The 54,708-nt window shown below is 70.7% G+C and carries 53 protein-coding genes and 1 tRNA gene (1 of these 54 cut by a window edge); 20 read left to right on the top strand and 34 right to left on the bottom strand.

The window, feature by feature from the left end:
- Positions 1–232, top strand: the end of a protein-coding gene (locus tag LH62_RS18405; RefSeq protein WP_043363539.1) for a dipeptidase. Its footprint begins 1,163 nt before the window's first position; only the last 232 of its 1,395 coding nucleotides appear in the window; the start codon falls outside the window, past its left edge; its stop codon occupies positions 230–232.
- Between the two features lie 59 nt (positions 233–291).
- Positions 292–429, top strand: a complete 138-nt coding sequence (locus tag LH62_RS31195) for a hypothetical protein (RefSeq protein WP_160299851.1) — start codon at positions 292–294, stop codon at positions 427–429.
- A gap of 7 nt (positions 430–436) precedes the next feature.
- Here LH62_RS31195 and LH62_RS18400 read toward each other — a convergent pair whose 3' ends face one another.
- Complete coding sequence (locus LH62_RS18400; RefSeq protein WP_043363538.1) at positions 437–1,390, bottom strand: hypothetical protein; 954 nt, start codon at positions 1,388–1,390, stop codon at positions 437–439.
- Between the two features lie 195 nt (positions 1,391–1,585).
- Positions 1,586–1,661: transfer RNA gene (locus LH62_RS18395), tRNA-Glu, on the bottom strand.
- 313 nt (positions 1,662–1,974) lie between these two features.
- Between LH62_RS18395 and LH62_RS18390 the strand changes: the two genes are divergently transcribed.
- The gene (locus LH62_RS18390; RefSeq protein WP_052214660.1) at positions 1,975–2,589 is read left to right on the top strand and encodes a DUF882 domain-containing protein; all 615 of its coding nucleotides are present in this window, start codon (positions 1,975–1,977) and stop codon (positions 2,587–2,589) included.
- A gap of 179 nt (positions 2,590–2,768) precedes the next feature.
- Here the strand turns inward: LH62_RS18390 and LH62_RS18385 are convergent, their stop codons facing one another.
- The 6 genes from LH62_RS18385 to LH62_RS18360 all read right to left on the bottom strand — a co-directional run bounded on the left by LH62_RS18385 (position 2,769) and on the right by LH62_RS18360 (position 9,054).
- Entirely contained in the window at positions 2,769–3,023 is a 255-nt protein-coding gene (locus LH62_RS18385; protein WP_043363537.1) for a hypothetical protein, read from the bottom strand.
- A gap of 137 nt (positions 3,024–3,160) precedes the next feature.
- Positions 3,161–4,936, bottom strand: a complete 1,776-nt coding sequence (gene recJ / locus LH62_RS18380) for a single-stranded-DNA-specific exonuclease RecJ (RefSeq protein WP_043363535.1) — start codon at positions 4,934–4,936, stop codon at positions 3,161–3,163.
- A 4-nt stretch (positions 4,937–4,940) separates the two neighbouring features.
- Positions 4,941–5,930: a class II fructose-bisphosphatase gene (gene glpX / locus LH62_RS18375; RefSeq protein WP_043363534.1), complete on the bottom strand. Its 990-nt coding sequence runs from the start codon at positions 5,928–5,930 to the stop codon at positions 4,941–4,943.
- Positions 5,931–5,948: 18 nt separating this feature from the next.
- A complete protein-coding gene (locus LH62_RS18370) occupies positions 5,949–7,232 on the bottom strand; it encodes a homoserine dehydrogenase (protein ID WP_043363533.1) in 1,284 nt (427 codons plus the stop codon).
- Positions 7,229–8,449 (bottom strand): LL-diaminopimelate aminotransferase, encoded by a 1,221-nt coding sequence (locus LH62_RS18365; protein WP_043366118.1) that lies wholly within the window; start codon positions 8,447–8,449, stop codon positions 7,229–7,231. The genes LH62_RS18370 and LH62_RS18365 overlap by 4 nt, the downstream gene beginning before the upstream one ends.
- Positions 8,450–8,544: 95 nt before the next feature.
- The gene (locus LH62_RS18360) at positions 8,545–9,054 is read right to left on the bottom strand and encodes a hypothetical protein (RefSeq protein ID WP_043363532.1); all 510 of its coding nucleotides are present in this window, start codon (positions 9,052–9,054) and stop codon (positions 8,545–8,547) included.
- 106 nt (positions 9,055–9,160) lie between these two features.
- Here LH62_RS18360 and LH62_RS18355 point away from each other — a divergent pair, with 106 nt between their 5' ends.
- On the top strand, positions 9,161–10,975 hold the full coding sequence (locus LH62_RS18355; protein WP_043363530.1) for an alpha/beta hydrolase: 1,815 nt from the start codon (positions 9,161–9,163) through the stop codon (positions 10,973–10,975).
- Here LH62_RS18355 and LH62_RS18350 read toward each other — a convergent pair.
- Genes LH62_RS18350 through LH62_RS18320 form a run of 7 tightly spaced genes read right to left on the bottom strand, consistent with a single transcriptional unit; the run spans position 10,948 to position 19,407 of the window.
- Complete coding sequence (locus tag LH62_RS18350; RefSeq protein ID WP_043363529.1) at positions 10,948–11,994, bottom strand: ABC transporter ATP-binding protein; 1,047 nt, start codon at positions 11,992–11,994, stop codon at positions 10,948–10,950. The two genes, LH62_RS18355 and LH62_RS18350, sit on opposite strands and share 28 nt — an antisense overlap.
- Positions 11,991–12,959 (bottom strand): ABC transporter ATP-binding protein, encoded by a 969-nt coding sequence (locus LH62_RS18345; protein ID WP_043363528.1) that lies wholly within the window; start codon positions 12,957–12,959, stop codon positions 11,991–11,993. The genes LH62_RS18350 and LH62_RS18345 overlap by 4 nt, the downstream gene beginning before the upstream one ends.
- Positions 12,956–14,389 carry an amidohydrolase family protein gene (locus LH62_RS18340; protein ID WP_043363526.1) on the bottom strand — a complete coding sequence of 478 codons (1,434 nt, stop codon included), beginning with the start codon at positions 14,387–14,389 and terminating at the stop codon, positions 12,956–12,958. Before LH62_RS18340 ends, LH62_RS18345 begins: the two co-directional genes overlap by 4 nt.
- A gap of 12 nt (positions 14,390–14,401) precedes the next feature.
- Positions 14,402–15,985: an ABC transporter substrate-binding protein gene (locus LH62_RS18335; RefSeq protein WP_043363525.1), complete on the bottom strand. Its 1,584-nt coding sequence runs from the start codon at positions 15,983–15,985 to the stop codon at positions 14,402–14,404.
- Positions 15,986–15,995: 10 nt separating this feature from the next.
- Positions 15,996–16,853 (bottom strand): ABC transporter permease, encoded by an 858-nt coding sequence (locus tag LH62_RS18330; RefSeq protein ID WP_043363524.1) that lies wholly within the window; start codon positions 16,851–16,853, stop codon positions 15,996–15,998.
- Positions 16,850–17,791 carry an ABC transporter permease gene (locus tag LH62_RS18325; RefSeq protein ID WP_043363523.1) on the bottom strand — a complete coding sequence of 314 codons (942 nt, stop codon included), beginning with the start codon at positions 17,789–17,791 and terminating at the stop codon, positions 16,850–16,852. The genes LH62_RS18330 and LH62_RS18325 overlap by 4 nt, the downstream gene beginning before the upstream one ends.
- Positions 17,791–19,407, bottom strand: coding sequence for an amidohydrolase (locus LH62_RS18320; protein ID WP_043363522.1), 1,617 nt, complete (start codon positions 19,405–19,407; stop codon positions 17,791–17,793). Before LH62_RS18320 ends, LH62_RS18325 begins: the two co-directional genes overlap by 1 nt.
- A gap of 122 nt (positions 19,408–19,529) precedes the next feature.
- Between LH62_RS18320 and LH62_RS18315 the strand changes: the two genes are divergently transcribed.
- Both LH62_RS18315 and LH62_RS28540 read left to right on the top strand, forming a co-directional pair.
- Positions 19,530–21,107 carry an ABC transporter substrate-binding protein gene (locus LH62_RS18315; protein WP_043363521.1) on the top strand — a complete coding sequence of 526 codons (1,578 nt, stop codon included), beginning with the start codon at positions 19,530–19,532 and terminating at the stop codon, positions 21,105–21,107.
- Between the two features lie 68 nt (positions 21,108–21,175).
- Positions 21,176–21,622: a YqjD family protein gene (locus LH62_RS28540; protein ID WP_052214659.1), complete on the top strand. Its 447-nt coding sequence runs from the start codon at positions 21,176–21,178 to the stop codon at positions 21,620–21,622.
- Positions 21,623–21,673: 51 nt separating this feature from the next.
- On the opposite strand, the gene LH62_RS18305 is transcribed toward LH62_RS28540, so the two are convergent.
- Positions 21,674–22,444: a class II aldolase/adducin family protein gene (locus LH62_RS18305; protein WP_052214658.1), complete on the bottom strand. Its 771-nt coding sequence runs from the start codon at positions 22,442–22,444 to the stop codon at positions 21,674–21,676.
- A 2-nt stretch (positions 22,445–22,446) separates the two neighbouring features.
- Positions 22,447–23,388, bottom strand: coding sequence for a glyoxylate/hydroxypyruvate reductase A (locus tag LH62_RS18300; RefSeq protein WP_043363520.1), 942 nt, complete (start codon positions 23,386–23,388; stop codon positions 22,447–22,449).
- Positions 23,389–23,791: 403 nt separating this feature from the next.
- On the opposite strand from LH62_RS18300, the gene LH62_RS18295 reads away from it, so the two are divergent.
- On the top strand, positions 23,792–24,172 hold the full coding sequence (locus LH62_RS18295) for a nuclear transport factor 2 family protein (RefSeq protein ID WP_043363519.1): 381 nt from the start codon (positions 23,792–23,794) through the stop codon (positions 24,170–24,172).
- A 185-nt stretch (positions 24,173–24,357) separates the two neighbouring features.
- A complete protein-coding gene (gene queE / locus LH62_RS18290; RefSeq protein ID WP_043363517.1) occupies positions 24,358–24,972 on the top strand; it encodes a 7-carboxy-7-deazaguanine synthase in 615 nt (204 codons plus the stop codon).
- Between the two features lie 179 nt (positions 24,973–25,151).
- Here queE and LH62_RS18285 read toward each other — a convergent pair whose 3' ends face one another.
- Positions 25,152–25,625 carry a nucleoside deaminase gene (locus LH62_RS18285; RefSeq protein WP_043363516.1) on the bottom strand — a complete coding sequence of 158 codons (474 nt, stop codon included), beginning with the start codon at positions 25,623–25,625 and terminating at the stop codon, positions 25,152–25,154.
- 92 nt (positions 25,626–25,717) lie between these two features.
- Between LH62_RS18285 and LH62_RS18280 the strand changes: the two genes are divergently transcribed.
- Positions 25,718–26,659, top strand: coding sequence for a tripartite tricarboxylate transporter substrate binding protein (locus LH62_RS18280; protein WP_052214657.1), 942 nt, complete (start codon positions 25,718–25,720; stop codon positions 26,657–26,659).
- A 6-nt stretch (positions 26,660–26,665) separates the two neighbouring features.
- On the opposite strand, the gene parC is transcribed toward LH62_RS18280, so the two are convergent.
- From parC to recO, 3 genes are all read right to left on the bottom strand, one after another.
- A complete protein-coding gene (parC, locus tag LH62_RS18275; protein ID WP_043363514.1) occupies positions 26,666–28,906 on the bottom strand; it encodes a DNA topoisomerase IV subunit A in 2,241 nt (746 codons plus the stop codon).
- Positions 28,907–28,977: 71 nt separating this feature from the next.
- A complete protein-coding gene (locus tag LH62_RS18270; protein ID WP_043366114.1) occupies positions 28,978–29,733 on the bottom strand; it encodes a 5-oxoprolinase subunit PxpA in 756 nt (251 codons plus the stop codon).
- Positions 29,734–29,790: 57 nt separating this feature from the next.
- On the bottom strand, positions 29,791–30,528 hold the full coding sequence (gene recO / locus LH62_RS18265; RefSeq protein WP_043363513.1) for a DNA repair protein RecO: 738 nt from the start codon (positions 30,526–30,528) through the stop codon (positions 29,791–29,793).
- A 24-nt stretch (positions 30,529–30,552) separates the two neighbouring features.
- On the opposite strand from recO, the gene LH62_RS18260 reads away from it, so the two are divergent.
- Positions 30,553–31,500 (top strand): magnesium transporter CorA family protein, encoded by a 948-nt coding sequence (locus LH62_RS18260; RefSeq protein WP_043363511.1) that lies wholly within the window; start codon positions 30,553–30,555, stop codon positions 31,498–31,500.
- Here the strand turns inward: LH62_RS18260 and htpG are convergent.
- Together htpG and LH62_RS18250 are read right to left on the bottom strand one after the other, a co-directional pair.
- Positions 31,484–33,307, bottom strand: a complete 1,824-nt coding sequence (htpG, locus tag LH62_RS18255; RefSeq protein WP_043363510.1) for a molecular chaperone HtpG — start codon at positions 33,305–33,307, stop codon at positions 31,484–31,486. The two genes, LH62_RS18260 and htpG, sit on opposite strands and share 17 nt — an antisense overlap.
- 70 nt (positions 33,308–33,377) lie before the next feature.
- Entirely contained in the window at positions 33,378–34,379 is a 1,002-nt protein-coding gene (locus tag LH62_RS18250; protein ID WP_043366112.1) for an LLM class flavin-dependent oxidoreductase, read from the bottom strand.
- Positions 34,380–34,668: 289 nt separating this feature from the next.
- Between LH62_RS18250 and LH62_RS18245 the strand changes: the two genes are divergently transcribed.
- The 5 genes from LH62_RS18245 (at position 34,669) to LH62_RS18230 (ending at position 36,013) form a co-directional block, all read left to right on the top strand.
- Positions 34,669–34,947, top strand: coding sequence for a hypothetical protein (locus LH62_RS18245; protein WP_160299850.1), 279 nt, complete (start codon positions 34,669–34,671; stop codon positions 34,945–34,947).
- The gene (locus LH62_RS18240) at positions 34,944–35,264 is read left to right on the top strand and encodes a DUF1488 family protein (protein WP_043363507.1); all 321 of its coding nucleotides are present in this window, start codon (positions 34,944–34,946) and stop codon (positions 35,262–35,264) included. The genes LH62_RS18245 and LH62_RS18240 overlap by 4 nt, the downstream gene beginning before the upstream one ends.
- 10 nt (positions 35,265–35,274) lie before the next feature.
- Complete coding sequence (locus LH62_RS32420) at positions 35,275–35,406, top strand: hypothetical protein (RefSeq protein WP_255360002.1); 132 nt, start codon at positions 35,275–35,277, stop codon at positions 35,404–35,406.
- Positions 35,407–35,449: 43 nt separating this feature from the next.
- Positions 35,450–35,629, top strand: coding sequence for a hypothetical protein (locus LH62_RS18235; protein WP_043363506.1), 180 nt, complete (start codon positions 35,450–35,452; stop codon positions 35,627–35,629).
- A gap of 99 nt (positions 35,630–35,728) precedes the next feature.
- Complete coding sequence (locus tag LH62_RS18230) at positions 35,729–36,013, top strand: hypothetical protein (protein ID WP_144404528.1); 285 nt, start codon at positions 35,729–35,731, stop codon at positions 36,011–36,013.
- A gap of 14 nt (positions 36,014–36,027) precedes the next feature.
- Here the strand turns inward: LH62_RS18230 and LH62_RS18225 are convergent, their stop codons facing one another.
- A complete protein-coding gene (locus tag LH62_RS18225; RefSeq protein ID WP_201445537.1) occupies positions 36,028–37,266 on the bottom strand; it encodes an MFS transporter in 1,239 nt (412 codons plus the stop codon).
- A 109-nt stretch (positions 37,267–37,375) separates the two neighbouring features.
- Here LH62_RS18225 and LH62_RS18220 point away from each other — a divergent pair, with 109 nt between their 5' ends.
- Both LH62_RS18220 and LH62_RS18215 read left to right on the top strand, forming a co-directional pair.
- Complete coding sequence (locus tag LH62_RS18220; protein ID WP_043363503.1) at positions 37,376–38,308, top strand: glycine reductase; 933 nt, start codon at positions 37,376–37,378, stop codon at positions 38,306–38,308.
- A 61-nt stretch (positions 38,309–38,369) separates the two neighbouring features.
- Positions 38,370–39,566 carry a CaiB/BaiF CoA-transferase family protein gene (locus LH62_RS18215; protein WP_043363502.1) on the top strand — a complete coding sequence of 399 codons (1,197 nt, stop codon included), beginning with the start codon at positions 38,370–38,372 and terminating at the stop codon, positions 39,564–39,566.
- A 16-nt stretch (positions 39,567–39,582) separates the two neighbouring features.
- Here the strand turns inward: LH62_RS18215 and LH62_RS18210 are convergent, their stop codons facing one another.
- The 7 genes from LH62_RS18210 to LH62_RS18180 form a co-directional block, all read right to left on the bottom strand.
- Positions 39,583–41,739 (bottom strand): type IA DNA topoisomerase, encoded by a 2,157-nt coding sequence (locus tag LH62_RS18210; RefSeq protein ID WP_082012646.1) that lies wholly within the window; start codon positions 41,737–41,739, stop codon positions 39,583–39,585.
- Between the two features lie 66 nt (positions 41,740–41,805).
- On the bottom strand, positions 41,806–42,546 hold the full coding sequence (locus LH62_RS18205; RefSeq protein WP_201445536.1) for an SGNH/GDSL hydrolase family protein: 741 nt from the start codon (positions 42,544–42,546) through the stop codon (positions 41,806–41,808).
- 2 nt (positions 42,547–42,548) lie between these two features.
- Positions 42,549–43,139: a hypothetical protein gene (locus LH62_RS18200; protein WP_043363501.1), complete on the bottom strand. Its 591-nt coding sequence runs from the start codon at positions 43,137–43,139 to the stop codon at positions 42,549–42,551.
- Positions 43,140–43,360: 221 nt separating this feature from the next.
- Positions 43,361–44,635 carry an MFS transporter gene (locus LH62_RS18195; protein WP_043363499.1) on the bottom strand — a complete coding sequence of 425 codons (1,275 nt, stop codon included), beginning with the start codon at positions 44,633–44,635 and terminating at the stop codon, positions 43,361–43,363.
- Between the two features lie 47 nt (positions 44,636–44,682).
- Positions 44,683–47,004 carry a xanthine dehydrogenase family protein molybdopterin-binding subunit gene (locus LH62_RS18190; RefSeq protein ID WP_043363497.1) on the bottom strand — a complete coding sequence of 774 codons (2,322 nt, stop codon included), beginning with the start codon at positions 47,002–47,004 and terminating at the stop codon, positions 44,683–44,685.
- A 134-nt stretch (positions 47,005–47,138) separates the two neighbouring features.
- Positions 47,139–48,008, bottom strand: coding sequence for a polysaccharide deacetylase family protein (locus LH62_RS18185; RefSeq protein WP_043363496.1), 870 nt, complete (start codon positions 48,006–48,008; stop codon positions 47,139–47,141).
- A gap of 16 nt (positions 48,009–48,024) precedes the next feature.
- On the bottom strand, positions 48,025–48,861 hold the full coding sequence (locus LH62_RS18180; RefSeq protein WP_043363495.1) for a fumarylacetoacetate hydrolase family protein: 837 nt from the start codon (positions 48,859–48,861) through the stop codon (positions 48,025–48,027).
- Positions 48,862–48,931: 70 nt separating this feature from the next.
- Here LH62_RS18180 and LH62_RS18175 point away from each other — a divergent pair, with 70 nt between their 5' ends.
- From LH62_RS18175 to LH62_RS30400, 3 genes are all read left to right on the top strand, one after another.
- Complete coding sequence (locus tag LH62_RS18175) at positions 48,932–49,630, top strand: GntR family transcriptional regulator (RefSeq protein ID WP_043363494.1); 699 nt, start codon at positions 48,932–48,934, stop codon at positions 49,628–49,630.
- 200 nt (positions 49,631–49,830) lie between these two features.
- On the top strand, positions 49,831–51,132 hold the full coding sequence (locus LH62_RS18170; protein ID WP_043363493.1) for a cystathionine gamma-synthase family protein: 1,302 nt from the start codon (positions 49,831–49,833) through the stop codon (positions 51,130–51,132).
- Positions 51,129–51,431, top strand: coding sequence for a hypothetical protein (locus LH62_RS30400; RefSeq protein WP_144404527.1), 303 nt, complete (start codon positions 51,129–51,131; stop codon positions 51,429–51,431). Before LH62_RS18170 ends, LH62_RS30400 begins: the two co-directional genes overlap by 4 nt.
- 105 nt (positions 51,432–51,536) lie before the next feature.
- On the opposite strand, the gene LH62_RS18165 is transcribed toward LH62_RS30400, so the two are convergent.
- The 3 genes from LH62_RS18165 to LH62_RS31565 form a co-directional block, all read right to left on the bottom strand.
- Positions 51,537–52,175 (bottom strand): TetR/AcrR family transcriptional regulator, encoded by a 639-nt coding sequence (locus LH62_RS18165; protein ID WP_052214654.1) that lies wholly within the window; start codon positions 52,173–52,175, stop codon positions 51,537–51,539.
- Positions 52,172–54,277, bottom strand: a complete 2,106-nt coding sequence (locus LH62_RS30395) for an acetate--CoA ligase family protein (protein WP_236552574.1) — start codon at positions 54,275–54,277, stop codon at positions 52,172–52,174. Before LH62_RS30395 ends, LH62_RS18165 begins: the two co-directional genes overlap by 4 nt.
- Positions 54,274–54,708 (bottom strand): acyl-CoA dehydrogenase family protein (locus tag LH62_RS31565; protein ID WP_255360001.1); only part of this gene is annotated, 435 nt, incomplete at its 5' end. The genes LH62_RS30395 and LH62_RS31565, both read right to left, overlap by 4 nt.

Raw genomic sequence — 54,708 nt, 5'->3', positions numbered from 1 at the left:
CGGCCAGCGCCCCGTCCGCACCCGCGCCGGCGGCACCGTGCCCATCACCACGCTGTTCCAGGAAAGCCTCGGCATCGACAGCCTGATGTTCGGCCTCGCCATGCCGGACGAGGACGCACACGCGCCGAACGAGTTCTTCCGCCTGTCCTCCCTGGCGGAAGGGCTACGCTCCTGGCCGATGCTGCTGAGCGAGCTCGGCACCCTCGCACCCGGGGATTTCCCGAAGCGCTGACGGCGGAACTTCGGCCCGCGGCGCCGGTTGGCCCTGCTCAACCGAGGGAGCAACCAGCCATGGCCGACGACACGCCCAAACCCGCCACGGCGACCGAGCAGCCAGCCCCGCCCAAGGCCGGCGAGGAGAAGAAGGTCGATACCGGCGCCCAGGAAGCGGCCGCGAAGGAGCGCGAGAAGAGCGGCGGCTACCAGTAGCCTCCGCTCACCCGCGCCCCGACCGCTGCGAGGCCGTCCGCTGCGCCGGCTTTGCCGGCGGCCGGGCCCGGACCGGCCGCTCCATCCGCACCGGCCGTGACAGCGGCCGGTGCACCGCGGGCGGCGGCACCATCGGTGCCACCACCGGCACCGGGGCCATGGCTGCCGGAGCCGGCAGCATGGGCATGGGAGGCAGCGCGGCCGCCACCGGGGTCGGCCCTGCCTGAACCGGCGTCACAATCCCGGCCGCAGGAGCCTCCCGCGTCACCGGCTGCGGCCGGCTGCCCGAGCCGAACCACAACCCCGCCAGCACCGCAACAGCCGCGACTCCGGCACCGCTCGCCATCACCCAGGGCTTGCGCGCGCGCGGCAACGGCGGCTCCACAGGCATGGCGAGGTCTTCCGGCTCCGCGGCCGGTGGCTGCACCGCCGCGACCCGCCGCAGCGGCACGACACTGCCTCCATGGGAAGCCTGCGCCGGCATCCGCGGCGCGACGCCACGATTCGGCGCGCCGACCCAGTTGTCCGCCCAGGCCCGGTCGACCGGGACGACCAGCCGCGCGACCGTCGAAATCCAGGCGCTCCCCCCGGAGACGCTGAGCGGCGGCACCTGATCGAAGGCACGGGCGATGCCGGCCATGTCGGGAACTTCGTCGTTGCCGAGGCTGCCATGCAGCACCGGCAGGAAGCCGCCGAAGATGGCACCGAACCGCGCCTCTTCCAGCCTCGCCCGAAGCACCTGCTCGGCGCCCTCGGTCCTTTCGCCGAAATCAAGCAGCGCGACGCCGAGGCCCGGATGCAGCAACACCAGATCCACCCGGACCGGCCGGCCCGGATCGCCGCCGATGTCGCAGTGGCGCCCGCAGATCCAGCCTTCCGGCAAGCGCACCACGCTGCCGCCGAAGGCGTGCGAATAGCGCTCAGGGACTCTCTGGCCCCTGATGGACAGTTCCGCCGACATCCGAACTTCCCCCAATATCCCCTTGGGATTGATCGCGCTTTTTACGCCGCATGGGCAGACAGAATGGTGGCGGATCACTCAAAAAAGCGCGAGGTAAGATTGTCGAGCAATCGCGGCCGGAGGCGTTCAACCGAAGGTGGAAGGCGATGCGCTTCGAGGCGTCCTGCTTCGCAGCATCGATTTCGCGCTTCGGCATGGCGTCCCCAACGGGATTCGAACCCGTGTTACCAACGTGAAAGGCTGGTGTCCTAGGCCTCTAGACGATGGGGACTGGCCTGTGCCGGCCCCTTTCGGGACCGTGGGCGGCTCAACTACACTGCCCGGCCGGCAACGTCCAGCCTTGCCCTCACCCATCGCCTCAGACCAGCATCCGGGCGCCGGCACGGCTCGCACCCTGCGAATCCAGCCCTTCTGGCCCGGAGCCGGCCTGCAGGCCGTGCTCGGCCCCCGCCGGCACTCCCAAGGCGTCATTTCACAGGCTCTCTAACGCCCGAGTTGAAGCCTGGATCGCGCTTGCGGGAGCGCGGACGCGTTCGCGCGAGCAAGGGTTCCGCCGCCGCTGCCGCACCGCTAGGCAGGCTGCCATGCATCGCCGGTCCCTGCTTCTCGGCGCGCTCGCGCCCGCCGCCCTCTCGACGCCTGCCCTCGCCACCCAGCGCACGGCTCCTGGCCTGCGACGGCTGACCCTGCGCCACGCCGCCACCGGCGCCCGCTTCAACGGCGTCTATCACGACGGCCGCAACGTCGACCCGAGGGCGCTCTCCGACATCTCCACCGTCCTCGCCGACAGCCGCAGCGGCACCGTCCATGCCTTCGACCCGACCGTCATCGATTTCCTGTGGGAAGCCGGGCAGCGCGCCCGGTGGCGCGGCGAGTTCCTCGTGGTCTCGGGCTTCCGCACGCCGGAGACGAATGCGCTGGTCTGCGGCGCAGGCAACAGCCAGCACCTCACCGCGCGCGCCCTCGATGTCTGCCTTCCGACGGCGCAGCTTCCCGGCTTCGCCGATGCCGCGCTGGAGATGCGGCGCGGCGGCGTCGGCGTCTACAACAGCCGGAGCTTCGTCCACCTCGACAGCGGCCCGGTCCGGCGGTGGGGCGACGTCCCCGGCGGCGCCTCCGGCAGCAGCGCCCCGCGTCCCGCCCCCGAGGATCCCATCGCCCGCATCGCCGAGGCCTGGGCCGCGGCTCGCCGGAACTAGGGCGCGACGCGGCCCCGTTGGGGCAAACCCGGATCAGATGGAATCATCGGATCGGAGTGATTTGCCCGACTGGGCAACAGGCAAGAGCGGTTCCGCGAGCCCGTGCGAACGGAAGCCGCTCCAATGTTCTGCTGATCCGCGAAGCCGTGGGTGAACCCACGAACGTCACGGGCAGGACGCTAGCGGTAGTATGGCCGGGGCGGCGGGGCATAGCGCGGCCGCGGCGGCGGGTAAGCCCGGTAATGGCGGCGCGGCGGCGGAGCATAACGCCGGTGACGGTAATAGCGCGGCGGCGGCGCATAATGCCGGCGATACTGCACGGGCATCAGCAACGAGCCCTCCGCCGCCGATAGCCCCGGCCCCGCCGGCGCCGCCGAGGCGGCCCCCGACAGCATCCCCATGCCCAGAATCGCGGCCAGCAGCAAACGGCGCATGCCCATCTCCTTCCGGTTGTCCTGCGGGCAACGCTCTGCCGTGTCGATGGCTGCTTCGCGGCATTCCTGCCGCAATGCCGTGGCACGCCGTGACGGAGCGTGACAGGCCCTGGCGAACCCGTGGATGGAGGAAGGCGTCAGCCCGCCTGGACCGGCGCCGCGTCCACCACATGGAGGCAGGCGCTGACCGTATCGTTCCAGCGCTCGGCCCTGATCTGGCCGCAGAGATGCAGCGGCCCCGCCTGCCGCGCCAGCAGCGCCTCGGCCAACGGTCCCTCCTTGGCGCGGAAGCAGATGGCCTTCAGCCGCCCGCCCGCCTCGCCTTCAAGGAAGGCGCGGATGGTGTTGCCCTCCTTCCCCACCCGGTCGGCGCGCACCACGCGCGCCCGCGGCAGGACGAAGACCGGCTCCTCGTTCCCTGCCCCGAAGGGCGCCAGCCGCTCCACCTGGCAGGCGAGGTCGGTCGTCGCCGCCGGCACGGCGACGCTCCCCTCGACGACGAGGTCGGCCGCCCCCGGCAGGCCCTTCGCCATCGCAAGCCGCTCATTGAGGAAGGCATGGAAGGCTTCCCGCCGCTCGGCGAGGAAGCCGAACCCGGCCGCCATCGCATGCCCGCCGCCGGTCTCCAGTAGCCCCGCCTGCCGCGCCGCGATCACCGCCGCGCCGAGATCGACCCCCGGCACCGACCGCCCCGAGCCCTTCGCCATCCCCCCGGCCAGCCCGGCGACGCAGGCCGGCCGGTTGAACTTCTCCTTCACCCGCCCCGCCACGATCCCGACGACGCCGGGATGCCAGCCATCGCCGCAGACCAGCAGCACCGGGTGCCCGGCCGCATGCTGCGCCTCGGCCGCGGCGAAGGCGGCGCCGAGTACCTCGGCTTCCACCTCCTGCCGCCGCCGGTTGACGGAATCCAGCCGCTCCGCCATCGCCCGCGCCTCGACCGGATCGTCGCAGAGCAGCAGCCGCATCCCGAGGTCGGGCTCGTCCACCCGCCCGGCCGCATTGATCCGCGGCCCCAGCACGAAGCCGAGCGAATGCGCCGTCGGCAGGTCCCGCACCAGCCCGACATCGAGCAGCGCGGCGACGCCCGCACGCCCGCGCCGCGCCATCACCTTCAGCCCCTGGGTGACCAGGGCGCGATTGACGCCGGTGAGCGGCATCACGTCGCAGACCGTCGCCAGCGCCACCAGGTCGAGCAGATCGATCGCCGAAGGCTCCTGCGCCTGCGCGAAATGCCCCATCCGCCGCAGCGTCCGGTGCAGCGCCACGACCGCCAGGAAGGCGACGGCCGCCGCGCACAGGTTCCGCAGCCCCGAGGTGCAGTCGAGCCGGTTGGGATTGACCGCCGCCGCCACACGCGGCACCGGCCCTTCCGACTTGTGGTGGTCGAGCACCACCACATCCGCCCGTCCCTCGGCCGCCGCCAGCGCCTCATGCGCTGCGATGCCGCAGTCGACGCAGACGATCAGCGTCGCCCCCCGCTCGCACAGCGCCCGGATCGCCGCCGGATTGGGCCCGTAACCCTCCTTGAGCCGATCCGGCACGTAATGGCTGACCGTGCAGCCGAGCCGCCGCAGCGCCCTGACCATCAGCGCGCCGGAGCATGCCCCATCGACGTCGTAATCGCCGAAGACGGCGACCGTCTCGTTGCTGCGCACCGCCCGGGCCAGGCGCTCTGCCGCCGCATCCATGTCGATCAGCCGCGACGGGTCCGGCAGCATGGCCCGCAGCGTCGGCTCAAGGAAGTCGCCGACGCCCTCCAACGGCACGCCCCGCGCCGCGAGCAGCCGCCCGACCAGCTCCGGCAGCCCGGCGCGCTGGGCAATGGCGAGGCCGACCCGCTCCTCCGCCTCGCGCCAGATCCAGCGCCGCCCGGTCAGGCTGCGGCCGATGCCAAGAACAGGCTCCACCATCACCTCAGCCGAAGAAGGGCAGCGGCTTCCGCTCGTAATTGTGGTGCCCCTCGACATAGCGCACCGTGCCCGACTTGCTGCGCATCACCATGGAATGGGTGATGGCGCCATGCGCCGTCCGCCGCACGCCGCGCAGCATCGGCCCGGTGGTGACGCCGGTCGCGGCGAACATCACCTCGCCCTGGGCCATCTCCTCGACGCTGTACTTGCGGTTAGGGTCGGTGACGCCCATGCCGCGCGCCCGCTCCACCTGCTCGTCATTCTCGAAGAGCAGCCGCCCCTGCAACTGCCCGCCGATGCAGCGCAGCGCCGCGGCGGCCAGCACGCCCTCCGGCGCGCCGCCCGAGCCGATATAGATGTCGATCCCGGTCTCCGGCTGGCTGACGGCGATGACGCCCGACACGTCGCCGTCGCCGAGCAGGGTAATCCGGGCGCCGGCTGCCCGGCAGGCCTTGATCATCGCCTTGTGCCGGTCGCGGTCCAGCGTGCAGACCATGAGGTCGCCCACCTCGCATTTCTTCGCCTTGGCAAGCGCCCGCAGGTTCTCCTCGACCGAGGCGTCGAGATCGACCAAGCCCTCCGGGAAGCCCGGCCCGATGGCGATCTTGTCCATGTAGATGTCGGGCGCATGCAGGAACCCGCCCTTCTCGGCGAGCGCCAGCGTGGCGATGGCGTTCGGCCCGCCCTTCGCCGTGATCGACGTGCCCTCCAGCGGATCGACGGCGATATCCACCTCCGGCCCGCCGAGCCCGATCTTCTCGCCGATATAGAGCATCGGCGCCTCGTCCATCTCGCCCTCGCCGATCACCACGGTGCCGGTGATGGCGACGGTGTCGAAGGCCCGCCGCATCGCATCCACCGCAGCGCCGTCGGCGGAGTTCTTGTCCCCGCGCCCGATCCATTGGGAGGCGGCGATGGCGCCCGCTTCCGTCACCCGCACCAGCTCCAGCGCCAGGTTGCGGTCGACGACCTTGCCGAGTGTGGCCGCAGACATGCTCTTCTCCCTTGTCTCTTAAAGCGCTTCGATGCGAATGAGCGCCGGCTTCTCCAGCACCGCATCCAGCCCGGCGATCCGGTCGAGGGCGGCCCGCATCGCCGCCTCCTCGCAATCATGCGTGGTGAGCACGACGGGCACCGCCTCGCCCGGCGCCCGCCCGCGTTGCAGCATCGATTCCAGACTGATCGCCCCGTCGCGCAGGATACCAGTCACATCCGCGATGACGCCGGGCCGGTCGAGCACCATCAGCCGCAGGTAATAGGCGCCGCGATGCCGCTCCATCGGCACCGCCGACGCCGCGTCCAAGGCGCCGCCCCAGACCGGCGTGTGCCGCCCACGCGCGATGTCGATGAGGTCGGCGACGACCGCGCTCGCCGTCGGCCCTGCCCCTGCCCCGCGCCCCTCGAGCATGACCCGCCCGACGAAGTCGCCCTCGGCAACGACGGCATTGAACACGCCATCCACCCGCGCGATGGGCGCGGCCACCGGCACCATGCAGGGATGCACCCGCGCCGAGATGCCCGCCTCGTCCCGCCCGGCGATGCCGAGCAGCTTGATCCGGTAGCCGAGCTCCCCGGCGAAGGCGATATCCATCGCCGTCACCTCGCGGATGCCCTCGACATGCACCGCGTCGAAATCCACCGGCCGCCCGAAGGCGAGCGCCGCAAGGATCGCCAGCTTATGCGCCGCGTCCACCCCGTCGATGTCGAAGGAGGGGTCCGCCTCCGCATAGCCGAGCGCCTGCGCCTCGGCCAGCACGTCGCCGAACTCCCTGCCCTGCTCGCGCATGGTGGTGAGGATGTAGTTGCAGGTGCCGTTGAGGATCCCCGCCACGCGCTTCAGCCGGTTGGCCGCCAGCCCCTCGCGCAGCCCCTTGATCGCCGGGATGCCGCCCGCGACGGCCGCCTCGAAGGCCAGCGGCACACGGTGCGCTTCCGCCATCTCGGCAATCGCCGCGCCATGCACTGCGAGCAGCGCCTTATTGGCGGTCACCACCGGCTTCCCGGCGGCGATGGCGGCCTCGACCAAGGCGCGGGCTGGCCCGTCGCTCCCGCCGATCAGCTCGACGACGACGTCGACGCCCGGATCGCCCGCCAGCGCCACCGGGTCGTCATGCCAGCGCAGCGCATCGAGGGCCACGCCCCGGTCCCGCCCCCGCGTCCGCGCCGAGACGGCGCCCACCGTGACCGGCCGCCCCGCCCGCGCCGCAACGATGTCGCCATTCTCCGCGAGCAGCTTCAGCACGCCCGCGCCGACCGTCCCAAGTCCCGCGATGCCGATCGAGAGGGGCTTGCTCATGCCGAAACCTGCTCCTTCTCGCCCGCCACCGGCCCAAGGTTGTCGCCCTGGAGGAAGCTGCGGATGCCCCGCAGCGCCTGCCGGATGCGCTGGTTGTTCTCGACCAGCGCGATCCGCACATGCCCATCGCCATGCTCGCCGAAGCCGAGCCCCGGCGCGACCGCCACCTTCGCCCGCGCCAGCAGCAGCTTGCTAAACTCGACGCTGCCCAGATGCCCGAACCGCTCCGGGATCGGCGCCCAAAGGAACATCGACCCGTCCGGCGAGGGCGTCTCCCACCCCGCCTGCCGCAGCCCCTTCACCAGCAGGTCGCGCCGCTCGCGGTAGAGCCGCCGCATCTCGGCGACGGTATCCTGCGGCCCGTTGAGCGCCGCCGTCGCCGCGATCTGGATCGGCGCGAAGGCGCCGTAATCCAGGTAGGACTTCACCCGCGTCAGCGCCTCGATCAGCCGCTCGTTGCCGGCCGCGAAGCCCATGCGCCAGCCCGGCATGTTGTAGGTCTTCGACAGCGAGGTGAACTCCACCGTCACCTCCTTGGCCCCCGGGACCTCCAGCACGGAAGGCGGGGGCGTCTCGCCGAAATAAAGCTCCGCATAGGCGAGGTCGGAGAGGATGAACAACTCATGCCGCCGGCAGAGCGCCACGAGGTCCCGGTAGAATTCGATGCTCGCCAGATGCGCCGTCGGATTGGACGGAAAATTGACGATCACGGCGGTCGGCTTCGGCACCGAATGCCTGACGGCCCGGTCGATCGCCGCCAGCATCTCGTCATCCGGCGTGCAGGGAAGGCTGCGCACCGAGGCCCCGGCGATGATGAAGCCGAACTGATGGATCGGGTAGGACGGGTTCGGCACCAGGATCGTATCGCCCGGCGAGGAGATCGCCTGCGCCAGGTTGGCCAGCCCCTCCTTGCTGCCGAGCGTTGCCACCACCTCCCGCTCCGGGTCGAGGATGACTCCGAAGCGCCGCTTGTAGTAGCCGGCCAAGGCCTTCCGCAGCCCTGGGATGCCCTTCGACATGGAGTAGCGATGCGTCCGCGGGTCCTGCACCGCCTCGACCAGCTTGGCGACGATATGCGGCGGGGTCGGGCTGTCCGGATTGCCCATGCCGAGGTCCACGATGTCCTCCGCGGCTGCTCGGGCCCGGGCCTTGGCGGCGTTCACTTCCGCGAAGACATAGGGCGGCAGGCGGCGGATGCGGTGGAATTCCTCGGTCATCGACATGGGTCCGATCGGGGTTGCGCCGGGCCTTGCAGCCACCCGGTCCGCCCCTATAGCCGTTTGCGCCGGCGCCCGCGAGGCTCCCGGCGAGGTCAAAGCCGCGGCGGCGGCGGTGGCGCTCCGAGCAGGTCGGGCGGCGGCGGCGCCGGGGCGAGATCCGGCATCGCCGGCGCCGCAGGCTCCTCCGGTACCAAGGGCGCGGCCCGGCCACGCCGCGGCGCGCCCTCGCTCCAGGGCACGGAGGGCGCCCCGGCGAGCGAGGCCCGCGGCGGCGGCGCAGCCGGAATCGTGGGGTCGCCCGGCGAGGCTGTCCCGAACCGCGCCGGCGCGGCGCGCGGCGCCAACGCCTCACGCGAGCGCTCCCGGTCGGCGGCCAGCGCGGCGGAGACGGCATCCCGCACCTCGGGCGGCGGCCGCTCCGGCCGTGGCGGCACGCTGGCGAGGTTCGGTCGCGGCCGGTCCATCCCCGGCGGCGCGGGCCGGTTCGCATCATCCTCGCCCGAGATCCGGCGATAGATCGCCACCGGATTGACATCCTTCGGCACGGTGCATCCGCCGAGCATCAGGACCAGCAGCACCCCCGCCCGCACGCTCCGCATCATCCGGCCTCCATCCGGCCGAAGCACTAGCCCGGAACCGGTTGACAGGGAAGCAACCCTGCGCCAGCAGCGGGGTTGGATGGCATAGCCCCAAGGGCTAGGATGCGCCATGGCCGACGAAAAGATCACCGAAAGCAACCAATTCCGGCTGCCCGACCCGGCGCTGGTGACCCGCACCATGTCCGAGGTCGCCGAGCGCGGCCAGCGGATCGTCGCCGACTTCCTCAAGCGCCAGCAGGACGGCACCGGCGCCGTGCCGGATCCGCTGAACATCGGCGGCGCCTTCCTCGAGATGACAACGCGGCTGATGGCCAACCCGGCGAGCCTGGTCCAGGCGCAGCTCGGCTTCTGGCAGGACTACCTGACCCTCTGGCAGAACACCGCGCGCCGCATGCTTGGCGAGGCCGCCGCACCCGTCATCGCCGAGGACCCGAAGGACCGCCGCTTCAAGGACGAGGCCTGGCGCGAGAACGAAGTCTTCGACTTCATCAAGCAGAGCTACCTGCTCTCCGCCCGCTACTTCCAGACCGTCGTCGGCAGCGTCGAGGGCCTCGACCAGAAGGCCGCGCAGAAGGTCGACTTCTACACGCGGCAATTCGTCGATGCGATGAGCCCGTCGAACTTCCTGCTGACCAACCCGGAGGTGCTGCGCAAGACCGCCGAGACGGGCGGTGAGAACCTGCTGAAGGGCCTCTCCCACCTCCTCGCGGACCTCGAGCGCGGCAAGGGGAAGCTCCGCATCCGCATGACGGATGACAGCAAGTTCCGCGTCGGCGAGAACATCGCGGTCACGCCCGGCAAGGTCGTCTACCAGAACGACCTGATGCAGCTCATCCAGTACGCCCCGACGACGGAGACGGTGCTGAAGCGCCCCCTAGTCATCTTCCCGCCCTGGATCAACAAGTTCTACATCCTGGACCTGCGGCCGAAGAACTCCTTCGTCAAATGGGCGACGGACCAGGGCCACACCGTCTTCGTCGTCTCCTGGGTGAACCCTGACGAGCACCTGGCCGAGAAAGGCTTCGACGACTACATGCGCGAGGGCGTCTACGCCGCGCTCGACGCCATCGAGCAGGCGACCGGCGAGCGCCAGGTCAACGCCATCGGCTACTGCCTCGGCGGCACGCTGCTGGCGACGACGCTCGCCCATATGGCCGCCAAGCGCGACACACGCGTCAAGACCGCCACCTACTTCGTCACGATGACCGATTTCGAGGAAGCCGGCGAGCTCAGCGTCTTCATCGACGAGGAGCAGCTCCGCGGCCTCGAGGAGAAGATGCAGCAGCGCGGCTATCTCGAGGGGCGCGAGATGGCGACGACCTTCAACATGCTCCGCGCCAACGACCTGATCTGGTCCTTCGTCGTCAACAACTACCTGCTCGGCCAGGAGCCCTTCCCCTTCGACCTGCTCTACTGGAACGACGATTCCACGCGGATGCCGGCGAAGATGCACAGCTTCTATCTCCGCCGCATGTACCAGGCGAACGACCTGGTGAAACCCGGCGAGCTTGAGCTGCTCGGCGTGAAGATCGACCTGCGCAAGATCAAGACGCCGAGTTACCTCATCTCGACGCGCGAGGACCACATCGCGCCCTGGAAATCCACCTACCGCGCGACGCAGATCTACGGCGGCCCGATCCGCTTCGTCCTCGCCGCTTCCGGCCATATCGCCGGCGTCGTCAACCCGCCCGGCAGCGGCAAGTACAGCCACTGGGTGAATGACAGCCTGCCGCCCGACCCGGAGCAATGGTTCGAGACCGCGACCGAACTCGCCGGCTCTTGGTGGCCCGACTGGCACCGCTGGATCACCGCGCAGGACAAGGGCGCCAAGGAGCAGGTCCCCGCCCGCATCCCCGGCTCCGGCGCCCTGCCGGCGCTCGAGGACGCACCCGGCAGCTACGTCAAGGTGCTCGGCGCCGACTGACCGAACAGGGCGAGGCGCCGCGCCGCGACCGGCGACAGCCCACCCTCCGCCACCCGCTCCACCGGCGGCAGCTCGGCCGCGAAATGGCAGGCGCTGCGATGCCCCGGCGCCACCTCCAGCGCCGGCGGCTCCACCTCGCGGCAAATGGCCTGCGCCAACGGGCAACGCGTATGGAAGCGGCAGCCCGAGGGCGGATTGAGTGGGCTCGGCACATCCCCCCCAAGCGGCGTCACCATCCCCCGCCGCCGCGGATCGGGGCGGGGGATCGCCGCCAGCAGCGCCCGCGTATAGGGATGCCGCGGATCGGCGAACAACCGCCGCGTCTCCGCAACCTCCACGATGCGCCCGAGATACATGACAGCCACCCGGTCCGCCATGTGCTTCACCACCGCCAGGTCATGCGCGATGAAGAGATAGGCGAGGCCGAACCGCGCCTGCAAATCCTTCAGCAGGTTGACCACCTGCGCCTGGATCGACACATCCAGCGCCGAGACCGGCTCGTCGCAGATGATCAACTCCGGCTGCACCGCCAGCGCCCGCGCGATGCCGATGCGCTGCCTCTGCCCGCCGCTGAACTCATGCGGAAACCGCCCCGCCTGCCACTCGGCCAGCCCCACCAGCCCCAGCAGCTCCCGCACCCGCGCCGCCCGGCTCGCCTTGTCGCCGATGCCATGGACGATCAGCGGCTCCTCGATCGCCTCCCCCACCGAGAGCCGCGGATTGAGGCTGGCGAAGGGATCCTGGAAGATGATCTGCGCCCGCCGCCGCATCCGCCTGAGCGCCCCACCCGACAGCCCGGTGGTATCCGCCCCGTCGATCCTGACGCGGCCCGCCGTCGGCTCGATCAGCCTGAGCGCCAGCCGCGCCGTGGTGGACTTCCCGCACCCGCTCTCGCCGACCAGCGCCAGCGTCTCCCCCCGTGCGAGCGCGAAGGACACCCCATCCACCGCCCTGACGACGCCGCCCTTCACCGGCCAGTGCCGCGCGACGCCCTCGAGCTCCAGCAGCGGCGCCGTCACGCCGCCAGCTCCACCGGCGCCCGGATACAGGCAACGCCATGCGCCAGCCCGATGTCGCGCAACACCGGCACCTCCTCCCGGCAGGCCTCGACGGCAAACGGACAACGCGGCGCAAACCGGCACCCCGGCGGCAGCGCGAAGGGCGGCGGCACGCTCCCCTCGATCGCCAGCAGCCGCGCCCTGTCCTCATCCAGCCGCGGCACGGAGCCGAGCAGCCCGATCGTATAGGGATGCTGCGGATCGTCGAACAGCGCAGCGACCGGCGCCCGCTCCACCACCCGCCCCGCATACATCACCGCCACCTCATCGGCCATCTCGGCGACCACGCCGAGATCATGCGTGATGAGGATGATCGCCATCCCCGTCTCCGCCTGCAGCGCCCGTAGCAGGTCGAGGATCTGCGCCTGCACCGTCACGTCGAGCGCCGTCGTCGGCTCATCGGCGATCAGCACCCGCGGATTGCAGGCCAGCGCCATGGCGATCATCACCCGCTGCCGCATGCCCCCCGAGAGCTGATGCGGATACTCCTCGAAGCGCCGCTCCGGCGACGGAATCCGCACCCGCCGCAACGCCTCGATCGCCCTCCCGCGCAAATCCCGTGCCCCCGGCTCATGCGCCCGCATCGCCTCGACGATCTGCGCGCCGATGCTGTGCACCGGATTGAGCGAGGTCATCGGCTCCTGAAAGATCATGGCAACCTGCCCGCCCCGCACCCGCCGCATCTCCCCGGGCGGGAGCGTCAACAGATCGCGCCCCTCCAGCACCACCCGCCCCGCATCGACGCACCCCGGCCTCGGCACCAGCCCCATCACCGAGAGCGACAGCACCGACTTGCCGCAGCCGCTCTCGCCGACGATGCCGAGCGTCCGCCCCCGCTCCAGCTCCAGATCGACACCATCGACCGCCGCGGCAGCGCCGAAGCGCGTCCGCAGTCCCTCGATGCGAAGGATCGCCTCCCCGCTCACGTCCAGAGGAAGCTCGGCGGCGCGATCTTCTCCGCCGGCCGATGCGCCCAGTCGCGCTCCGGCACCTCCGCCTCGCAGCGCTTCTGCGCCTCGTGCAGCTCGGCGGCGGCGGCCGGGTAGTCCATGGTCAGAACCTCGCCATCCTTCACCACCTGCCGCCCATCGACATAGACCGCGCGCAGCGCCCGATCGCCCGCGGCGTAGATGAGGCTCCGCACCGGGTCCCGCGCCGGCCGCATCTGCGGATGCGTCACATCCACCAGCACGAAGTCGGCCCGGCACCCCGCCGCCAACCGCCCGATGTCGTCGCGTCCCAGCGCCTTCGCCCCGCCGACCGTCGCCGCCTCGAACAGCTCGGTGGTGGAAATGCTCCGCGGGTCCGTCGCCTGCGTCCGAGCCAGATAGGCCGCGAGCCGCATCTCATCGAGCATGTTGTGCGGATAGGTATCCGTCCCGAGGCCCATGTTCACGCCCGAGCGTTTGTACCGCCCGAGATGCTTCAGCGTGATCCCCCGCCGTGCGAAGACGGTCGGGCAATGCGCGACGGTCGTCCCCGTCTCCGCCAGGATCTCGAGGTCCCGCCGCGTATGCCAGGGCGTCGAGGGATGATCGTCGAGGAAGATGCCATGCCCGATAATGGCCCGCTCATCGAGCAAGCCCTGCTCATGCAGCCACCCGATCGGCGTGAAGCCATGCCGCCGCGTGATCTCGTGGAATTCCGAGACCGACTGCGCTGCATGGATCTGCCAGGAGATGCCGCGCCGCCGCGCCTCGTCATGGCTGTCGCGCAGCAGCTCCGGCGTGCAGGTATCGATCTGCGCCGGCACCGCCATGCCGAAGAGCCGCCCGCTCTCATGCTGCTCGGCGCGCTCGACCAGGGTGAAGGCCTCCGCCATCGCCTTCTCGCCGGCGGCGGCATCCCACTCGTACTCCACCACATGCCCGTTCTTGGTGAACCACCGGGCCGAGCGGAACATCGGCGCGATGCAGACCCGCATGCCGCTCTCCGCCAGCAGGTCGAGCCAGCCCGGATGCGCCATCGACAGGTCGGCGACGGTGGTGACGCCCGAGAGCAGCAGCTCCGACAGCGCTACCTTCACGCAGCTATGCACCGCTCCCGGATCGGGCCGGAAGATCGGCAGGTACTCGTAGAGCGAGGAATTATAGAGCCCCGGCGTCCCCACCTCATCGGTGAAGCCCTTGTTCATCGGCTCCGAGGACGGGTGCGAATGGATGTTGACGAGCCCTGGCATCACCATCATGCCGGAGCCGCTGATCGTCTCATGCACCGGCCCCGCATAGTCGCGGCCGACGAAGAGCAGCTTGCCGTCCTCATAGGCGACATCGCCATTCGGCATGTAGACATGCTGCTTCCTGGCCTCGTCCCAGGCCAGGACGATATCCGCATTGCGGATGAGCGTGACGGACATGGTTTCTCTCCCTTACCTGGTCAGCCGGATATCGAGGCCCTTGTAGAGGGCGACGCCATAGATGCCATGCGCCCTGATGCCCTCGGCCCGCATCGAGGATGCGACCCAGAGCTGTTCCCGTGCCACCGGGAACCACACATTCGCAGCCGTCACCAGCCGCTGCGCCTCGGCGATCGCCGCCAGGCGCGCTGCGGGGTCGAGCGCCACCTTGGCCTGCTCCAGCGCCCGGTCGGTCGCCGGGTCGGACCAGTTCATCCGGTTCGGCGTCGGCCGGTTACGACTGTCGAAATAAAGCGAGAAGCCATCCGTCGCCGTCACATAGGGGTAGGACATCATGAAGGCGTCGAATTCCTGCGTCGCCAACCGCCCCCAGCCGACCGTCGCATCCCACATCTGAATCTTCATCTCGATGCCGACGCGCCGCAGGTCGGCCTGCATCGCCTCCAGCACCTGCCGGCTCTGCTGCGTGTTGATGACATAGGTGAGGAAGCTGGCGCGCTGCCCGTCCTTCACCCGCACATTGTCCGGCCCCATCCGCCAGCCGGCCTCGTCGAGCGTCCGCTTCGCCGCTTCCGGGTCGTAGCGCGGCACCAGCGTCGCGGCTTCGGCGTCATAGCCGGCGGTATTCGGATTGAGGTAGCTGTCGGCCGGCACCGCCGAGCCGAACCACACCGCCTGCACGATCGCCGCCCGGTTGACCGCCTGGTTGATCGCCCGCCGCACCGCCGGGTCGTTCATCACCGGCTTGTCCACCTTGAAGCCGACGAAATAGTCCCAGAAATAGTTCTCCTGCGTCGACATCCGGACCATGTTGGTCATCTGCCGAAGCTGGTTGATGGCGATGGGCGGGATGTACTGCGTCGCATCCGCCTGCCCCGTCTGCAGGGCGGCGAGCCGCGTTTGGCTCTCCGGCACCACGCGCCAGATCACCCGCTCCACCTGCGGCGAAGGGTTGCGGTAGATCGGCGGCCCCCAGCGGTAATTCGGATGGCGCGTCAGCACCAGCTCCTGCCGCGGCGTCCAGCTCGTCCAGCAATAGGGCCCCGTGCCGTTGAAGCCCTGCACGCCGAAATTCGCGCCCAGCTTCTCCACCGTCGCCTGATCGACGATGGAAGCGAAGAACAGGCTGAGCTGATACAGCAGCTCGCCGTATGGCTCCCGCAGCTCGTACTCGACGGTGTGGTCATCGACCGCCCGCACCTCCTTCACCGGCCCCGCCCGCCAGCGCACCGGGCTCCGCGTCGCCGGGTCGAGCCAGCGGTTGATGGTGTAGACCACGTCACGCGCGGTGAAGGGCTTGCCGTCGCAGAAGGTGACATCGCGCCGCAGATGGAAGGTATAGGTCTTGCCATCCGGCGAGACCTCCCATCGCTCCGCGAGCCCCGGCTTCACCGTCTTCATGTCCCAGTCGAGCGAGACCAGCGTATCGCTCATCATGTAGAGGCTCTCGCCCGCCGCCCGCGCCGTCGAGCGCGGCGGGTCGTAGTTATCGGCGTCGATCTCCCGCAGCACGATCAGCGTGTTGCGCGGCGCCGGCTGGGCGAGCGCGGTGCCGGCCGAGACGGCGAGCAGCGCGGCGGCAAGAAGCTGCTTCATGGACCTCTCCTCAGAAACGAAGCCGCGGGTCGAGCGCATCGCGCAGCGCATCCCCGAGCAGGTTGAAGGCGAGCGCGATGGCGAAGATGCCGATGCAGGGGATCACTGCGATATGCGGCGCGAAGAACAGGAAATTTCGTCCCTCGCTCGCCATCGCCCCGAGCTCCGCCATCGGCGGCTGCGCCCCCAGCCCGAGGAATGACAAGGCCGAGCCGAGCAGGATCACCTGCCCGAAGCGCAACGTGGTGAAGACGAAAATGGCGGAGAGGCAATTGGGCGCCAGATGCCGCCAGATCAGCCGCGCATCCGTCATGCCGATGGCCCGCGCCGCCTCGATATAGTCGAGCCGCATGGTGACGAGCGCGCTGCCCCGTGCGATCCGCGCCATCAGCGGCACGGTGGCGATGGCCAGCGCCAGGATCACGCTCGACAGCCCCGGCCCGAAGATCGCGGCGATGGCGAGCCCGACGAGAATGGCCGGAAAGGACAGCATCATGTCCATCAGCCGCATGATCGGCCCATCCAGCCAGCGCTGGTAGAAGGCCGCCAGGAACCCCAGCAGCACCCCCACCACGCCCCCCGCCGCCGTCGCCACGAAGCCCATCATCAGCGAGGCCCGCAGCCCGAACAGCATCCGCGTGATGAGGTCCCGCCCCTGCGCATCCGCGCCGAGCAACAGCCCCGGCGTCCCCGGCGGCTTCATCGACAGCGCGAGATTGTTGTCGAAAGGATCGGTCGGCGCGATCCACGGCGCCAGCACCGCCGCCAGGATCATCGCCACGACGAAGCCGAGCGCCACCGCCGCCGCCGGATCGCGTAGCAACCGCATCAGCAGCCCCGCCCGCTTCGGCGGCGCGATGGCGTTCATGCCGCCCTCATGCGCGGATCGAGCGCCGCATAGAGCAGATCGACAAACAGATTGATCAGGATGAACCCCGCCGAGAGCACGATGATCGTCCCCTGCGCCATCGGCAGATCAGAAGACAGGATCGCCCCCACCGCCAGCCGCCCGACGCCCGGCCAGGAGAAGACCGTCTCCGTCACCACCGCGCCGCCCAGCAGGAAGCCGATCTGCAACCCGATCAGCGTGACGACGGGGATCAACGCATTCCGCAACGCATGCGCGGTGACGACGCGCCGCTCCGTCAACCCCTTCGCCCGCGCCGTCCGCACATGATCGGTGGAGAGCACATCGAGCACCGCCGTCCGCGTCATCCGCGAGACCGGCCCGATGAACACGCCGCCAAGCGTCAGCGCCGGCAAGGCAATCGCCTTCAACCCCTCGACGCTCCAGAGCGGCCCCCCTCGCCCGGTAAACGGCAACAACTGCCACTGGAACCCGACGAACCAGATCAGCAGCAGCCCGAGGAAGAACACCGGCACCGACCCGCCCGCGACGCTGAAGGCCAGCACCGCCCGATCCACCACCTTCCCCCGCCAATAGGCCGCGACGGTACCGAGCAGGATGCCGATGGGGATCGCCCAAATGAGGCTCGCCACCATCAGCTCCAGCGTCGGCCCGATGGTCGCCCCCAGCTCCTGCGTCACGGGGACATTGTTGATGATGGAGACGCCGAGGTCGCCCTGCGCCAGCCGCCACAGATACAGCCCGAACTGCACGTAGAGCGGCTTGTCGAGCCCGAGGTCGCGCCGGATCGCCTCCACGACGTCGGGGCTCGCCGTCGGACCCGCCCGCACCGTCGCCGCATCCGTCGGCACCACCTGCATCAGCAGGAAGCCGATCAGCAGCACCCCGAGCAGCACCGGCACCACCAGCGCCACCCGCCGCATCGCATGGCGCAGCATCAGGCCATCTCGCCATGCCGGTCGAAGATCGCCTTACCCTCGCGCAGCGTCAGGTCCGCTTGCACATCGAGCACCGCCTCCGCCTCCATGGCGAAGACATCCCCCGACAGCACCGCGATATCCGCCTGCATCCCCGGCTCCAGCGTGCCACGGCGCTCTTCGGCGAATTGTGTGTAGGCCCCGCACCATGTCTGGCAATGCACCGCCTGCTCCGCCGTCAGCGCCTCCTCGGCGCCCAGCACAGTCCCCTTGTTCGTCTTGCGCGTCAGCATGGTGAAGAGGTTGATGAAGGGATCGACCGTCGAGACCGGGCAATCCGACGACGCCGCCGGATGGTGCCCTTCCTCCAGCCAGGTCCGCATCGGATAGGCGTACTCGCTCCGCTCCCGCCCGAGATTGGCGATGTAGGTATCGCCGAACTCGTAGACGAAGACCGGCTGCGGCACCGGCAGGATGCCGCGCGCCTGCATCCGCCGCCGCTGGTCGCGCGTCACGAAGCCGCAGTGCTCGATCCGGTGCCGCCGCCCGTCGAAGGGATGCGCCGCGCTGTCCGCCGCCTCCATCCCCAGCAGAACCTGCTCGATCGCCGCATCGCCGATCGCATGGATGTCGAGCTGCCAGCCCTGCTCATGATAGCGCCGCAGCAGCGCATGCATGGTCTCGTCGGGGAAGGTGAAGACGCCGCGCGTATCCGCCGGCACATACCGGTCGAAGAAGGCCGCCGTCAGCCCGCCGGCGCTGCCGTCCGCGAAGACCTTCACCGCCCCCCAGCGCAGCGAATCGTCGCCCGCCATCGGCCTCAGCCCCGCCTCCCAGGCCGCCTCCGCGATACCCTCCGGGTTCCCCGCCAGCACCTGCCACATGCGCAGCGGCAGCCGCCCGTCGCGCTTCGCCGCCTCATAGGCCGCGACCTCGTCCATCCCCGCCGTCATGCCGACATTCATATCCGTCGCCGAGGCGAAACCCATCGCCGCGAGGTTGCGGCAGGCCGCCTCGATGGCATCCATCATCCGCGCCTCATCCGGCTTCGGAATGGCGGCGGAGACCAGCCGCATCGCCCGCTCCTGCACCAACCCCGTCAGCCCGCCACCGCGCCGCTCGATGACGCCGCCCTCCGGATCGGGCGTGTTGTGCCCAACCCCAGCCGCCCTGAGCGCCGCACCATTGGCCACCGCCATATGCCCGCAGGTCCTGACGATCCACACCGGGTTGTCCGGCGCCGCCGCATCCAGCTCCGCCGATGTCGGATGCCGCCCCACATCGAGCGCGCTGTGGTCATAGCCACGCCCCAGCACCCAGGCCCCCTTCGGCGCCGTCCGCGCCGCCGCCCGGATTCGCCCGAGCACCTCGTCGAGGCTCGTCACCTCCTCTGCCCGCAGGTTCACCTGCGCCAGTCCGAGGCCGTAGGGCAGCAGATGCATATGCGCCTCGTTGAAGGCCGGGATGGCGACGCGCCCGCCGAGCTTGATGCGCCGCGTCCCCGCCCCCACCGCCGCATCCACCTCCTCGCGCGTGCCGACGGCGACGACGCGCCCGTCCCTCACCGCCACCGCCTCGGCGAACCCTCCCGCCAGCCCGCGGAAGATGCGTCCCTCCAGCAGCAGATCGGCACTCATCCAGGCTCCTCCCTCTCGCCCGCCGATGCTCCGCCACCCCCGCAGGCGGCGTCAACCGCCCTTGCCGCCCCCTCGTTCCGCCGCGAGACTGCCGCTGCCCATCACCGCAGCAGGACGACCCGATGCCCGCCCCCTCCCGCATCACCCGGCTCCTCGCCGGCGCCGCCCTCGCCGCGCTCTGCGCCCTCCCCGCCGCCGCGCAGACGCTTCGCGTCGTGCTCGTCAACGACCTGGCCAGCCTCGACCCGGTGCAATCGACGGCCGCCTTCGTCCGCAACCACGGCTTCATGGTCTACGACCAGCTCTTCGCCCTCGACAGCAAGGGCGAGCCCCAGCCACAGATGGTCGACAGCTTCGAGCGCTCGCCGGACGGCATGCGCTGGCGCTTCACGCTGCGCGAGGGTCTCGCCTTCCATGACGGCAGCCCCGTCCGCGCCGCCGACGCCGTCGCCTCCATCAGGCGCTGGGCCCAGCGCGACGTTGTCGGCCGCGCCCTCGCCGCCGCCACCGGCTCGCTCGAGGTCGTCGATGAGAAGAGCTTCACCCTCACCCTCGCCCGCCCCTTCGCCCTGGTGACTGAGGCTCTGGCTCGCCCCACCGCCAGCGCCCTCTTCGTCATGCCCGAGCGCCTGGCGCAAACGCCCGCCACCACCGCCATCACCGAGGCGACGGGCTCCGGCCCCTTCGTCTTCGAGCCGCGCGAGTGGCAGTCCGGCAACCGCGCCGTCTACCGCCGCAACCCCGCCTACCGCCCGCGCCCCGAGCCGGCGGATGGCCTCGCCGGCGGCAAGCGCGTACTAATCGAGCGCCTCGAATGGCTCGCCATGCCCGATGCCGCGACAGCCGCCGCCGCGCTGCAATCCGGCGAGATCGACTTCCTCGAAGTCCCCTCCCCCGACATCATCCCGACGCTGGAGCGCAACCGCGCCATCCGCCTCTTCCCGCTGAACCCCATCGGCTCCGTCGTCTGGCTGCGCATCAACCACACCCAGCCGCCCTTCAACGATCCGCGCGCTCGCCGCGCCCTGCTCTACCTGGTGAACCAGCAGGAGAACGAGCAGGCGATCGGCGTCCGCCCCAGCGAGCAGATCCCCTACTGCCCCGCCTATTTCCTCTGCGGGACGCCGCTCGAAAGCGCCGCCGGCGCCGAGGGCCTACGCGAGGCCAACCCGGACCGCGCCCGCGCCCTGCTGCGCGAGGCCGGCTATGACGGCCGCAAGGTCGTCTTCCTCAACGCCACCGACAGCCCCGCCAACAACGCGGTGACGCTGACCATGGCCGAAGCCTTCCGCCGCGGCGGGCTGAACATGGACGTGCCTTCGATGGACTGGGCCACCCTCACCCAGCGCCGCAACCGGCGCGAGCCGCAGGACCAGGGCGGCTGGAACCTCTTCGTCACCATCGCCAACGTTCTCGACGCCCAGAACCCCCTGACCAACCTCTACCTCGCCAGCCCCTGCGAGGGCGGCCTCGCCGGCTGGCCCTGCGACGAGGAGCTGGAACGCCTCCGCCGCGCCTGGTGGGAAGAGCCGGATGCGACCAAGCGCCACGCCCTGCTGGAGCAGGTCCATGCCCGCGCCTACCAGGTCCTGCCCTACATCAATGCCGGCCAGTACCGCACGCTGAGCGCCCGCCGCGCCAATATCGAGGGCATCCGCCCCACCACCATCCCCGTCTTCTGGGGCGTCGAGAAGAAGTAGACCAAAGCGCGGGCACCGATGCCGCCCTCGCGCGTTCCAGCCCGGAACGAGAGAGGAGAGTACCGACCATGAGCGAGAACCGGATGGAAGGCAGCGGCGCCGCCGCGGTGGGCGCCCACAGCAAGGATGCGATGCAGTCCGGCGCCATGCCCGGCGGCCGCCCGCAGGGCGTCGACCCCTCGGCAGTTGGCCAGAAGCCGGGCGGCGCTGACGACACCATGCAGAAGGCCCGCGAGATGGCCGGCGAGGCCAAGGGCTTTGCCGACGACGCTGCCAGCAGCGCCCGCGGCCTGGCCGACGAGGCCCGCGAGCGCGTCGGCGAATACAGTGCCCAGGCCGGCCAGATGGCCCGCCAGGCCGGCGACAGCCTCTCCGAGGCCGGCAGCCAGGCCTATCGCCAAAGCCAGCAGGCGGCCGACTACCTCAACGACCGCGTGCGCGAGGAACCGCTGCTCGCCCTGCTCGGCGCCGGCGCCATCGGCTTCGTGCTCGGCCTGCTGATCGCTAGGCGATAAGACGGGCGCGCCGGTAGGCCAGCCCTACCGGCGCCCCACCCACCCCGAGGCCTAGTCCTTGTAGTCCGGCTGCTCCCGGTCGAGCTTCCGCCGCAGCGCCTGCCAGGGCAGCCAGCCCTTGGTCGGCCCGGTGCTGAACTGCGCTCGCGTCCGCGCCACTGTCTCGGCCGAAGGCAGCGCCAGCGGCACGCCGGAGGCCTGCGCCGCGAGCTGGATGCGGCAGCTCTGCTCCAGATACCACATCCAGTAGAAGGCCTCGCGCACCGTCCGCCCGACCGTCAGCAGGCCGTGATGGCGGAGGATCATGCAGGGCTTGTCGCCCAGGTCCCGCACCAGCCGCTCGCGCTCGGACAGGTTGTCGTCGGCGGCCACGCCCTCGTAGTCGTGGAAGGCGACCCGCCCGTCGAACTCCATGCTGATCTGGTTCAGCGGCAGCAACGCCCCCTGCTGCGCCGCGACCGCCATGCCGGCCAGCGTATGCGTGTGCATCACGCATTGGGCATCCTCGCGGCCGAGATGCACGGCGGAATGGATGACGAAGCCCGCCGGATTCACCGGCCAGTCCGTCCTCTGCGCCGGCTGCCCTTCCGCATCGACGACAACGAGGGAGGAGGCGGTGATCTCCTCGAAGAGCAGCCCGTAGGGATTGACGAGGAACCGATGCCCCGGCCCGGGAATGCGCACCGAAAGATGGGTGAAGACCAGATCGGTCATGCCGAAGAGGGCGATCAGCCGGTAGGCCGCGGCCAGCTCCTCGCGTAGCTCCCCCTCGTCGGGAATGTGGTTGGGGTCCGGCCGGACCGGCGGCTGCGGTAGGGCCATGCTCAATACCCCTTCTCGTGGTCGTACAGGTTGGGCAGCCCCTCGCCCCGCTCGAGTCCGGCGATGGCCGCGGCAACCGCCGCCGCCCGCTCCGCCCGGCTCGGCAGGCTGGCGACATGCGCGGTGACGATCGCCCGCGGGTGGACCCAGAGCGGATGCTCCTCCGGCAGCGGCTCCGGCTCGAACACGTCGATCACGGCGCCGGAGAGCTGCCCATCCTCCAGCGCAGCGAGGATGTCCTCCAGCCGCTGCTGCATCCCCCGCCCGACGCCGATATAGCCGGCGCCGCGCGGCAGCCGGCCGAGCGTCGCCGCATCGATGATCCCTCTCGTCTCCGCCGTCGCCGGCAGCAGGCAGACGAGGATGTCCGTCCGGGCGAGAAAGGCCTCCAGCTCCGCAGGCCCGGCATGGCTTTCCACGCCAGGCACCGATTTCCGCCCGCGCGACCAGCCGTTCACCGGGAAGCCGATCCCCCGCAGCATCCGCGCCGCCTGGCTGCCCATGCTGCCGAGCCCCATGATCCCCACGGTTCGCTGACTTGCCCGGTAGGGCGGCTCGACGAAATCCCAGCGCCGTTCCGCCTGGGCGATCGCCATCCGCCGCCCCTCCCGCAGCAGCGAGAGCGCCGCCCAGCAGACATACTCCCCCATCCGCTCCGTCGCCTCGGGAATGCTCATCCGAACGAGCGGCACCTGCCGCGGATAGCGGGGGTCTGCAACGATGCCGTCCACCCCGGCGCCGGAGCCGAAGACCGTCCGCAGATGCGGCATGGCAGCGAGCCGCCCCGGTTCCGGGTCCCAGACCAGGGCGTAGTGGACCTCTTCCGGCCGCAGCCCCGGCTCGTCCCACCAGCGGACTTCCAGCCCCGGCGCGCAGGCGGCGAAGCAGTCCCGCCACTCCGCCATGGCGGCCTCGCCCCCGGACTTCACCACCAGCACCGCCATCAGCACCTCGCCCCCGGTTCAACCGTCGCCGAGCATACTCCAGGCCGCACCCTGCACCCATCCGGCGAAGGCCGACGCTGGCAGCAACGCAGCCAGGCGGGAAGCCCGCCATGCACCGCCATCCTCCCTCCGGCTGGCGGGAAGCCGCCGAACGGCCGGACTGCGCCGACCCACTTCCCCGCCCGGCCCGCATGGAGGTCACCGGCAGCGGCCGTGCCCGTTCTTGCGCCGCGCCGGTACCGGACGGCGCCAGCGGGCCTGCTTCCTGGCGGCTTGCCCTTTCTGACCAGCCCCCGCTATTCCGGCGATCCGAACCGGTGCTGCCTCTTATCGGCGGCCGGCACCGGCCTGCGCGACCGCAGGGTGGCGGCGGCATGACCCCTCCCCGGCCAAGGACCATCGCATGACCGACGAAGCGCCCCTCCACGACCGCCTGCTCCGCGCCAATCTGGAGCGCGTCTTCAATGAGCGCGATGCCGCCCGCCGCGCCGACGCCATGGCCGAGCTCTATGTCGCCGAGCCGGTGATGTACGAGCCCGACAAGGTGGTCGCAGGCCGGGAGGCCATCGCCGCCGTCGCCGGCGCCCTGCTCGAAGGCTTCGGCCCCGGCTTCCGCTTCACCCCGGAGAAGGGCCCCGCGCTCGGCCATCACGGCATGGCCGTCCTTCGCTGGCATGCCGGCCCTGAGGGAAGCCCGGCCGCGATCAGCGGCGCCGACCTCGCCGAGATCGCCGATGGCCGCATCGCCCGGCTCTGGGTGCTGCTCGATCCGCAATGGGGCTGAGGCTTGCCATCCCGGCCGCTGCGCGCTATAGGATTATCCGCTCAAGGCTGACCTATGCCCCGCGCCTCGGCCCCGCCTCAATCCTTCAAACTTTAAATTGCCGGCGGAAGTCCGAGGCTTTTCAAAGGCCTATGGCCTCGTCCGTCTTGAGGCGCCGCGGCCCCGGCCGCACCGGAACCCTTGTTGTGTCCTACACCGTCCACGAGCTCTTCCTGACCGCCCAGGGCGAGGGTGCCAATCTTGGCCGCACCGCCGTCTTCATCCGCTTCGCCGGCTGCAACCTCTGGTCCGGCCGCGAGGAGGACCGGGCCGATGCCGTCTGCCGCTTCTGCGACACCGAATTCCGGGGCGGCGAGAAATACGGCCTGGAGGCGCTGGTCGCTGCCGCCGTCGCCCTTTGGCCCATCGGGGCGTCCGACCGTTTCTGCGTCCTGACCGGCGGCGAACCCTTGTTGCAGGTCGATGCGCCCCTCCTGGACGCGTTGCACGCCGCCGGCTTCACCGTCGCCATCGAGACCAATGGCACCCAGCCCCTGCCCGGCCCGGTCGATTGGGTCTGCGTCAGCCCCAAGGCCGGTGCCCCGCTGGCCCTGGCACGGGCGGACGAGCTGAAGCTGGTTTATCCGCAAGCCGGGATCGACCCGGCGGAGTTCCGCGCCTTTCCGGCGCTGCACCGCTGGCTTTCCCCCATGGATGGGCCCGCGCTCGCCGGGAACACCGCAGCGGCGGCCGCCTACTGCCTCGGCCACCCCGAATGGCGCCTCAACATCCAGGCGCACAAGGCCTGGGGCATCCGCTGACCGGAACGGGCGGCCAGCCTTCGACGCGGACCGCCATCCCGGACGCCGCGGGTCGCCGGCGTCGTCGCCTCCCTTGATGGATCAACCGGGTGGTGGGGGTTGGGAATACGGGCCGGCAGCGCCTCGGTGACGGCTGAACTCACGACCGCTCAACCGCCAGGTCGAGGCTGGCGCCAGCCTTAGCCCCAGTCGTAGCGTGCCATGATCGCCAGCGCCTCGGCCCTGAGCAGATCGCCGCGGATCTCGGGCATCCGCCAGCCGGGGCGGCCGGTGGCCCAAGCTGCGGCACCGGTCAGGTCCGCATCGAAAAGGCGCTTCGCCCCAGGGACTTCCGTGCCGCGCGCCGCGAAGACCACGCGGCGCAGGCCGAGCTGGGTGATGGCGCAGCTGCACATCAGGCAGGGCTCGCAGCTCGTGTAGAGCGTGCAGTCGGCGAGGCGCCGCCGGTCGCCGAGCCGGGCCCAGGCATCGCGCAGTGCCACCACCTCGCCATGCGCCGTCGCATCCCCGTCGGCGGCGACGGTGTTGTGGCCTTCGCCCGCCACCTGGCCGGCGGCATCGACCACCACGGCGCCGAAGGGCGCCTGGCCCGCCGTCAGTGCAGCCTCAGCCATCGCCAGAGCCCGGCGCATGAAGAAGTCCTCGTCCTGCATCGGCCTGCCTCCTTCTCCGCCTGGCAACGCCCCGGCCACGCTGGCGTCCCGCCGCCCATGGAGGGATGCTCGCGGCAAGGAGGAAATCAGCCATGCCAAGCCGCCGCGCCCTGCTCGCCGCCCTCGCCTTGCCCGCCCCGGCCCTCGCCCAGCCGAGGCCCCTCAAGATCATCGTCCCCTTCGCCCCCGGTGGCTCCGGCGACATCACCGCGCGGCTGGTAGGACGGCATATCGAGGCGACAACCGGCCAGCCCGTCGTGGTCGACAACCGCCCGGGGGCCAACGGCGTCATCGGCACCATGGCGGTAAAGGCGGCGGCGCCGGACGGCCTCACCCTGCTGCTCGCCACCAGCAGCACGCATTCCGCCAATCCTAGCCTGGTGCGCGACCTGCCCTACGACCCGGAGCGGGATTTCACCGGCATCGGCTTCTTCGCCTCGAACGGCGCCTACCTCATGGTCCGCCCCGACTCTCCCTGGCGCGACGTGCCCGCCCTCGTCGCCGAGGCCAAGGCGCGGCCCGGGCAGATGTTCTTCGGCCATTTCAACGCCTCCTCCCGCCTGCCGGGGGAGATGCTGAACCTCATGGCCGGCACCCAGATCCAAGGCGTGCCCTATCGTGCCATCGCGGCCGCCTTCAGCGACCTCATCGCCGGCCGCCTCGACCTCATCTTCGTCGACACCACCGCAGGCGATGCCTATCTCGCCCAGGGCCAGACGCGGGCCCTGGCGCTGACCGCCCCGCGCCGCTGGGCGCGCTGGCCCGACCTGGCGGTGATGGCGGAGACCTGGCCGGACTACCACCTCACAGGCTTCCTCGGCCTCGCCGTGCCGGCCGGCACGCCGCGCCCGGTGGCGGAGCGGCTGAACGCGCTCGCCAACGAAGCCGGACAGACGGAGCCGGCCCGCAGCCGCATGCGCGAATTCGGCCTCAACCCGCAGGTGCTCGACCTCGAGCAGATCGCCGCCCTGCTCCACACCGAGCGGGCGAAATGGGCCCGCTTCGTCAAGCTCGCCGGGATCGAGCCCGAATAGGCTGGCCTACTCGAACCGGTTCGACTTCGGGAAGCCGTTCGGCGGCATCTTCCCGGCCCCCGCCCGGTTGCCGCGCCAGGGCGCGACATCCTGCTCCACCCGCACCCGGTCGCCGAGCCGCCAGCTCAGCCCCTCCTTCCGGGTGAAGACCTTGGCGTCGGAGAGGCCGCCATCCTTGTAGGACTGCAGCTGCACGCCGCGCCCGCGGGCCATCTCCGGCACCTGGTCGATCGGGAAGAGCAGCAGCTTCCGGTTCTCGCCGATAACGGCGACCATGTCGCCCTCGGCGGGGACGCAGACCGCAGCCTCGCGGCCCGCCTCCAGCACCAGCACCTGCTTGCCCGTGCGCTTTTCCGCCAGCAGCTCCGCCCCCGGCACGACGAAGCCACGCCCATCCTGGCTCGCCACCAGGTAGCGCATCCCCTCGACGGGCACGAAGACCTCCAGCACCGCATCCTCGTTGGTCAGCTCGACCATCAGCCGCACCGGCTGCCCGTCGCCCCGCCCGCGCGGGATGGCATCCGCCTTCAGCGTATAGGCCCGGCCATTGGTGGCGAAGAGGATGATCCGGTCCGTGCTCTGCGCATGCACCATGCGGAAGAGCTCGTCGCCCTCCTTGAAGCGCAGCTCCGTCTCCGGCGGCAGGTGCCCCTTCTGCGCCCGGATCCAGCCCTTTTCCGAGAGGATGACGGTGATCGGCTCCCGCTCGACGAAGGCATTCTCATCGACGGCGATGGCCGGCAGCGCCCCACCCGAGACCGTCCGCCGCGCTCCGAGCGCGCCCTCGCCGAAGGTCTTCCGCACCGCCTCGATCTCGGCCGCGATGGCGTTCCACCGCTTCGCCTCGGAGCCCATTAGCCCCTGCAGGGCCTTCTGCTCCTTGGTGAGCTTCGTATGTTCCTTGCGGATTTCCATCTCCTCGAGCTTGCGGAGCGCGCGCAGCCGCATGTCGAGGATGGCATTGGCCTGCACATCCGTGAGCCCGAAAGCGGCCATTAGCGCCTCCTTCGGCTTGTCCTCCTCGCGGACGATGCGGATGACCTCGTCGAGGTTGAGATAGACGATGAGATAGCCGTCGAGGATCTCGAGCCTGCGCGCGATCGCCGCCAGCCGGTGCTCCGTCCGCCGGACGAGCACCACATGCCGGTGGTCGAGCCAGGCCCGCAGCACCTCGCGCAGGCTCATCACCCGTGGCGTGCGGTCCGCATCCAGCACGTTGAGGTTGAGCGGGATGCGGTTCTCCAGCTGCGTCGCCCGGAACAGCGTCTCCATCAGCATCGCCGCATCGACGTTGCGCGTCTTCGGCTCGATGACGATGCGCACCTTGTCCGTGCTCTCGTCGCGGATGTCGCCGAGCAGCGGCAACTTCTTCTCCTCGAGCAGCTGCGCGATCTGCTCGATCAGCTTCGCCTTGGCGACCTGGTAGGGGATCTCCTCGATGATGATCTGGTAGGCGCCGAGCTTGCCCTCTTCGCGCCGCCAGCGCGCCCGCACCCGGAAGCCGCCCCGCCCGGTCTCATAGGCCTCGCGCAGCGCCTCGGCGCTCTCGACCAGCGTGCCGCCGGTCGGGAAATCCGGCCCCTGCACATGCCGCAGCAGGTCGTCGGTTCCGGCCTGCGGGTTGCGGATCAGCTCCAGCGCCGCGCCGCAGAGCTCCCCCGCATTGTGCGGCGGGATGCTCGTCGCCATGCCGACCGCGATGCCCGTCGCACCATTGGCCAGCAGGTTGGGGAAGGCCGCCGGCAGCACCACCGGCTCCTGCTCCTCGCCGTCATAGGTCTGGCGGAAATCGACGGCATTCTCGTCGATCCCCTGCAGCAAGGCCTCGGCGACGGTGGTCAGCCGCGCCTCGGTGTAGCGCATGGCCGCGGCGTTATCGCCGTCGATATTGCCGAAATTGCCCTGCCCATCCACCAGCGGGTAGCGCGCCGCGAAATCCTGCGCCTGGCGCACCAGCGCCTCGTAGATCGAGGCATCGCCATGCGGGTGGTACTTGCCCATCACGTCGCCGACGATGCGGGCGCATTTCTTGAACCCCGCCTCCGGGTCGAGCTTCAGCTGGTGCATCGCCCAGAGCAGGCGGCGGTGGACCGGCTTCAGCCCGTCCCGCACATCCGGCAGCGAGCGGGACATGATGGTCGAGAGCGCATAGGCCAGGTAGCGCTCGGACAGCGCATCGGCGAGGCCGGTGTCGCGCGTGCCGCCGCCATCCGGGGCGCCGGGAAGGGTCTTGATGTCGTCGGGCATCGTCCGCCATTTTCGTGCTTTGTTCTCGCTGGCAGTCTAGCCGAGCCGGGCGGGGATTGCCACCCTCGGCCTCACTTCCTGCTGGTGGCGCAGGCGAGCGCCGTGCCGCAGGCCGCGGCGGCGCGGCGGACCGCCGCCAGCACCTCCAGAACATTCGGTCCGTCGCTATGGATGCAGACGCTCTCCACCGCCATCGGCAGCACCGCGCTGCCGCGCGCGGTCAATGTGCCGCGCGTCAGGATCTCGGTGATGCGCGCCTCGACCAGCGCCGGCGCCACCGCGCGCTTCTGCCGCTCGACCAGCAGCATGCCGTCCTCGGCGTAGTCGAGGTCGGGATAGGCCTCGGTGACGACGCGGAAGCCCCGTGCCCTTGCCCGCTCGGCGAAGACCTCGCCCGCCAGCCAATAGACCGCCGCCCCCGGCGCCGCGCCGGCGATGGCATCGAGCGCCGCCTCCGCCATCGCAGGCTCCCGCAGCACATGGAACATGGCGCCATGCGGCTTCACATGGTTCAGCGGCATGTCGTGGAGCCGCAGGAAGGCCTGCAAGGCGCCGATCTGATAGGCGAAGCAGGCATGCAGCTCCGCCGCGCTCAGCGCCATGACCCGGCGGCCGAAGCCCGCAAGGTCCGGCAGCCCGGGATGCGCCCCGACCGCGACGCCCGCCGCCCGCGCCGCGGCCACCGTCTCCATCATGATGAGCGGGTCGCCGGCATGGAAGCCGCAGGCGAGGTTGGCGGTGGTGACGAGCGGCAGCAGCGCCGCGTCATCGGCGATCCGCCAATTGCCGAAGCCCTCGCCCATGTCGCAATTGACGTCGAGACGCATGGCGGCCAAGCGAACCTCCTCGCCGGATGGGCGCCGACTTCACCACCCGCCGCCCGCTCAGGCAATGGCGGCCGCCACCCGGTCCGTCAGCATGCCCCGCGCCGCCGGCATCCCGCCCGGCCGGTGCCCGAAGGCGTCGCGCGCCAGGAAATGCCCGGTCAGCCGCAGCCCCGCCAGACATTCGGGAAGGTTCACCGGCCCCGACTGCCCCAGCAGGAAGCGCGGCAGCGGCAGCAGCCGCCCGGCCCAGGGCTCCGCCGCGCCCACGCTCACCGCCCGCCCGCTGCGTGGCGAAACGAAGGCGAGGTCCTCGACGCTCCCCGTCAGCGCGCAGCGGGCGAGGTCGAGCCCATAGCCCAGCTCGGTCAGCAGCTCCGCCTCCCACTGGATGTAGTCGGGCAGCGCCGCCGCCGCCCCCTCGCCCAGCCGGGCGATCAGCGCCACCAGCCCATGGAAGCAGCGCGGATGCGGCTCCCGCTCCGGCAACGCCCCCTCAGCCACCGCACAGGCGGCCGAGAGCAGGGCGAGGCCGAGCGGGTCCTCCAAGGCAAGCGCCGCCGCCGGATGCACCAGCTCCCCCGACAGCGCCCCGAGCTGGTCCGCCAGCCGCGCCACCCAGCGCGCCTCCACCAGGTTGCCCGCCATCCAGAGCGAGGATTGCGCCCGCGACGCACCCCCCTTGGCGAGGCCCGCATGGCGGCCCAGCGCCTCCGTCAGAAGGGTCACCACGGCACCCGATTCGCCATGCGGCCGGGCGCCGAGGACGATGGCCGGGCCTTGCCACTCGGTGCTCATGGGCAGAGAGATGGTGCCGCTCCGTTGCAGTTTCGAGGGAGACCGCGCCTGCTCACCCCCCATCCCGCCCGCGACGCCGTCTGGCTCGACCTCCTCGACGGCACGGCGGAGGAGAAGGCGCGCGTCACCGAGGCCACCGGCTTCCGCGTCCCCACCCTCGACTCGCTCCAGGAGATCGAGAGCTCCAGCCGCATGTCGGCCGAGGGCGAGGTGCTCTACCTCAGCCTCCCGGCGATCGCCCGCACCGGCGACGACCGGCCGGTGCTGACGCCGCTCGGCATCATCCTCTCGCCGCGCCACCTGCTGACCGTGCGCTTCGCCGCGGTCGGCGCCGTGGAGGCGATGGCGGCGCGGCCGGGGCCGCCGACCGACAGCTTCGGCAGCTTCGTCACCCTGCTGGAAGTGCTGGTCGACCGCATCGCCGATGCGCTGGAGCGGCTCAGGGCCGAGCTCGACACCCTCTCCCGCGCCGCCTTCGAGGCGGAGACGCCGACGCACAACCGCCCGGCGGCGATGGACCGGCGCCTCCGCCGCGCGCTGCGGGCCATCGGCCGCACCGGCGACCATGTCTCGGTGATCCGCGACACGCTGCTCGGGGTCGAGCGCATCCTCCCCTTCGCCGCCGACCAGGCGAAGCACTGGATGCCGCCCGAATTCGACGACCGGGTGCGGACGCTCCGCCAGGACATCGCCTCGCTGAACGACTACGACGCCCGGCTCTCGGACAAGGTGCAGTTCCTGCTCGACGCCACGCTCGGCTTCATCAGCATCGAGCAGAACAACACCATCAAGATCCTCACCGTGGTTTCGGTGGTGGGCATCCCGCCGACGCTGGTCGCCAGCATCTACGGGATGAACTTCAAGTACATGCCGGAGCTGGACTGGCTCTGGGGCTACCCCTGGGGGCTGGCGCTGATCGCCCTCAGCGCCATCGCCCCGCTCGTCCTGTTCCGGGTCAAAGGCTGGTTGTGAGCAGCGCCGCCACCTGCCGCGCGAACCCTGCCGGGTCGCGCGGCACGTCGCCATCCTGTAGCCGGGCGAGGTCGAGCAGCGTGCCGGCCTCGGCCTTGAGATCGCCCTCCATCCCGGCGAGCTTCTGAATCAGCCCGTGGCGCGGGTTGATCTCCAGCACCGGCAGCCCGGCGCCGAAGCTGCGCCCGGCCCGGCGCAGCAGCCGCTGCATCTGCAAATCGGGTCCGCCCTCGGGCGCGGCCAGCACCACGGCGCTGTCGACCAGCCGGTCGGTGGCGCGGACCTCGGAGACCTCGCCCTCCAGCGCCGCCTTCAGCAACGGCAGCAGCGTCGTCACATCGCCGGCCTCACCCACCGCCTCGGCACCGGCGATCTTCGAGAGGTCGACGCTGCCCTGGGTGATGCTGCGGATCGGCTTCTCCTCGAAGCGGTCGAGCCGCTCCGGCCAGAAGGCATCCACCTGGTCGGAGAGCAGCAGTACCTCGACGCCGCGGGCGCGGAAGCCCTCGAGCTGGCTCGACTTCGCCAGCGCCTCCGGGTCGTCGCCGACCAGGATGTAGATGACCTCCTGCCCCTCCTTCATCCGCGCGACATAGTCGGGCAGCGAGGTCCAGCCCTCGACGGCGGAGGAGCGGAAGCGCAGCAGGGGGGCGAGGTCCTTGCGGTACTCGTTGTCCTCCCAGACGCCCTCCTTCAGCACCGGGCCGAAATTCTCCCAGAAGCCGGCATAGCTCTCGGCGTCCTTGGCCTTCGACTTCAGCTCGGACAGCACGCGGCCGGTGACCGCCTTGCGGATGCGGGCCAGCGCCGGGGTCGATTGCAGCATCTCGCGCGAAACGTTGAGCGGCAGGTCCTCGGTATCGACCACGCCCTGGACGAAGCGCAGCCAGGGCGGCAGCAGCGCCGCCTCCTCGGTGATGAACATCCGCCGGACATGCAGGCGCACGCGACTGTCGCGGTCGCCCTCGACCGGCATGAAGGGCTTCATTCCGGGGATGAAGAGAAGGGCGGCGAATTCCGTCGTGCCCTCGGCCCGCCAGTGCAGCGTCGCCCAGGGCTTGTCGAAGGCATGCGCCACATGGCGGTAGAACTCGGCGTACTGCTCCTCGGTGACCTCCGCCTTGGGCTTCCGCCAGAGCGCGGTGCCCTCGTTCGCCGGCTCGTCCTTCCCATCCTGCGCGATGGTGATGGGGACGGTGATGTGGTCGGCCCATTTGCGGATGATGGTCTGGAGGCGGATCGGCTCTAGGAACTCCTCCGCATCCGCCTTGATGTGGAGGGTGATGGTCGTGCCCGGCTCCTCCCGCGAAGCAGGCGCCAGGGTGAAGTCGCCCTGCCCGGCGGAGGCCCAGGCCCAGCCCTCCTCGGCGCCGGCGCGGCGCGAGACCACCTCCACCCGCTCGGCCACCATGAAGGCCGAGTAGAAGCCGACGCCGAACTGCCCGATCAGGCTCGGCCGCTCGCCCGGCTTGGCATCCGCCAGCGACTGGGTGAAGGCGCGGGTGCCGGAGCGGGCGATGGTGCCGAGATTCTTCGCCAGCTCCTCCTTGGTCATGCCGATGCCCTGGTCGGCGATGACCAGCGTCCGCGCCGCCTTGTCCGGGGTGATGCGGATCGCGGCGCCCTCGGGCAGGGCCGGCACCGCCTGGGTCAGCGCCTCGAAGCGGCGCCGATCCATGGCATCGGCGGCATTGGCCACCAGCTCGCGCAGGAAGATCTCGCGGTCCGAGTAGAGCGCATGGACCACCAGATCCAGCAGGCGCCCCACCTCGGCACCGAATTCATGCCGCTCGACCGTTTCGCTCACGCCCCGTCCTCCAAGAAGGAATGCCTATCGGCGGGGCGATATGCAGAAGCCGGAGCGGGGATTCAAGGGTTCAGGCGGCGGCGGCCAGCTCCTGGTGCAATCCCGCCAGGATGGCGTAGGAGCGCTTGCGCAACTCGTGGTCATGGATCGCCGCCGTGACCATCAGCTCGTCCGCCCCGGTTTCGGCAGCGAAGGCCTGCAGGCCGCGCCGCACCGTCTCCGGCCCGCCGACGATGGCGCAGGCCAGCGCATGGTCCAGCATCGCCTGGCCATGCGGGTCGATCCGGCTCGCCATGTCCTCGACCGGCCGCGGCAGCTTGCCCGGCCGCCCGCGGCGGAGGTTGAGGAAGCTCTGCTGGAGTGAGGTGAAGAGGAAGCGCGCCTCCGCATCCGTGGGTGCGGCGACGATGTTCACGCCGAGCATCACGTGGGGCTTCGCCAGCCGCGCCGCGGGCTTGAAGCGCTCGCGGTAGATCGCCATCGCCTGCCGCATCTGCTCCGGCGCGAAGTGCGAGGCGAAGGCGTAGGGCAGGCCGAGCGCCGCCGCGAGTTGCGCCCCATAGGTCGAGGAGCCGAGAATCCAGACCGGGATGTCGAGCCCTTCGCCCGGCACCGCGCGCAGCGCCTGGCCGGGCTGGGCGGGCTCGAAATAGGCCATCAGCTCCATCACGTCGCGTGGGAAGTCGTCCACCTCGCCGGCGAGGTTTCGCCGGATCGCCATTGCCGCCCGCTGGTCGGAGCCCGGCGCCCGGCCGAGGCCGAGATCGACCCGCCCCGGATGCAGCGCGGCCAGCGTGCCGAACTGCTCGGCCACCATCAGCGGCGCATGGTTCGGCAGCATGATGCCGCCGGCGCCGATGCGGATGGTGCTGGTCGCCGCCGCGACATGCGCGAGCGCGACGGCCGTCGCTGCGCTGGCGATGCCGGGCATGTTGTGGTGCTCCGCCATCCAGAAGCGCCCGTAGCCGAGCCCCTCGGCATGGCGCGCGAGATCGGCCGAGTTGCGCAGCGCCTGGCCAGCATCGCTGCCCTCGGGGATGGGGGAGAGGTCGAGGATGGAGAGCGGGATCATGCCCGGCATATGGGGCGGGCCAGGGGCCGCTGGAACCCCGCCCGTCACGCCATTCGGGCCGCGGTGCCGCCGCCCGGCCACAGGGCACCGGTAGCCATCGGCCAATGTGCCGCCACCGTGATGATGGTCCGGAGGCCGGGATAGCCATCTCAGGTCACGACAAGGTTTCAGCCCTGCTGCTGAGGATGGGCCGGCCTCTCTCTCCGCCGGAGCAACGCCGCCGCAGACCCCGTGGAGAGGCACTCCCGAGGGCCGACGGACGGGCTTCCCACGATTTCGGAGTCCTTCGATGATGACAAGCATGTGGCGGCCAGCGGTCGCCCTCGCCATGCCGGCCGATCCGAGCGGGGCCGCGCTCCGCTGCTCCGCGGGGGTCCGTCCCCCGCAAGCCGGCCAGGGGCTGCCGGAGTTGCCTGCCTACCTGCTGGCCGCCATGAGCGGCACCCGGGCGTCGGCCATCGCCGCTCCGCCTGGCCAGCCTGAAACCGGTGCCGATGGCGACGCGGGGCGTGCCTGGTCCTGCCAGGCAGACGACGGCGGGCAGACCCGCGCGGACCGGCGCCCATGACCGCCCTCGCTCCGGACGCCGCCGCGTCGCCGGCCCGATGGGACGGCCGGCGCGTGCTCTTCGACATGCAGCACGAGTTGCAGGTCGTGCCCTGTGCCGTCTCGCCCGTCGTCCTGCGCGAGCTCGCCCCGGGGCCATGCTTCAAGACGGAGGACATCCTGCGATGCTTCCTGGCGGCACGCAGCCAGCTCGAGGCGGCGGCGCGGAGCAAGCTCCGGCGTCGCGCCCTTCCCTACCCCACCCCGCTCACGGTCTGGTCGAGCGATCTCGAAGACCATGCCGCGGCGCTGCGCATGCCGGCCGGGCTCGCATCGTGAGGCACACTCCATGGGACACACGATCCAGATGACGGTCACGCTCAGCCTCGCATCGGTGATCCTGACGCTCGGCACCATCGCCATGGCGGCGGGCCTCGGCCAGCCCCGCCCGGTAACGGCCGTCACGAGGAAACGCCGATGATGCCCCGGAGCCGTCATGCCTCCGTCCGTCCTGCGATCCGCCCATGCTGGCGCTGATCAGGCGCAGGCTCGGCACCCTCCGCTACAGGCGCCGATGGAGCGCACTGGCGGCCGCCGCCGCCAGCCAGGCGGACCGCGCGACCGCGCTGCACGAGCGGGACAGGCCGGCGCCAGCCCGGACAGGGCTCCGGCTGCTGCTGTGGCGTCCTCGCCTCTCCGGGTGAGCCCCACGGCCGACAGGGAAAACGGCGGGTCCGCAGATGCGTGCGGAGAAACGCCAGGCGCCTCGCCGGGTCCAGGACAAGACAGGAAGGAATCGTCACATGCCAATGCGGGTCTACCGGGCGTCGGCCGCTTATGCGGGGGCGAACCTTTCCGCCAATCTATGGCTCTGGATCACCGCCTTCGCCGCCATCACAGCGGTGATGTGGGTTCTGAACTGGCTGAACCCTCAGTCCGGCCCATGGAGCCATCTCGTCGCCGTCGCCGGCATGGTCGCCGGCATCCTGGTGATGATGCAGAGCCAAGTGGGCTACGTGTCGCCCTACGCGCCGAAGGACGACGAGGAGGATACCGTCGTCGCCACCCCTCCCATCCCGCGCGCCTGACGCGCGGGTCGGGATCATGACTGCCAGGCGGGCCGGGCCGGTGGCGTCCGGAGTTCGGGCCGCCCCCGCCAGAGCAGCCAGGCCGCGATCGCCATGGTCACCGCGTTCCAGGCAAGGCCGTTGATCACCGCCATCTTGTAGGAGGCGGTCGCATCGAAGATCGCCCCCGACATCCACCCGCCGAGCGCCATCCCGACCAGCGTCGAGGACAGCACCAGCGCGACCCTGAACCCCGCCTCCCGCGCAGGAAAGCTCTCGCGGACGATGATGGCGTAGCTCGGCACGATCCCGCCCTGGAACAGGCCGAACACGGCCGAGATCGCATAGAGCGAGGAAAGCCCATCGAAGGGCAGGAAGAGCGACAGCGCCACCGCCTGCAACGCCGCCCCGAGCAGCAGCGTCGCCCGGCTGCCGATCCGGTCGAGGATCCAGCCCGAGGCCAGCCGGCTCACGACCCCGCAGGCCAGCATGAGCGAGAGCATCTCCGCCCCCCGCGCCGCGCCGTAGCCGAGATCGACGCAATAGGCGACGATATGCACCTGCGGCATCGCCATCGCCACGCAGCAGGAGATGCCGGCGACCATCAGCAAGGCCTGCAAGGCATTGGGCGGCAGGCCGAAGGTGCCGCGGTTGCCCGCCTGCGCCGGCGCCGGGGCCGCCTGGGCCGGCGGCCTCCGCCGCAGCACGAGCGAGAGCGGCAGCATGGTGACGAGGCAGAACACCCCGATGCCGATATGCGTCTGCCGCCACCCCACCGTCTCGATCAGATGCGACAGAGCCGGCGGCCACAGCGCCCCGGCGAAGTAGTTGCCGCTGGCGCAGAGCGAGACCGCCAGCCCCCGCCGCCGCGCGAACCAGAGCGAGGTATCCGCCACCAGCGGGCTGAAGGTGGCGCAGGACCCCAGCAGCCCGACCAGCACCCCGTAGGTGACGGCGAACCCGGCCATGCTGCCGGCGAAGGCGCTGCCGATATACCCCGCCGCCAGGGCCAGGGTGCCGAAGATCACCGGCACCATCACCCCGAACCGGTCCGCCGCCCGGCCCATCAGCACGCCGCCGACCGCGAAGCCGAGCGTCGTCAGCGTGTAGGGCAGCGACGCCCCGGCCCGAAGCGTGCCGAATTCCGCCTGCACCGTCGGCAGCACGACGACGATGGACCAGAGCCCGACCCCACCCAGCGTGCTGAGCGCCACCGAGGCGGCGAGTCGCAGCCAGGCATAACGGGAGTCCACGCCATCGCATGCGGGAGCCATGCGGTTTCCTCCTGACATTTTTCACAGCATGCCAGGAGCGCGGATCAGGCGCTATGCTTGACCCCGGCGCGGGCAGGCTTAGCCTCTGCCCATTCGGGAGAAACGAACCATGACAGCGGAGATCGACCGGGCGATGGGCTTCGCGCCGGATTACGACAGCCCGATCCCCTATATGCAGCGCACCCGCGAGTATTACCGGGCGATCGGCTACGACCCCTATCGCTGGGCGCATTACCGAGAGGTGCCCTTCTCCCCGCTCCGCAAGCCGCTGGCCGAGAGCCGCGTCACCCTCATCACGACCGCCGCCCCCTTCGACCCCGCGAAGGGCGACCAGGGGCCAGGGGCGCCCTACAATTCCTCGGCCAAATTCTACGAGGTCTATTCCGGCCGCACGGATGAGGAGCATGACCTCCGCGTTTCCCATATCGCCTATGACCGGAAGCACAGCCCCGCGACCGACATGCACGCCTGGTTCCCGCTCCAGGCGATGCGCGATGCCGCCGCCGCGGGCCGGATCGGCGCCTTGACGGAGCATTTCCAGGGCGCGCCGACCAATCGCAGCCACCGCCACACGGTCGAGACCGACTGCCCGGAGATTCTTTCCCGCTGCCTGCGCGACGGCGCGGATGTCGCGGTGCTCGTGCCCAACTGCCCGGTCTGCCACCAGACCGTGAGTCTCACCGCCCGCCACCTGGAGCAGCACGGCATCCCGACGGTGGTGCTCGGCTGCGCCAAGGACATCGTCGAGCATTGCGGCGTGCCGCGCTTCCTGTTCAGCGACTTCCCCCTCGGCAATGCCGCCGGCCGTCCGCATGACGCTGGGAGCCAGGCGATGACGCTGGAGCTCGCCCTCCGGCTGCTCGAGACGGCGGTCGGCCCCCGCACCACCCTGCAATCGCCCCAGCGCTGGGACGAGACGGGGGAGTGGAAGCTCGACTACCTCAACCTCGAGCAGATCGGCGCCGAGGAGCTGGCGCGCCGCAAGGAGGAATTCCTCCGCCAGAAGGCCATCGCCAAGGACCTGCGCGAGAAGGCGGCGTAATGATGAAGCCCGCCGATTCACGCCTCCGGTCCTTGCGGCCCTCTGGCGACCGGAGGGCGGCGTGACCGCCCGCCCCTTCGAGGGCATCCGCATCCTCGACTTCACCCAGGTCCTCGCCGGCCCCTTCGCCAGCTACCAGCTCGCCCTGCTGGGGGCCGATGTGGTGAAGGTCGAGCGCCGCGAGGGCGAGGACATGCGCCGCACGCCGCTTTCCCGCGAATGGGCCGAGCGCGGCATGGCCTCCGCCTGGCAGGCGGTGAACGGCAACAAGCGCAGCCTCACCCTCGACCTGCAGAAGCCCGAGGCGCGGGAGATCCTGCTCCGCCTCGCTGCCGAGGCCGATGTGGTGATGGAGAATTTCCGCCCCGGCGTGATGGACCGGCTCGGCCTCGGCTACGAGGCGCTGTCGAAGGTCAACCCGCGCCTGATCTTCTGCAGCGTCTCCGCCTTCGGCCAGACGGGGCCCGACCGGCTGGAAGCGGGCTATGACGGCCGCATCCAGGCCATGTCCGGCATCATGGCGATGACCGGCCATCCGGGCGGCGACCCGCTGCGCGCCGGCTTCGCCGTTTGCGACCAGCTCTCCGGCATGACGGCCGCTTTCGGCGTCGCCTCCGCCCTCCACCAGCGGACGCATACCGGGCAGGGCCAGCGGGTCGATGTATCGATGCTCGAATCGACGCTGGCCTTCCTCGGCGGCCAGGTGGCGGACTGGACCGTCGCCGGCCACAAGCAGCAGCAATGGGGCAACCAGGCGGTCAGCCGCAAGGCGACGGCCAACCTGTTCCGCGCCCGCGACGGCCACCTGCTGCTCGCCGTCAACACCGACCGGCAGTATGAGGCCCTGCTGCGCGCCATCGGCCGCGCCGATGCATTGGAGGAGCCGCGCCTGGCCGACTGGTTTCTCCGCCTGGAGAACGCCGCCCTGCTGCGCGACGTGATCGAGGGGGCGCTCGCCGCCGCCGATGCCGCCGAGTGGGAGGAACGGCTGAACGCCGCCGGTGCCCCCTGCGCCCGCATCTGGCGGGTCGACGAGGTGATCGAGCACCGGCAGATCCGGTCGCGGGACGCCCTGCAGGAGGTGGAGACGCCCTGGGGAAGGCTGCGCTTCGCCACCACCGGCTTCCGCCTGGCGCATGGCGCAGCGCGGCTGGACCGCCCGGCCCCGGCCCTCGGCGCCGACACCGAGGCGGTGCTGGCGGCGGCGGGCTACGACGCGGCGCGGATCGCCGCCTTCCGGGAGGCGGGGGTCATCTGACGGCCGCTGCCCCGCCTCACCCGGGCCGCTTTGCCTTACGGCGCCTCGGACCCTGTTTCCGGTCGGCGGCGGGTGCCGCCATGCGTGTGTCGCTGTGCTTCGGCCGGCGAGGTACTGCCGTAGTGTCCGCCACAGGCGATGTTCGCCCGTCACCTGGGCTGTCGACGCCCGGGGCTCCAGCCTTCCTGGATGCGTGCTGGTCCAGGAAGGCACGGCAGATGGCACCGGAGGTCGCATAGCCACGCGGCGGCTTCAGCCCCTTCTGCCGCGCCAGGCTGTCGGCGAAGCGCTTCATGGCCGGGGTCGGCGGCCGGTCTGCCCCGCGGTCCGGGACCGCCCTGCTCAGCGCGGCCGCGTCGACGGAGGCCGCACCGTCCTGCAGCCGGCCGATGATGCGGCTGGCCTGGGCGCAGACGGCATCGATGGCACCCACCATCTCCTGCTGCCCCACCAGCACCTCGTCCAGCAGCCGCTCCATCTGCGCTGTCACCCCGGGGTCGACCAGGGCCGGGTCCGCCCTCTCCAGCACCGCGTGGAGCGAAAGGCCGCGCTCCGTGGGGACGATGTTCTTGCCCTCCGTGGCGAGGAAATCCTGCGCCTTGAGGCCGCGGATGATCTCGGCACGGGTGGCCGGCGTGCCGATGCCCTTGGCCTCCTTCAGGCGGTCCCGCAGCGCCTCGTCCTCGACGAAGCGCCAGGCGTTCTGCATGGCCTCGATCAGCGTGCCTTCGTTGTAGCGCGGCGGCGGACGGGTTTCCTTGTCCTCGACCTTGGCATCGCGCAGCAGCGCCGTCTCGCCATGCCGGAGCGGGGGCAGCATCTGCGCCTCCTCGCCCCGCTCTTCCGCCGGCTGCCAGTCGGGAAAGGCGGCCCGCCAGCCGAGCTCGATCGGCTGGCGGCCGGCGGCGCGGAAGGCGTGGGGGCCGACATCCAGGGTGACGGTCGTCTGCCGGTAGCGGAAATCGGGCATCATCGCCGCCAGGTAGGCGCGGGCGATGACGTCGAACAGCCTGCGCTCATCGGTGCTCAGGCGTGGCCAGACCTCGCGCAGCGTATCGACCGTGTTGACGTTGGGGATGACCGCATGGTGGCTGGCTCCGGCCAGGCCCCGGTCGTGGAAGGGACCGCTCGCGCCACGGCGGATGACCGGCGGCTGCGGCACCGGGATGGCGCCGAAGGCCCGCCCGACCTGGAGCCCGGCCACGATCCGCGGCACGTCTGCGATCAGGTTCTCCGGCAGGTAGCGGGTCTCGGCCCGCGGATAGGTGATGACCTTCTTGCCCTGCCCGTCATAAAGCTCCTGCGCCACCTCCAGCGTCCGCGCCGCCGACCAGCCGAAGCGCGAGCCGCAAAGCTTCTGCAACGAGGGCAGGTCATGCAGGCGGGGTGGGCCCTGGCGCTTGTCCTCGACCTTCACCGCGAGCGGGCCGGTGAAGCCCTCGGCGGCGGCGGCAATCGCCTCGGCCTCCTCGCGCTTCAGGATTCGCTCCTTCGGTGCATGCCGCATCTGCAGCGCCCCGGCTTCGGCCCGGGCCGTGGCGACCACCTCGAAATAGGCCTGCGGCACGAAATTGCGGATCTCGAGCTCGCGCCGGCAGACGATGGCGAGGGTCGGCGTCTTGACCCGGCCGACGCCGATGACGGCCCGGGCACCGCCCGCCAGGGTCACGGTGGCGGTGCGGGTGAGCGAAAGGTTGTAGATCTGGTCAGCCTGGCGCCGGGCAACCGCGGCCGCGTAGAGCCGGGCGAAATCGGCATTGGGCTTCGCCCTGGCGAAGGCGGTGCGGATGGTCTCCGGGTCCTGGGCGGTGAAGATCACCCGCATGACGGTGCCGCGATAGCCGTAATGCTCCAGGATCTCCTGGCCGATGAGCTGGCCCTCGCGGTCGCAGTCCGTGGCCAGCCAGACCTGCCTCGCCTGGCGCAGGGCGTCGCGGATCGCCTTGAGCTTCGCGGCCTTGTTGCCGCCGGTGGCAGGCTTGGTGCCGTACAGGCCGCTGGGCCGGAGCAGGATCGGCCGCCAGCGCTTCCACTCCGGCACCACCTCCTCGGGCTCGAGGAGGTTGAAGAGATGCCCCTCGGCGGGGAGAATCATCCCGTAGCGGCCACCGACCGCAGCGCGGACATCCTTCGCCTGGCTGGTCTTCTCGGTGATGACGATCTGGTCGGCCATGCTCACCCTTTCGGGCGTTCATTATCCGTTCCAGATGCCGGGCGCCACCACCTTCATCGCCCGCGGCTATGCCGCAGAGCCGCCTAGTTGCCCCCCGTAGATCACGGAACGCCCCCCTGGCCGGTCGAGGGCGAAACGGGCGATGGCCCCGGCGATCTTCCGGCCGCCCTGGACGGAGGGCTCGATGGCGTTGGCGAAGTCCGCCGCCTCGTCGCAAACGAGCCGCAGGTCGATCAGCGGCAGGCCGCGCCGGAAAGCCTCGCGCGTGATGGCATCGTTGAACAGGACGAGCCCGGCGACCGCCAGCTGCTGCCGCTGCGGATCGGCGAAGCGGGGATCGTAGACGGTGCAGACCGCGGTGGGGAGCCGGCGGGCCAGCACCGCATCGAGCATCGCGCGGTAATCCTGGCGGAAGCGGTCCACCACGGCGGCCAGCCGGACCAGTCCCTCGCCCACGCTTCGGGCCTCCTGGCCGAGGATGGCTTCCTGCCGCAGGGCGTCGTTGCCGCCGGCACTGACGACGAGATGGCTGGCCCCCTGCGGCACCCGCCCGAGCTGGCGGACGACGTCGCCCGCCACTGCGCCACCCACCGCAGCCAGGCTGCCTCGCCAGCCAGCGGGCAACCGGTTCCGGAGATGCGCGACCACATCCGGCCCACCTGCCACGTAGCCCTTGTTGTCGAAGATCGAGTCGCCGAGCAGCACGACATGTCCCGCATCGCCGCCCTGGCCAGCCGCCTCGCCGGTGGCGAGCACCGTCAGGCCGGCGCCGACCGCCGACCGGCGGCCGGTCAACGGCGCCTTCACGGTCAGGCCTCCTTGCCGGGCATCGTACCGGCGGCGTCCATCGCCAGCAGCCCGGCGGCCAGCCTGGCGAAGCAGCGCGCGGCACGCAGGCGCACCGCCGCTTGGCCATCCACCCCCTCCGGCAGCGTGCAGCCGGCCAGGGTGATGGCCGTGCCGATCAGCCGCGCTTCCAGCGCCGCGGTGATGTCCTCGGCCACGGCCTCCCGCCCGAAGCGCCGGTCGATCTCCTCCCCAGCCCGGTCGATCTCCGTTTCCACCTGCTCGTCCCGGGCGGCGATGCCGAGGATCTCGCCGGGCGGGTCCGGCTCCTCCCCGCTGCGGATGGCCATGAGGCCCATGGCGGCGATCAGGGTGTGGATCGGCCCGCCATCCCCGCCACGCGAGGCGAAGGCGCCGAAGGCAACGGCAAGGGCCGCCTCGCCCAGCACCTCGCGCATCTCGTCATCCATGGCGGTGATCGCCGGGGATGGTTCGCCGGCGCCGTCCTCCGCTACGGCATCCCCACCGGGCATGCTGGGGACGCCGCCTTGCGCGAAGGCGTGGGAAAGCGTGGCGAGCGCATCGAACAGCCGCTGTTCCGAAATGGTCCGCATGAAATCTTCGCAGTTGCGTTGGAGGTCGAGAGAGAACCTGCGGCACCGGCTTCGGTTGCCACCCGAGGAACGGCAGCCGGCCCGCCTCGGCCATTCACGTGCCGCAACCCGCGAGGCAGGCGTCAGGCCATGGCGTCGCTGCTGCGGTCACCGCAGCCCGCCCGGCGTGGATCTGGCGGGCCGGCAGGGCAAGCTCGGCCACCGGCCCTGCCCGGGCCTCATCACGCCTGCAGCACGCGTCCCCGGGTTTCGGGCAGGACGCAGATGCTGATGAACACCAGCGCATAGGCCGAGGCGGTGAACAGGCCGATCGCCGTGGCGAGCGGCATGTCCGCGCTAAGGACGCCCACCAGTGTCGGAAAGGTGGCGCCGACGGCGCGGCCGAAATTATAGGCGAACCCCATCCCGGAGCCGCGAACCCGCGTCGGGAAGAGTTCGGTGAAGTAGGCGCCCAGTCCGCTATAGGTGCCCGAGGCGAAGAAGCCCAAGGGGAAGCCGAGCACCAGCATCATGCCGTTGCTGACCGGGATCATCGTATAGGCCAGCACCGTGATGATGGAGCACACCGAGAACAGGGCGAAGCAGCGCCGTCGCCCGATGGCGTCGGTCAGGTAGGCTCCTGCGACGTAGCCCAACCAGGCGGCGACGATCACCACTGCCAGGTAGCCGCCCGAATTCAGTACCGTCAGGCCCCGAACCGTGCGCAGGAAAGTCGGGAGCCAGGTCATCACCGCGTAGTAGCCACCCTGGACACCGATCGCGAGGAGGGCGGCGAAGAGCGTGGTGCGCAGCAGGGCCGGCGAGAAGATTTCCGCGAAGCGCCCGGTATCGCCGGTCCTACGCTCGGCCTCAAGCAGGCTGCTCTCCGGCACGTAGCGGCGGAGGTAGAAGATGAAGAGCGCCGGCAGCAGGCCGATGAAGAACAGGATGCGCCAGGCAATGCTCTCCGGCAGCAGGGCATAAGTCGCGGTATAGATCAGCGCGGAGGCCGCCCAGCCGACCGCCCAGGCGCTCTGGACGAAGCCCAGCGCCTTGCCGCGGTGCTGCGGCTGGACCATCTCACCCAGTAACGCCGCACCCACCGCCCATTCGGCGCCGAAGCCGAGGCCCTGCAAGCCGCGCACCACCAGCAGCTGCTCGAAGGAGTTGGTCAGCCCGCTCAGGCCGGTGAAGAACGAGAACCAGAGGATGGTGATCTGCAGCGTCCGGACCCGGCCGTAGCGATCCGACAGGATGCCGCCGATCCATCCACCGGCCGCGGAGACGAGGAGAGCGGTGGTGGCGATGATGCCCGCATCGGCCCGGGTCATCGACCAGGCTGCGATCAGCGTCGGGATGACGAAGCTGTAGAGCAGGATGTCCATGCCATCGAGCGCGAAGCCGCCGAAGGAAGCCCAGAAGGTCCGCCGCTCCGGCACGCTCAGCTGGCCGTACCAGTTGAGGTTCTGCCCGCTCGCCAAAGGCGCGCCGCCGCTGTCCTTGGTTGCCTGTGACATCTTGGCTTTCCTCCTGTCCGCCGGTGGTCCCGGACGCATTGTTGTGCCTAAGCCGCCCCCGCCTTGCGCTGCAGGGCGCGCCATACCTTTTCCGGTGTCGCGGGCATGTCGATCTCGGGGACCGCGCCGGCCCGGGCGAGGGCATCGGCGACGGCATTCATGACCGCGGCAAGGGAGCCGCTGACGCCTGACTCCCCCGCGCCCTTGACGCCCAGGGGATTGCTGCGGGCCGGCACCTCCACCAGGCCGACCGCCAGGTCGGGCACATCGGTGGCACGGGGAACCGCGTAGTCCATGAAGGAGGCGGAGAGCAGCTGTCCCTCCGGGTCATAGACGATGTGTTCCATCAGGGCCTGGCCGAGGCCCTGCGCCACGCCGCCCTGGACCTGGCCATGTACGATCATCGGATTGATGGCGACGCCGACATCATCGACCGCCGTGTACCGGGCTACCCGGATCGTGCCGGTCATCGGGTCGATCTCGACCTCGCAGACATGGCAGCCATTCGGAAAGTTCAGCTCCTCCGTGTCGAAATCGCCGGTGGAGTCGAGGCTGGCCGGCATCCCCTCGGGCAAGCCCCCCTCCATGCGGAGGCGGCGTGCAAGATCCAGCAGTGCGATGCCGCGGTCGGTACCGGCGATGCGGAATTCCCCATCCCCGAATTCGAGGTCCGCCTCGGCGACCTCGAGCAGATGGGCGGCAGCCCGCCTGCCCTTCTCGATGACGGTGTCGCAAGCGAGGGAGATGGCCGAACCCGCCATCAGCATCGAGCGGGAGGCGATCGAGGCCAGGCCGCGCGGCACGTCGCGGCTATCGCCCTGTTGCAGCCGCACCGCCTCTTCCGGCACGCCGAGCCGGTGGGCGACCAGTTGGGCGAAGCTCGTCTCATGGCCCTGGCCACTCGATTGGGTGGCGACCACCATGTCGATGCCGTCCGCCTCGTTGAAGCGGATGTCGGCGCTTTCGTAGAGCAGGCCGCCGACGCATTCGAGGAAGCTGCAAAGCCCGCGGCCACGGATCAGCCCGGCCGCTGCCGAGGCGCGTTCCCGGGCGGCGAAGCCCTCCCAGTCCGCCAGCTCCAGGGCGCGGTCGAGCACGCGGGCGAAGTCGCCGCTGTCGTACAGCCGCCCCGAGGGCGACCGGTAGGGCATCGCCTCGGTCGGGATGAGGTTCTGCCGGCGCAGCGCTATCGGGTCCCTCCCCGTCTCGCGCGCCGCCTGGTCGACCAGCCGCTCCATGACATAGGCCGCCGCCTCCCGCCCGGCGCCGCGATAGGGGCCGGTGGAGGCGGTGTTGCTGAGGACGAGCTTCACCGTCACGTCGATGGCCGGCGTCCGGTAGACCAGCGGCAGCCCATTGGTGGTGTTGCGGATGATGACGAACGGGCCATGCACCGAATAGTAGGCGCCCATCGCGTTCAGGACTTCGAGCCGCACGGCGAGAAACCCGCCCTCGGCGTCCAGCGCCAGGGCGGCGTCGAGCACGGAATCCCGCGCATGGTTGTCGGAAAGGAGATGCTCGGTGCGGGTGCCGCGCCACTTCACCGGCCGGCCCAGCATCCGGGCCGCATGGAGGATGGCGATGTCCTCGGGATAGGGCTGTTCCTTCACCCCGAAGGCGCCGCCCACGTCATGGGTGAAGACGAGCATGCGCTCGCGTGGCGCCCGGAGAGTGTGCTCGCACAGCACCCGCAGCATGTACTGCACGCCCTGGGAGGCGGCGATCAGCTGCCAGCTCTCGCTGGCCTCCTCATAGGAGGCGATGCAGGTCCGCGGCTCGATCGGGTTGGCGACGACCCGGTTGTTGACCAGCCGCAGACGGGTGACATGCGCCGCGCGGGAGAAGGCGGCGTCGCTTGCCGCCTGGTCGCCGCCGCGCCAGGTGAGACCGACGTTGTCCGGCGCCTCGTCCCAGACGGCCGGAGCGCCCGGCTCGACGGCCGCGGCGGTACCGGCGACAGCAGGGAGGGCGTCGATATCGAGCCCGACGAGTTCCGCCGCGTCCTGCGCCTCGGCAAGGGTTTCGGCCACCACCAGCACCACCGGCTCGCCGACATGGCGCACCCGGCCGGCGGCCAGCACCGGGCGTGGCGCGTCGATCTGAGTGGCCAGCGGGAATTTCGGCATCGGCAGGTAGGGGATCGGGCCGATGCCCGCCGCTTCCAGATCGGCCGCGACGTAGAGGCCAAGGACGCCCGGCGCCGAACGGGCGGCATCGAGCTCCATGCCGCGGATCCTGCCATGAGCATGGGGGCTGCGGACAAAGGTGGCAAAGGCCTGGCCGGGCAGGTCGATGTCGTCGGCGTAGCGCCCGCCGCCGGTCAGGAAGCGGCGGTCCTCGCGCCGACGGGTGGGCCTGGCAATGCTCATCGCTGCCTACTCCAGAGTGATGCCCGCCCGGCGCCCCATGGCGGCGCCGGGGCCGCCCGGATCGCAGCCGGTTGCCTGGAGACGCCGCACACCCGCATGAGCCGGGACATGCCGGATGGCGGCATCGGCCTCCGTCAAGCGCCGGCCAAGGCTCCGCGCTGCTCCAGTACATGCTCGGCCGCCTCCAGGCGGGTGCCGGTCCAAACATCCGGCGCCGCCTTGACCCGCCGCATGATCTCGTCGAACACCCAGGCGCCGGCCGGGCGACCATAGACGTGGGTATGGATCGTCACGTCGAGCATGACCGGCTTGGTTTCACGCTCGCGCATGGCGGCGAATGCATCCTCGAACTGCTCCAGCATGGCGCGGGCGTTGTTGCCGTAGCGGATGGCGCTGGGCAGGTCGTTGACGTCCATGATCAGCGGGATGCGGACGATGTCGCGGCCACCCTTGGTCGTTTCCAGATAAGGCAGGTCGTCGTCGTTGCAGTCGCCGTCGTGGAGGTAGCCCGCCTCGGCGAGAAGGTCGGTATGGCCCGGGCTGCCGGTGCCGCGCGGGCTGATCCACCCCCGCGGTGCCGCGCCGGTGAGATCGGCGATGAGGCCGGTGGTGCGGCGGATGTTCTCCCGTTGCCCAGCCTCGTCCAGATACACGGGGATCACGTCCATGCCGTAGGAATGGGCGACGATCTCATGGCCGGCCCGATGGATGGCGCGCACGGTCTCCGGCCATTTCTCGGCCAGGACGCCGTTCGTCATGACGCTGGTGCGGATGCCGTTGCGGGCCGCGATCTCGAGCGCGCGCCAGATCCCACGGCTGGGGCCGTAGAGCCCCCAGGAGGCGGCATTGGCATCGAAGAAGCCGGGCTTCAGCGGGTTTCCCATCGGGCCGATGCCAGGCACCTGCCCTTCCGACCAGCCCTCATAGGCGATGTTGAACACGATGCCGACGCGGCGATCGCCCGGGAAGCGGAAGCTGTCGGCGGCACGGCGGATGCTGGTCATCTGGTGATTCCCTGGTTCAGGCCGCGGCGGGCGCATCGGCGACGGGATTGGAGAGCAGGCCGATGCCTTCGATCTCGATCTCGCAGGTGTCGCCGGGCTGCATGAAGACCGGCGGCTTGCGCGGGTAGCCGACGCCCGCCGGCGTACCGGTGATGATCACGTCGCCGGGCTCCAGCGTCATCACCTCGGAAAGGATCGCGACGGTGCGGGCAACGCCGAAGATCATGTCTCGGGTGTTGCCGTCCTGGAGCGTCCGGCCGTTGAGGCGGGTCGTGATCCGCAGGCCGTGCGCGCCCTCGGGCAGTTCGTCGGGGGTGACAATCTCGGGACCGAAGGCGCCTGTCGCGTCGAAATTCTTGCCCATGGTCCATTGCGTCGACTTGCGCTGGTAGTCGCGCAGCGAGCCGTCGTTGAAGCAGGAATAGCCGGCGACATGGCCAAGCGCCTCGGCCTCGTGGACCCGAAGGGCCGGCTTGCCAATGACGATGGCGAGCTCCGCCTCGTAGTCGAGCTTCTCCGAGGCTGCCGGGCGGAGGATCGCCTGCCCTGGCCCTACCAGGGACGTCGCCGCACGGAGGAACACCGCCGGGTAGTCCGGGATCGGGTTGCCGCCTTCCTTGGCATGATCGACATAGTTCAGGCCGATGCAGATGACCTTCCCGGGCCGCAGGACCGGCTGGAGGAAGGTGACCTCTGCAAGGGGGATGGAAGGCCCGGTCGCAGCGCGGGCAGCACCGTCGAGATCCTGCAGCACCGCGGTCTCGGTCGCGGGCGCGATGGGCCGGACGCGGTCGCCCTCCCGAATCCCGAACTGGGCCGCAGCGGAACCGTGGCGGAATGTGACAAGGCGCATGGACGTTTCCAGCTTGGTTAGCGGCAGTTTTGTCGATAAAGAACTTAGACGCAACCCCTTCGGCGGCAAAATGGCAATACCGGACCGAAACCTCGTTGAAGTGGCGGAGACCGATCCGGCCCCTACCCTGGCGCGGCAGGTGATGGAGCAACTGCGGCGGGACATCCTGAAGGGCCTGCACCCACCGGGCAGCCGCCTCCGCATCGAGGGCCTGCGGGAGCGGTATGGCACCGGCGCCTCGCCTATCCGGGAAGCGCTCAGCCAGCTCGCCGCCGAAGGGCTGGTGCTGCGGGTGGACCAGCGAGGCTTCCGGGTCGCCCCGGCCGATACGGAGATCCTGCGGGACCTGATCGAAACCCGGTGCCTGGTCGAAGCCGCAGCGCTCAGGGCTTCCATCGCGCGGGGCGATGCCGCGTGGGAGGAACGGGTCCTCGTCTCGCATCACCGGCTGGCGCGGACGCCGCGATCGGCCGAGCCGGACCGCTTCATCCCCAACCCCGACTGGGAAGCCTGCCATCGCGCCTTCCACTTGGCGCTGCTCGGCGGGTGCGGCGCCCAGGCGCTATTGGCCTTCTGCGCCGATCTGCAGGATCGCGCCCTGCGGTTTCGCAACCTGTCGAACCAGGTCGCCTGGCCGCAGCGCGACGTCGCTGCGGAGCACAAGGCGATATGCGAGGCCGCGATCGGCCGGCGAAGCGAGGAGGCTTGCATGCTTCTCGACTCGCATTACCGGCGCACGGGGCATTTCCTTGGGGCGGCGGCTCCGTAGCGGGCGCCCCGTGCGCCGGCGTCCCGCTGCCGTGGCGTCCCTGGCAGCAGCCTTGCCGTCAGGCGGCGCGGGCGAGGAAGCGGGCCGAGCGTAAAGCCTGGCATCCCGCTGGATGGATGCGGCAGACTGTGCCCGGGCGTCCTGGGCCGGCGGTGACGCCTCCGGCCGGCAGCCCCGGCGATGTTGGAGGATCGGCAGCCATGGCGAAGGATCGCAGCCACCATACCAGCATCGGCAACCACCGGCTGGCCCCTGAAACGCTGATGCTGGGCTACGGCTACGACCCCGGCTTATCCGAAGGTGCGGTCAAGCCGCCCGTCTTCCTGACCTCCACCTTCGTCTTCCGTTCGGCCGAAGAGGGACGTGACTACTTCGACGTGGTGGCGGGCCGGAAGGAGGTGCCCGAGGGCGGGGCCGGGCTGGTGTATTCCCGCTTCAACCATCCCAACAGCGAGATCGTCGAGGATCGTCTGGCGATCTACGAGGATGGCGAGGCGGCACTCGTCTTCGGGTCGGGCATGGCGGCCATCGCCACGACGATCCTGACCTATGCCAGGCCGGGCGATGCCGTCCTGCACAGCCAACCGCTCTATGGCGGGACGGAAACCTTGCTCGCCCGCACCCTGACCGAATTCGGCATCGCCGCGGAGGGCTTTCCCGACGGGTTGAGTGCCGTGGCCATCGGCGAGGCCGCCCGGCGCGCCGAGGCGCGGGGGCGCGTGAGCGTCATCCTGGTCGAGACCCCGTCCAATCCGCTGAACAGCCTGGTCGACCTCGCCCTGGTCAATGCCGAGGCCGACCGCATCGCCACGAACCAGGGCCACCGGCCGATCGTGGTCTGCGACAACACCATGCTCGGCCCGGTGTTCCAGCAGCCGCTCCGGCACGGCATCGACATCGTGGTCTACTCGCTGACCAAGTATGTCGGCGGGCACAGCGACCTCATCGCCGGCGCGGCCATCGGCAGCAAGGCCCGGCTGCGCCCGGTCCGCCTCCTGCGCGGCGCGATCGGCACCCAGCTCGACCCGCATTCCTGCTGGATGCTGGGACGATCGCTGGAGACGCTCTCGCTGCGGATGCGGGCAGCCGCCACGAATGCGGAGGCGATCGCCAGCTTCCTCGCCGACCATCCCAAGGTGGCGGCCGTGCACGCGCTCGGCGGGCCAGCCACGGATGGTCCGGCGCGGCGCGTCTATGACCGCCAATGCAGCGGCCCGGGCTCGACCTTCAGCATCGAGATCAAGGGGGGCGAAGCCGAGGCGTTCCGGACGCTCAATGCGCTGCGCGTCTTCAAGCTGGCCGTGAGCCTGGGCGGCACCGAGTCCCTGGCCAGCCACCCCGCCTCGACCACCCATTCGGGAGTTCCGGCCGAGCTCCGGGCCCGCATAGGCGTCAGCGACGGCCTCATCCGCCTCAGCATCGGCATCGAGCGCGTGGACGACCTGATCGCCGACCTGGCGCAGGCCCTGGCGCAGCTGGACGGCGACCCGCGGAAGGCTTGACCGACCGGGTGGCATTGTCCGGCGGGATGCGGTCCGGCAAATGCACCGGCGGAGTGCCGAAGCGGGCACGGCACGATGCCCCCGCCCTTGGGGCGATTCCGATCAGCTGGCGTCACCCGGCCGGAGCTTGCCCGGCGAACAACAAGCCGGAGCAGATGCGTGAGCCAGTGCGAATGGACGCCGCACCCGATGCCAAGGGATATCGCCGACCGTCAGAGGTTCATCAGGCTGGCATTCACCCGGCCGCCGCGGTGTTCGTGCTGACCGAGCGCTCCGCCATCAGCATGTCCAGGCGGTAGAGGCCGTCTTACAGCGTGAGGATGGGCGGACGAGGCTTTCCGTGGCGACGACGGCCAGCGCGAAGCCGCACAAGGTGGCCGACCCCGTCGCCGAGCAGCGCAGGGTTACGACGCAGCAGCGCCCGGCATCGCCTCCAGCCCCCCCAACAGCATCCCGCAGAACTGCTCGGCGATAGCGCTTGCCGGCAGCGGCCCCTTCGGGTCGTACCATTTGGGCATCCAGTTCAGCGCACCGAGCACCAGGCGCCCCGCCATGCCGGTATCCGCGATCCGGAAGGCGCCGCTCCGGACTCCCTCCTCCAGGATGCCGCGCAGCAACGCCTCGTGCCGGTCGCGCCACTCGATCCGCTGGCGCCGCTGCCGCGCCTGCGGGTCGGTCCAGAACACGGTGGAGGACACGATAAAGGCCCAACGGTATTCCTCGAAGAAGCGCGCGCTCTCCGTCATGAAGGCACGCAGCTTCTCGGCCGGGTCCGCCTCCGGCCGGATCGCCCCCAGCACGCGCTGGTGCAGCGACCGGGTGATGCCCATCACCAGCGGCCGCAGGATCGCATCCTTGTCCGGGAAATGGTGGTAGAGCGTCGCCTTCGAGATCCCGCATTCCTGCGCGATGTCGCGCACCGAGACGCCGTCGAAGCCGCGGGTGGCGAAGAGCCGGCAGGCCTCGGTCAGGATCTGCAGCATCCGCTCCGTCGGCGGCCCGGCGGGCCCATCCAGCTCCAGGATATCGGCGAGGTTCTTCATGCGTCTCCCGGTGGCCCATCCCGCGTCAGGATGACGCCATCCAGCGCGAAGCCGCCTCTCTCCTGCACCAGGAAGGGGTTCACGTCGATGCTGGCGATCTCCGGCCGCGCCGCGGCCAGCCCTGCGACCGCCACCAGCGCCGCCTCCAGCGCCACGCGGTCCAGCGCAGGACCGCCGCGCCAGCCCGCCAGCAGCCGCGCCCCGCGCACCCGGTCCACCAGCCGGGCCGCCCGCGCCGGGGAGAGCGGCGCCGAGGCGAAGGCGACATCGGCAAACAGTTCCACCGCGACGCCGCCCAGGCCGAACATCACCATCGGCCCGAAGACCGGATCGCGCAGCGTGCCGATGATCGTCTCTACCCCGCCGCGCAGCATGGGCGCGATCAGCACGCCCTCGATCCGCGCCTCCGGCCGTGCCGCGCGGGCGCGCCGCAGCAGCTCGGCGAAGGCGCCCTCTACCGCCGCGGCATCGGCGAGGCCGAGCATCACTCCGCCCACCTCGGTCTTGTGCGGGATGTCCTCCGACAGGATCTTCGCCACCACCGGGAAGCCGATCGCTTCGGCCGCCCGCACGGCGTCCTCGGCCGTCGCGCAAGTCCGCTCGGGCGGCACCGGGAGGCCCGCCGCGGCCAGCACCGCCTTCGCCGCCGCCTCATGCCCGCCGAGCGCCGGCAAAGCCGGCAGGGCGGGCACCGGCGGCAGCGCCTCCGCCTCCACGCGCAGCCGCCGCAGCCGCTCGGCGCCGGCAACCGCGCGCACCGCCCGGGTCGGATCCTCGAAGACGGGGATGCCCTCCGCCTCCAGCCGCAGCCGCACCTCCTCCACATGCGTCATCACCGCGACGACGAGGCGGTCGGGGAAGTTGCGCCGCAGCGCGACCAGCGAGCGTTCCAGCGGCGGGAAGCGCGGCACGTTGCGGCCGATATGCGCGAGGTAGAAAAGGACGGAGCCCAGCTCCGCCCCGCGCATCATCGCCTGGCTGATACCCTCGAAGACATGCATCCGGCCGCCGAGCTGCGCGGTGGTGTCGATCGGGTTGCGTCCGCCGGCGACGGGCTGGATGGCGCGGATCTCCGCCAGCACCTCGGGCGACATGGCCGGCACTGACAGCCCCGCTTCGATGCAGGCATCGGCCATCAGCACGCCGATGCCGCCCGAGACGCTGAGGATGCCGACCCCTGGGCCCGGCGGCAGCGGCGCGAGGGAGCAGACATAGGCGATGTCCAGCATCTCTTCGATCGAGGCCACGCGCAGCGCGCCGCATTCGCGGAACACCGCATCGACGATCCGGTCCTCGCCGGCAAGCGAGCCGGTATGCGTCGCTGCCGCCGCCGCGCCTACCTCGGTGCTGCCGACCTTCATGACGATCACCGGCTTGCCCACCGCCGCGGCCTTAAGCAGCGCGCGGCGCAACCCGTCCCCGTCGCGGCACCCTTCGAGCGAGGCGCAGATCACCCGCGTGCCGGGATCATCGGCCAGGTAGTCGATCGCCGCCGCCACATCGATATCGGCTTCGTTGCCCGTGGCGATGGCGCGGCTGATGCCGATGCCGCGGAAGCCCGCGACGGCGTAGATATGGGAGCCATAGGCGCCGCTCTGCGTCGCCACTCCGACCGTCCCCGGCCCCGGCCGCGCGGTTGCGAGCAGGCTGGAGAAGGTGCCGAAGAACCCGTCCGGCGGGCTGATGCTGCCGAGGCAATTCGGCCCGGTGAAGCGGATGCCGTGCCGTCGCGCTGTCTCGGCCAGCTGCGCCTGCATGGCAATGCCCTCGCCGCCCTCCTCGGCGAAGCCGGAGGAGAGCACCTGCACATGGCGGATGCCCTTCGCGGCGCAGTCCTCCAAAGCCCGCTCCACCATCGGTGCGGGCAGCAGGATCAGCGCGCTGTCCGGCACCTCGGGCAGTTCGGCGACGCTGGCCCAGGCGGGCAGGCCCTGCACCTCAGGCGCGCTGCGGTTGATCGGGTAGATTCGCCCCCCGTAGCCCAGCTCCTTCAGGTGCAGCAGCGTCCGGCCGCCGAGCTTGTCGGGGTCGCCCGAGGCGCCGATGACGGCGACCGAGCGAGGCCGGAACATCCGCTCCAGCGGGTGCATGGCGTCGCTCATGCCGCCCTCCGCGAGGCGTCCAGCAGCCGCTGCGCGTGGAAGGCCCGGTCGCCGAATTCGAATTCCGCCATCATGATCCGCCGCGCCAGGCGGATGGCCGGCAGGGCCTCGGTCATGCCCATGCCGCCATGGCACTGGATGGCGGATTGCGCGATGAAGCGCCCGGCCTCGCCCAGCCGCAGCTTGGCGAAGGCGATGTCGCGCCAGGGCATCCCATCCCCCGCGCCGGCCGCGCGCAGCGCCTGGAGGACAAGGCCGCGCAGGTTCTCGTACTCGACATACATCTCCGCCACCCGGTGCCGCAGCGCCTGGTGCGAGGCGAGCGGCACACCGAACTGCACGCGGTTCAGCAGGTAGTCGATCGTCTGCTCCAGCAGCGCCCCGGCGGCCGAGACCGCTTCCACGCAGGTCAGCAGCGCGCCGAGGTCGCG

The organism is Belnapia sp. F-4-1, assembly GCF_000802185.1.
Lineage (GTDB): Bacteria > Pseudomonadota > Alphaproteobacteria > Acetobacterales > Acetobacteraceae > Belnapia.
The sequence above is the reverse complement of the archived record's forward strand: the minus strand, read 5'-3'. Positions and strand labels throughout refer to the sequence as shown.

What these genes read in the sequence shown, in the direction of transcription:
- LH62_RS18385 (WP_043363537.1), bottom strand. Translation starts at nt 3,023, where the DNA reads ATGCGCCGTTTGCTGCTGGCCGCGATTCTGGGCATGGGGATGCTGTCG.
- LH62_RS18180 (WP_043363495.1), bottom strand. Translation starts at nt 48,861, where the DNA reads ATGCGCCTTGTCACATTCCGCCACGGTTCCGCTGCGGCCCAGTTCGGG.
- LH62_RS18295 (WP_043363519.1), top strand. Translation starts at nt 23,792, where the DNA reads ATGACCGACGAAGCGCCCCTCCACGACCGCCTGCTCCGCGCCAATCTG.
- recO (WP_043363513.1), bottom strand. Translation starts at nt 30,528, where the DNA reads ATGAGCACCGAGTGGCAAGGCCCGGCCATCGTCCTCGGCGCCCGGCCG.
- LH62_RS18190 (WP_043363497.1), bottom strand. Translation starts at nt 47,004, where the DNA reads ATGAGCATTGCCAGGCCCACCCGTCGGCGCGAGGACCGCCGCTTCCTG.
- LH62_RS18170 (WP_043363493.1), top strand. Translation starts at nt 49,831, where the DNA reads ATGGCGAAGGATCGCAGCCACCATACCAGCATCGGCAACCACCGGCTG.
- LH62_RS18320 (WP_043363522.1), bottom strand. Translation starts at nt 19,407, where the DNA reads ATGAGTGCCGATCTGCTGCTGGAGGGACGCATCTTCCGCGGGCTGGCG.
- LH62_RS18245 (WP_160299850.1), top strand. Translation starts at nt 34,669, where the DNA reads ATGATGACAAGCATGTGGCGGCCAGCGGTCGCCCTCGCCATGCCGGCC.
- LH62_RS18175 (WP_043363494.1), top strand. Translation starts at nt 48,932, where the DNA reads ATGGCAATACCGGACCGAAACCTCGTTGAAGTGGCGGAGACCGATCCG.
- LH62_RS18235 (WP_043363506.1), top strand. Translation starts at nt 35,450, where the DNA reads ATGCTGGCGCTGATCAGGCGCAGGCTCGGCACCCTCCGCTACAGGCGC.
- glpX (WP_043363534.1), bottom strand. Translation starts at nt 5,930, where the DNA reads ATGTCTGCGGCCACACTCGGCAAGGTCGTCGACCGCAACCTGGCGCTG.
- LH62_RS18335 (WP_043363525.1), bottom strand. Translation starts at nt 15,985, where the DNA reads ATGAAGCAGCTTCTTGCCGCCGCGCTGCTCGCCGTCTCGGCCGGCACC.
- LH62_RS18315 (WP_043363521.1), top strand. Translation starts at nt 19,530, where the DNA reads ATGCCCGCCCCCTCCCGCATCACCCGGCTCCTCGCCGGCGCCGCCCTC.
- LH62_RS18165 (WP_052214654.1), bottom strand. Translation starts at nt 52,175, where the DNA reads ATGAAGAACCTCGCCGATATCCTGGAGCTGGATGGGCCCGCCGGGCCG.
- LH62_RS18185 (WP_043363496.1), bottom strand. Translation starts at nt 48,008, where the DNA reads ATGACCAGCATCCGCCGTGCCGCCGACAGCTTCCGCTTCCCGGGCGAT.
- LH62_RS18330 (WP_043363524.1), bottom strand. Translation starts at nt 16,853, where the DNA reads ATGAACGCCATCGCGCCGCCGAAGCGGGCGGGGCTGCTGATGCGGTTG.
- LH62_RS18230 (WP_144404528.1), top strand. Translation starts at nt 35,729, where the DNA reads ATGCCAATGCGGGTCTACCGGGCGTCGGCCGCTTATGCGGGGGCGAAC.
- LH62_RS18285 (WP_043363516.1), bottom strand. Translation starts at nt 25,625, where the DNA reads ATGCAGGACGAGGACTTCTTCATGCGCCGGGCTCTGGCGATGGCTGAG.
- LH62_RS18305 (WP_052214658.1), bottom strand. Translation starts at nt 22,444, where the DNA reads ATGGCCCTACCGCAGCCGCCGGTCCGGCCGGACCCCAACCACATTCCC.
- LH62_RS18400 (WP_043363538.1), bottom strand. Translation starts at nt 1,390, where the DNA reads ATGTCGGCGGAACTGTCCATCAGGGGCCAGAGAGTCCCTGAGCGCTAT.
- LH62_RS18280 (WP_052214657.1), top strand. Translation starts at nt 25,718, where the DNA reads ATGCCAAGCCGCCGCGCCCTGCTCGCCGCCCTCGCCTTGCCCGCCCCG.
- LH62_RS18300 (WP_043363520.1), bottom strand. Translation starts at nt 23,388, where the DNA reads ATGGCGGTGCTGGTGGTGAAGTCCGGGGGCGAGGCCGCCATGGCGGAG.
- recJ (WP_043363535.1), bottom strand. Translation starts at nt 4,936, where the DNA reads ATGGTGGAGCCTGTTCTTGGCATCGGCCGCAGCCTGACCGGGCGGCGC.
- LH62_RS18240 (WP_043363507.1), top strand. Translation starts at nt 34,944, where the DNA reads ATGACCGCCCTCGCTCCGGACGCCGCCGCGTCGCCGGCCCGATGGGAC.
- LH62_RS30395 (WP_236552574.1), bottom strand. Translation starts at nt 54,277, where the DNA reads ATGAGCGACGCCATGCACCCGCTGGAGCGGATGTTCCGGCCTCGCTCG.
- LH62_RS18340 (WP_043363526.1), bottom strand. Translation starts at nt 14,389, where the DNA reads ATGTCCGTCACGCTCATCCGCAATGCGGATATCGTCCTGGCCTGGGAC.
- parC (WP_043363514.1), bottom strand. Translation starts at nt 28,906, where the DNA reads ATGCCCGACGACATCAAGACCCTTCCCGGCGCCCCGGATGGCGGCGGC.
- LH62_RS31195 (WP_160299851.1), top strand. Translation starts at nt 292, where the DNA reads ATGGCCGACGACACGCCCAAACCCGCCACGGCGACCGAGCAGCCAGCC.
- LH62_RS18390 (WP_052214660.1), top strand. Translation starts at nt 1,975, where the DNA reads ATGCATCGCCGGTCCCTGCTTCTCGGCGCGCTCGCGCCCGCCGCCCTC.
- LH62_RS18355 (WP_043363530.1), top strand. Translation starts at nt 9,161, where the DNA reads ATGGCCGACGAAAAGATCACCGAAAGCAACCAATTCCGGCTGCCCGAC.
- LH62_RS18370 (WP_043363533.1), bottom strand. Translation starts at nt 7,232, where the DNA reads ATGAGCAAGCCCCTCTCGATCGGCATCGCGGGACTTGGGACGGTCGGC.
- LH62_RS18225 (WP_201445537.1), bottom strand. Translation starts at nt 37,266, where the DNA reads ATGGCTCCCGCATGCGATGGCGTGGACTCCCGTTATGCCTGGCTGCGA.
- LH62_RS18250 (WP_043366112.1), bottom strand. Translation starts at nt 34,379, where the DNA reads ATGATCCCGCTCTCCATCCTCGACCTCTCCCCCATCCCCGAGGGCAGC.
- LH62_RS18360 (WP_043363532.1), bottom strand. Translation starts at nt 9,054, where the DNA reads ATGATGCGGAGCGTGCGGGCGGGGGTGCTGCTGGTCCTGATGCTCGGC.
- LH62_RS18200 (WP_043363501.1), bottom strand. Translation starts at nt 43,139, where the DNA reads ATGCGGACCATTTCGGAACAGCGGCTGTTCGATGCGCTCGCCACGCTT.
- LH62_RS28540 (WP_052214659.1), top strand. Translation starts at nt 21,176, where the DNA reads ATGAGCGAGAACCGGATGGAAGGCAGCGGCGCCGCCGCGGTGGGCGCC.
- LH62_RS18365 (WP_043366118.1), bottom strand. Translation starts at nt 8,449, where the DNA reads ATGACCGAGGAATTCCACCGCATCCGCCGCCTGCCGCCCTATGTCTTC.
- LH62_RS18210 (WP_082012646.1), bottom strand. Translation starts at nt 41,739, where the DNA reads ATGGCCGACCAGATCGTCATCACCGAGAAGACCAGCCAGGCGAAGGAT.
- LH62_RS32420 (WP_255360002.1), top strand. Translation starts at nt 35,275, where the DNA reads ATGGGACACACGATCCAGATGACGGTCACGCTCAGCCTCGCATCGGTG.
- LH62_RS18325 (WP_043363523.1), bottom strand. Translation starts at nt 17,791, where the DNA reads ATGCTGCGCCATGCGATGCGGCGGGTGGCGCTGGTGGTGCCGGTGCTG.
- LH62_RS18195 (WP_043363499.1), bottom strand. Translation starts at nt 44,635, where the DNA reads ATGTCACAGGCAACCAAGGACAGCGGCGGCGCGCCTTTGGCGAGCGGG.
- LH62_RS18220 (WP_043363503.1), top strand. Translation starts at nt 37,376, where the DNA reads ATGACAGCGGAGATCGACCGGGCGATGGGCTTCGCGCCGGATTACGAC.
- LH62_RS18270 (WP_043366114.1), bottom strand. Translation starts at nt 29,733, where the DNA reads ATGCGTCTCGACGTCAATTGCGACATGGGCGAGGGCTTCGGCAATTGG.